Source organism: Rhodococcus sp. ACPA1 (assembly GCF_002300195.1).
Taxonomy (GTDB): Bacteria; Actinomycetota; Actinomycetes; order Mycobacteriales; family Mycobacteriaceae; genus Rhodococcus_F; species Rhodococcus_F opacus.
Window position 1 is genome coordinate 861,283 of record NZ_NSDX01000001.1, and the last position, 57,671, is coordinate 918,953.

The following is a 57,671-nucleotide window of genomic DNA, read 5'->3' on the forward strand; positions in this document are numbered from 1 at the left end:
ACCTACCACGGAGTGAGCGGGCAGTTCGTCGTGGTGGTCGCGTTGATTGCCGCGCTCGCCGCGTTGTACACGGTCACCGCCGTGGTCGCACGGCGAGAAGGCGTATGGGAACCGTGGGTGTGGCCGGTCCTGACGACGTGGGCAGTGCTCGTCTGGCTCGCGCCGAGTTTCGCCTGGTGCGCGTTTCCCATGTTCTTCCTGTGCACGAGGGCCTACCCGAGTCGGATCGCGTACCCGGTCGTCGGGGTTCTCGCCGTGCTCACGTCGCTGGCGTTCTTCACCTTCTCCGGCCGCAGCGAGTGGGCGGTGCTGGTCGGACCGCTGTGCACCGGAGCGCTGATCGTCATGGCGTACAGCCAGATCGAGCGGGACGGCCGGGAACGGGTGCGACTGCTCCGCCAGGTGGCGGAGACCCGGTCCCGGCTCGCGGAGACCGAGCGGGAGGCGGGAATGCTCGCCGAACGCGAACGACTGGCCCGCGAGATCCACGACACCGTGACACAGGGACTGACCAGCAGCCTGCTTCGGCTCGAGGCGGCCGAGCAGATCTGGGCGCAGGCAGATCCGCGTACGGAGGCGCGAGCACGCGAGGACGTCCGCGTGGCGACCGGAACATTGCGCGAGAACCTGGCGGAAACGCGCAGTCTCGTGCACCATCTCGCGGCGCCCAACCTGGAATCCCAGCCGATCGACGCGGCACTGCTCGCTGCCGCGCGTACCCACCATCCGCGGGCGGAGCTCCGGATCGTGGGTAGTCCGATCGCGATTCCGGCGGAGGTGACGCACGCGCTGCTGCGGATCACCCAGAGCGCCGTGTCCAATATTGCCCGGCACGCGCACGCCGAGACCGTGGGTGTCACGTTGACGTATCTTCCGGACGCCGTCGCACTCGACATCTTCGACGACGGCACCGGTTTCGAACCCGCGCCCACCGGATCTCCCTCGGCGCGCGGCGGATACGGACTACGCGCGATGCGCAGTCGCGTCGAGCAACTGGGCGGCACGTTCACCGTCGAGAGCGCACCGGGCGAGGGCACCGTGGTGGCCGCTCAGATACCGTGCGCGAGAGGGACCGCGGCATGACGACCGTGACCGTCCTGCTGGTCGACGACCACGTGGTCGTTCGGGCCGGGCTGCGAGCGCTTCTCGACTCGCAGCCGGACATCGAGGTGATCGCCGAGGCGGGCACGGGGGAGGCGGCCGTCGACGCCGTGACCACATTCCGGCCGCAGCTCGTGACGATGGATCTCGCCCTCGGCGCCGGTATCGACGGGGTGGAGGCCATTCGCCGCATCCGGCAGGTCGATCGGAACCTGCCGGTGCTGGTGTTCACGACGTACGACACGGATGCCGACGTGGTGCGCGCCATCGATGCCGGTGCCATCGGATACCTCCTGAAGGATTCGACACCCCAGGAGATCTTCGCGGCCGTGCGCGGCGCGGCCGCCGGCCAGAGTGTGCTGTCGCCGCCCGTCGCGTCGCGACTACTGCAGCAGATGCAGCGCCCCGAGGAGGCTCTCACGCCGCGGGAGGCCGAACTGCTGACTCTGCTGGCCAAGGGCATGACGAACAAGGAGCTCGGCAAAGCCCTCTTCATCAGCGAGGCGACGGTCAAGACCCACCTCGCCCACATCTACGCGAAGCTCGGCGTCGACACCCGGGCCGCAGCGGTGTCCGTAGCCCTGCGACGGCAGGGCATTCGCTGAACCGGCGGGGTTCACAGCGGTACGCCGCATGAACCTTTTGGCAACGATTTGCCGAAGCCCTGTCGAACGGGTGTCCAGGTGGTTATGTTCGAAAAGAGCGGTGACCTTCCGCTCGCACCATGAATTGCGTGTTGAGAGGACAAGGGCCATGGTCGGCAACATCATCGGCACCATCATCTTCGGTGCGGTCATCGGCGTTCTGGCGCGTCTCGTGATTCCGGGAAAGCAGGCGATGGGGTGGGTCATCACCGTCGTCCTCGGCATCATCGGCGCGCTGATCGGGTACTGGGTGTGGGAGGGGCTCCTCGACAAGGGGGACACCGGCGGGATCGACTGGATCCGGTGGATCATCAGCATCGCCGTGGCGGCCGTGCTGACCCTCGGATACACCTCGATGACGAGCAAGAACAGGGTGTAGACGCCACATCGCACCGTCACGAGAAGGGCCCCGTCCGGTCAGGGCGGGGCCCTTCTGCGGCTTCGCCGCCCGTGAGTACTTGTTAACCGCCCGCGGTTGACAAGTACTCACGGGCGCAGGCAGAGAAGCGTCATGTCGCGCAGCACTTTCCGGGTGCGCGAGGGGGTGGTGGGATCGGCGCTGTGCGGGGTCGAGTTGATGAGCCCGAACGTGGCGTGCGCCTTGGTGCGGGCGTCCGTCTCGTCCAGTGACGTGTCCACCTGCAGCAGCACCTTCACCCAGATCTCCACGTAGCGCCGCTGCGTCTGCCGGACCTCCCGGCGGGCCTCGGCGGGCAGGCTCTCCAGGTCCCGGTCCTGGATGCGAATGAGGTCGGGTTCGCCGAGCGCGAAGTCCAGGTGGAAGTCGATCAGACCCTCCAGGGCCGCTTCCGGGGAGGCGGCCTCCGCGACGACGAGCGACCCGCCTTCGAGCAGTCGCGTGCTGATTCCGACGAGCAGTTCGACGAGCACGGCGTCCTTGTTGGGGAAGTGCCGGTACACGGCCGGGCCGCTGATTCCCGCGGCGGAACCGAGGTCCTCGAGGCGGACGCCGAGGAAGCCCCGTTCGGCGATGAGGCGGGCGGCGGCCTCGAGCAGTTGGCGGCGACGATCCGCCTTCATCTGCTCCCGGCGCGTGATCGGCGCTTCGGCGCCGTCGACGTCTGTGGTCATCGCCTTGCTCTTTCTCGGATGTGGTCTGGACAACTCAGTTAATCACAGTTATCTTAGATTCAGTTATCGAGTATTAACTCACTCGGCACGGGCGTCAAGACGAGAAGGCGGCAGGATGGCACTGAGCGGAACCACTGCACGGGAGGGCTACCGGGCAGAGCACACGAAATTGGTGGACGAGCTGAAGTCGAGGCTGGCTGTGGCCGCGCTCGGCGGCAGCGAGAAGTCGCGCGAGCGGCACGTCAGCCGAGGCAAGCTCCTGCCCCGCGATCGAGTGGACACCCTGCTCGACCCCGGCAGCCCGTTCCTCGAGATCTCCCCGCTCGCGGCGAACGGCCTGTACGACGACGAGTGCCCCGGAGCGGGCGTCATCGCCGGCATCGGCCGGGTGTCCGGCCGGGAATGCGTGATCGTCGCCAACGACGCGACCGTCAAGGGCGGCACCTACTACCCGATGACGGTGAAGAAGCACCTGCGGGCGCAGGAGATCGCGCTGCAGAACCAGCTGCCGTGCATCTACCTCGTCGACTCCGGCGGCGCGTTCCTGCCGAGGCAGGACGAGGTGTTCCCGGACCGCGAGCACTTCGGCCGCATCTTCTACAACCAGGCCACGATGAGCGCGCAGGGGATCCCGCAGATCGCGGCGGTCCTCGGCTCCTGCACCGCCGGCGGCGCCTACGTGCCCGCGATGAGCGACGAGGCCGTCATCGTCCGCAACCAGGGCACCATCTTCCTGGGCGGTCCGCCGCTGGTAAAGGCTGCCACCGGCGAGGTCGTGACAGCGGAGGAACTCGGCGGCGGCGACCTGCACTCGAAGGTCTCCGGCGTCACCGACCACCTCGCGGAGGACGACCAGGACGCGCTGCGGATCGTGCGGAACATCGTCGCGACCCTCGGCCCGCGCGCCGAGCGGCCGTGGGACGTGATCAGCGCCGTCCCCGCGTCGGCGCCGCAGACCGAGCTCTACGACGTGGTCCCCACCGACCCGCGCACCCCGTACGACGTCCACGAGGTCATCGACCGGATCGTGGACGGCGGCGAGTTCCAGGAGTTCAAGGCGGAGTACGGCAAGACCCTGGTCACCGGTTTCGCGCACGTCGAGGGCCACCCGGTCGGCATCGTCGCCAACAACGGCGTGCTGTTCGCCGAGTCCGCGATGAAGGGCGCGCATTTCATCGAACTGTGCGACAAGCGCAAGATTCCGCTTCTGTTCCTGCAGAACATCGCCGGTTTCATGGTCGGTCGCGACTACGAGGCCGGCGGCATCGCCAAGCACGGCGCCAAGATGGTGACCGCGGTGGCGTGCGCCCGGGTTCCCAAGCTGACCGTCGTGATCGGCGGCTCCTACGGTGCGGGCAACTACTCGATGTGCGGGCGGGCGTACTCGCCGCGGTTCCTGTGGATGTGGCCGAACGCCCGGATCTCCGTGATGGGCGGAGAGCAGGCGGCGTCGGTGCTGTCGACGGTGCGCAGCGAGCAACTCGACAGCGCGGGCAACCCGTGGTCGGCAGAGGACGAAGAAGCGTTCAAGGCGCCGATCCGCGAGCAGTACGAGGCGCAGGGCAATCCGTACTACTCGACGGCCAGGCTGTGGGACGACGGCATCATCGACCCCGCCGATACCAGAACTGTTCTCGGACTGGCGCTCTCGGTGTGTGCGAACGCGCCGGTCGAGCCGGTCTCCTACGGCGTTTTCCGGATGTGAGTGGAATGACTGAAATGACTCGGATAGATACCGTCCTGGTAGCCAACCGCGGCGAGATCGCGGTGCGCGTGATCCGCACACTGCGGGCCATGGGAATCCGCTCCGTCGCCGTGTTCAGCGAGGCGGACCGCGACGCCCGGCACGTTCGCGAGGCCGACACCGCGGTGCTGCTCGGTCCCGCCGCGGCGCGGGAGAGTTACCTCGTCATCGAGAAGGTGATCGCGGCGGCCCGCGCCACCGGCGCGCAGGCGATCCATCCCGGTTACGGGTTCCTCTCGGAGAACTCCAAGTTCGCCGGGGCCTGCGCGGACGCGGGGATCGCGTTCCTCGGTCCGTCCGCTCACGCCATCGAGGTGATGGGCGACAAGATCACCGCCAAGAACGCGGTGGCGAAGTTCGACGTCCCTGTCGTCCCCGGCATCGCCCGCCCCGGCCTGTCCGACGACGAACTGATCGCGGCCGCAGGCGACATCGGATACCCCGTCCTCGTCAAGCCGTCGGCAGGCGGCGGCGGCAAGGGCATGCGGCTGGTGGAGGAGCCGGGCGCACTCGCCGAGGCACTGCGCAGCGCGCGGCGGGAGGCGGCGTCGGCGTTCGGCGACGACACACTCTTCCTCGAGCGATTCGTGCTGCGGCCCCGGCACATCGAGGTGCAGATCCTCGCGGACGGACACGGGAACGTCGTCCACCTCGGCGAGCGCGAATGCAGTCTGCAGCGTCGCCATCAGAAGGTCATCGAGGAAGCGCCGTCGCCGCTGCTGGACGAGGCAACACGCGCCCGGATCGGCGAGGCCGCCTGCAACACGGCGCGCAGCGTCGACTACTCGGGAGCGGGAACGGTCGAGTTCATCGTCTCCGCCGACAAGCCCGACGAGTTCTTCTTCATGGAGATGAACACCCGGCTGCAGGTCGAGCACCCGGTCACCGAACTCGTGACGGGCCTGGACCTCGTCGAGTGGCAGGTGCGAGTGGCCTCCGGTGAGCCTCTCGGCTTCACCCAGGACGACATCACCCTCACCGGTCACGCCATCGAAGCCCGCGTCTACGCCGAGGACCCGAGTCGCGGATTCCTCCCCACCGGCGGACTCGTGGCCGACGTCGTCGAACCCGCCGGCCCCGGTGTCCGCGTCGACTCCGGGCTGCAGCCCGGCACGGTGGTCGGCAGCGATTACGACCCGATGCTGGCGAAGGTCATCGCCCACGCCGACGACCGCGCCGGCGCGCTGCGGAAGCTGGACCGGGCGCTGGCCGGCACCGGTGTGCTGGGAGTGGTCACCAACATCGAGTTCGCGCGCTTCCTGCTCGCCGATCCCGACGTGGTGGCCGGCAACCTCGACACCGGTCTGCTCGACCGACGGCTCGAGGACTTCGTCGCGGCGGAGGCCACCGATGCCGCCCTGATCGCCGCTGCTGCTTTCCGCTGGGTGCAGCGCTGGCCCGAGCGGGCACAGGCCGATCCGTGGGACCTACCCACCGGATGGCGGGTCGGGGTTCCCGCACCCACCAGCATCCGGTTGTCCTCTGCCACCCGCACCGACCACGTGCGGATCACCGGCAGCCCGGCCGAGGCCACCGCGCAGGTCGAGGACGGCGACACTCTGTCCCTGACGGCGGCGCTCGACGGAACCACCCTCTCCGTGGTGATCGACGGCAGACGCGAAACCTACCGGGTCGCCCAGACCGACGGGCACATCTGGCTCGCCGGTTCCGACGGCACGACGATGCTGCGTGAGGTCCGTGAACTCAGTGTCCGCACTGGCGACGTCCACGCCGGCGAGGCCGAGATCACCAGCCCCATGCCCGGATCCGTCATCGCCGTCGGCGCCGAGGCGGGCGCCCACGTCACCGCAGGCCAAACGCTCGTCGTGGTCGAGGCGATGAAGATGGAGCACTCGCTCACCGCCCCCGTCGACGGCGTCGTCGACATCCTCGTCGCACCCGGTGACCAGGTGATGGTCGACCAGCTGCTCGCACGAGTCACCCCGCACACCGACACCACCGACACGAAAGAAGACGCGTCATGACCGAATTCCTTGCCACCGGCCAGCTTCCCGACGAGTACCAGCAGTTGGCGAAGACCGTCGCCGATTTTGCCAAGAACGTGGTGGCACCGGTCGCGGCGGAACACGACGCCAACCACACGTTCCCGTACGAGGTGGTGTCGGGGATGGCCGACATGGGCCTGTTCGGCCTGCCGTTCCCCGAGGAGTACGGCGGAATGGGCGGCGACTACTTCGCCCTCTGCCTGGCACTCGAAGAACTGGGCAAGGTCGACCAGAGTGTCGCGATCACCCTGGAAGCCGGCGTGTCGCTGGGTGCGATGCCGATCTACCGGTTCGGCAACGAGGAGCAGAAGCAGGAGTGGCTGCCGCAGCTGACGAGCGGCAAGAGCCTGGCCGCGTTCGGGCTCACCGAGCCGGGCGCCGGAAGCGATGCCGGCGGGACGAAGACCACCGCGAAGTTCGACAGCGGTGAATGGATCATCAACGGCAACAAGCAGTTCATCACCAACTCCGGCACCGACATCACCAAGCTCGTCACCGTCACCGCGGTGACCGGTACGAAGGACGGCAAGAAGGAGATCTCCACCATCCTCGTGCCGACGTCGACGCCGGGCTTCACTGCCGAGCCGGCGTACAACAAGGTCGGCTGGAACGCCTCCGACACCCACCCGCTCACGTTCTCGGACGTGCGCGTTCCCGAGGAGAATCTGCTCGGCGAGCGCGGCCGCGGGTACGCGAACTTCCTGCGGATCCTCGACGAGGGACGCATCGCCATCGCCGCGCTCAGCGTCGGCGCCGCCCAGGGATGCGTCGACGAGTCGGTCAAGTACGCCAAGGAACGGGAGGCGTTCGGACGGCCCATCGGACACAACCAGGCCATCGCGTTCAAGATCGCCCGCATGGAGGCGCGCGCCCACACCGCGCGCACGGCGTACTACGACGCCGCCGCCCGGATGTTGTCCGGCAAGCCGTTCAAGAAGCAGGCCGCCATCGCCAAGCTCGTCGCCTCCGAGGCCGCGATGGACAACGCCCGCGACGCCACCCAGATCCACGGCGGCTACGGATTCATGAACGAGTACACCGTGGCCCGGCACTACCGCGACAGCAAGATCCTGGAGATCGGCGAGGGCACCACCGAGGTGCAGCTGATGCTGATCGCGCGGGAGGCAGGCCTGTGACCGCCACGACCGAACCGAAGCGAATCGTTCAGCGGGGCCTGTGGTTCGAGGAGTTCGAGCTGGGAGCGGTGTACGAGCACCGTCCCGGCCGGACCGTCACCGAGGCCGACAACGTCCTCTTCACGACGCAGACGATGAACACCCAGGCACTGCACCTGGACGCCGCGTACAGCGAGAACACCCAGTTCGGTGAGCGCCTCGTCAACTCGATGTTCACCCTCTCGACGCTGGTCGGGTTGTCGGTGGCGCAACTGACGCAGGGGACCATCGTCGCGAACCTGGGGTTCTCGGAGATCAGTTTCCCGAAGCCGCTGTTTCACGGCGACACGCTGTACGCGGAGACGAAGATCGCGGACAAGCGCGAGTCGAAGAGCAGGCCCGGCGAGGGCATCGTCACGCTCGAGCACACCGGCCGGAATCAGAACGGCGACGTGGTGGCGATCGCGGTCCGCAAGACCCTCGTTCAGAAGAAGCCGTCATGAGCTGGGAACTGCCCGGGCCCGCCTGGCTGTTCTGCCCGGCGGACCGGCCCGAACGGTATGCGAAGGCGGCTGCGGCAGCCGACGTCGTGATCCTCGACCTCGAGGACGGGGTGGCGCCCGCGGACAAGGAAGCGGCTCGGGTCGCCCTGATCGACACCCCGCTGGATCCGGATCGCACGGTGGTGCGGGTCAATCCGGTCGGGACCGAGGACCACGAGCGCGATCTGCTGGCACTCGACGGCACCCGTTACACGAGGCTGATGCTGGCCAAATGCGAGTCCGCCGACCAGGTGCTGTCGCTGGCGCCGCGTGAGGTGATCGCCCTCGTCGAGTCGCCGCTCGGTGCGCTCGCGGTGAGCGAGATCGCGCTGGCGGCGAGCACGATCGGCGTGATGTGGGGCGCCGAAGATCTCGTGGCGGCGATGGGCGGTAACTCCAGTCGCCGCGAGGACGGCAGCTACCGGGACGTCGCCACCCATGTCCGGTCGTCGACACTGCTGGCCGCCAAGGCATATCACCGGCTCGCCCTGGATTCCGTCTATCTCGACATCAAGGACCTCGACGGGTTGCGCGCCGAGGCGGTCGACGCCGTCGCCGTCGGATTCGACATCAAGGTCGGCATCCATCCCAGCCAGGTCGCGGTGGTCCGGGAGGCGTACGCGCCGTCCGACGAGGACGTCGACTGGGCGACGCGGGTTCTCGCCGCCGTCGCCGACGAGCGAGGAGTCTTCGCGTTCGAGGGAAAGATGGTGGACGCGCCGGTCCTGCGTCACGCCGAGGCGATCCTGCGCCGCTCCCAGGTCGAGTCGAAGGGGAAAAGCACGTCCGAGTCCCCACGGTAGGCGGCGAAAGAGCGCGGGACGGCCGCGCTCTCGGGGAGGATGGTGCCCATGACTGCCGATCCGCAATGGGTGCCCACCGAATCCGACGTGCGCGACGCGGTCGTCACCGACTTCGCCCGGTTCGTCGCCCGGCGTCACGGCGTCCGGGTCGACGACTACCGGGCGCTGTGGCGCTGGTCGGTCGCCGATCCGGCGGCGTTCTGGCAGGACGTGTGGGACTACTTCGAGATCAGGTCCGCCACCGACCATGGACCGGCCCTCGCGGACGCCGCGATGCCGGGTGCCGTCTGGTTCCCCGGGGCGACCCTCAACTACGTCGACCACGTCTTCCGGAATGCCCGCCCCGGCACACCGGCGATCCTGTACGCGGGTGAGGGAGCCACCGGCATCTCCGTCGGGTGGGACGAGTTGCGGTCCGCGGTGGCGGGCCTCGCCGCGACTCTCCGCGAGCACGGAGTCGGAGTCGGTGACCGGGTCGTCGGCTACCTCCCCAACATTCCCGAGGCCGTCGTCGCGTTCCTCGCCACGGCGTCGCTCGGCGCCGTGTGGGCCGCGTGCGGACAGGACTACTCCGCGCCGGCCGCGCTCGATCGCCTGGGTCAACTGGAACCGAAAGCGCTGATCACCGCGGACGGCTACCGGTTCGGCGGCAAGGAACACGATCGGCTCGCGGCGTCGGCCGACCTGCGCGGCGGATTGTCGTCGCTGGCCCTCACGGTGGTCGTGCCGCATCTCGATCCGGACGCCGTCGTCGACGGCACCCTCACCTGGGCGGAGGCCGCCGGCCGGGACGCCGCACTCGAGTCCGTGGCCGTCCCGTTCGACCACCCGCTGTGGGTGGTGTTCTCCTCGGGAACCACGGGCCTGCCGAAGGGCATCGTGCACGGTCACGGCGGCGTTCTCCTCGAACACGTGAAGTCGCTCGCGCTCCAACTCGACATCGGCCGCGACGACACCCTCTTCTGGTACACCAGTCCCAGTTGGATGATGTGGAACTTCCAGACGGCGGGACTGCTGGTGGGGGCCACCATCGTCTGCTACGACGGAAGTCCGTCCTTTCCTACGCCGGATTCGTTGTGGGCCTTGGTGTCACGTCTGGGTGTGACCGTGGTCGGCACCAGTCCCGGCTATGTTCTCGCGTGCGACAAGGCGGGGGTGATCCCCGTACGAGAGCACGACCTGAGCGCGCTCCGCGCGGTGGGGGTGACCGGCTCCACGCTGCCTGCGGCGTCGTCACTGTGGTTGTCCGAGAACGTCGGTCGCCGAGTTCCCGTCGTGTCGATCACCGGTGGGACCGACGTGGTGTCGGCGTTCGTCGGAGGAGCGCGGAGTGTGCCGGTCTGGCCGGGGGAGCTGTCCGCCCCGTGTCTGGGTGTCGCCGTCGACGCGTTCGACGAGTCGGGTCGGCCGGTGCGAGGCGAGGTGGGTGAACTGGTCGTGACGGCGCCGATGCCGTCCATGCCGGTGTCGTTCTGGAACGATCCGGACGGAAAGCGTTACCGTGAAGCATATTTCGATGTGTTTCCCGGAGTGTGGCGGCACGGCGACTGGATCACGATCACCGATCGCGGGACCGTCCTGATGCATGGAAGGTCCGATTCCACCCTGAACCGCAACGGAATTCGGATGGGCAGCGCCGACATCTATCAGGTGGTGGAGAAGCTCCCTGAGGTTGCCGAGGCGCTTGTCGTCGGTGTCGACCTGGCGGACGGCGGATACTGGATGCCACTGTTCGTGGTCCTGTCGGAGGGGGCGGAACTCGACGACGCGCTGAAGCAGCGTATCCGCGGAGCGATTCGTGAGCAGGCCTCTCCCCGGCACGTGCCCGACGACATCATCGAGGCTCCCGGCATCCCGCACACCCGGACCGGCAAGAAACTCGAGGTGCCTCTCAAGCGCATATTCCAGGGTGCGGACGCGGGCAGGACGGTGGACCGCAGCGCCGTGGACGACCCCGACCTGCTCGACTGGTTCGCGCGGCACGGACGCTGAGCCTGCGTGTCCGTCGATGTCAGTGTCGTTGGGCGACAACGGTTAGGTTAGTCTTACTTTGGTTACTTGCTGGTAGAGGCGCGCGATCTGACGCCCGCGCATCGGCGAATGTGAGAAATCTCCCGTCTGTCTGCGATCGGTCGCACCGCAGCAATCGCGACTAATCGGACATCGGCAGTGTCGCGCAGCGGGAGGGTGTTCCAGATGCTGGGATGCCGCCGGGGTGCCGTCGATTCGCACCTCTTTGGCGGGGCCGTGCTTTCGCGTCCTCGTGGCAGGTCAGCGGGCAATCTGACGGCGCCCGGGTGCTCACGTGAACGTCCGAGTTTTCGTTCGATGCGGATCCGTGACGGACCTGGTCGGTTATTCCCTGTGCGCAACTCCGGGTGCTCTTCGTTTTGAGACCTGCGCGGGGCTTTGGTAGACACGGTGGTTGGCAAAAACTGCGGTCACGGGGGGCAGTGTGTGTTCAACGCCGCGGTCGGTCATCAGATCGGCTGCACCGTGCAGGGATAACAGTCGGGAGGCGGAACATGAAACTGGATACGACAGTTGTACACCTAGCGAAATTCCGACTCTCGGTACGGTATCCGTGTTCTGGTTGTACGCAGTGCCTGGAATGTGGTTCGGCCTGTTGAATATGTGCGCGTCGAAGATCGAATTCAGGCCTGGTTCTGGAAGGATCGAGGGTTGGGTACGTCACACCGGCGCCGGTAACGGGAGCGGATCCGACACCGATGTAATTCCCGGCGCTACCGCAGAACCGTACGAACCGAAATCGTCACCACCGAGCGAGAGGAGGCCGAAGCAATGATCGCGACGATGTTTCGCTCCTCCACCAGCGCCGTAGACTCGGCTCTCGACTCGGAGGATGACGAGCACCGATTGGGTGGCCGCTTGTTGGATCGATGAGAGAACGGAGCCACGTATGAACCCGCTCACCGTAAGTAGTTCGGGATGTAAGGGCCTTGGAGTGTTCAGCGTCGCAGGCAATCGGGTTTCGGACGATCGTCTGACATCGACTCCGAGTGTGGTGGAACTCTTCGATCAGCGCAGGGCGTCCCATGCCCGGCACGTCCCCGCTCCGCGAGATGCTTCGAACCGGCAAGGCCTGTTCATGTGATGGCGTTCATCGGAAGACCGGCCCACGACGCAGTCCGTGGGACCGAGAGCTACGAATCACCAAAGACACAGGCGGCAGTCGCCACGCGTTCGAGAACGGAGTAACCCTTGGGGTCGGGACAAGCAGCGGGTAGTAGCGGTGCTCCGGAAGGGGCGTTTCCGCTGTCAGCTGCGCAGCGAGGCATCTGGTTCGCGCAACACGCGATGGGCGACGTTCCCCTCACCATCGCCCAGTACATCGAGCTTCGCGGTGACATCGACCTCGACCTGCTGACCGAGGCCACGGTCCGTACCGGCCGGGAGTTCGGCTCCGGCTTCCTCCGCCTCGTCGAGATCGAGGGGATGCCCTACCAGTACGTCGACAAGTCCCTCGACGACGCCATCACCTACGTCGACCTCCGCGCCGAGGACGATTCCGTCGACGCCGCCGAGAAGTGGATGCGGGCCAACTACAGCGCCCCCGTCGACCTCCTCGAGGACCGCCTCGTCGTGGTCTACCTGCTCCACGTCGGGGAGAATCACTACTTCTGGTTCTGCCGCATCCATCACATCGCGCTCGACGGTTTCGGCGCGATGGCGCTGATTGCACGCATCGCCGAGATCTACACCGCGCTGGTCGAAGGCACCGAGCCGCCGGCCTGCCGCGCCGAGGACCTGGTCCGGATCGTCGAGGACGAGCAGCGGTACCGCAACTCCGAGCGGTTCGCGAAGGATCGCGAATACTGGGCCGAACGCACCGCGCACCTGCCCGAGGCCCCGAGCCTCGCCGGTCGTGCGGCCATGGTGGGCAAGTTCGCGCGGCTCTCCTCCGAGGCGCTGCCCGAGTCCACCGCCACCCTTCTCGACGAGGCTCTCGGCGGCAGTAACGCCAGTTCCGCACCCATCGTGGTGGCCGCATTCGCCGCGTACCTGGCCCACATGACCGACCGGACGGATGTCGTCCTCAGCCTCCCGGTCTCGGCGCGTACCACCGCCACGTTGCGCCGCTCCGGCGGGATGGTGTCGAACATCGTTCCGCTCCGACTCCAGATCACCCCGGAGATGACCGTCCCCGAGCTGGTCAAGAGCGTCCAGATCGAGCTCACCGGCGCCCTGCGCCGCCAGCGGTACCGGCACGAGGACATCCGCCGGGACGCCGGAGCGCCCCAGGGGCAGCGTGGCTTCTTCGGTCCCTCGATCAACATCATGATGTTCCACAGCGAGATCAAGCTGGGGACGGTCACCGGACACCAGAACGTCCTCACCACCGGACCGGTCGAAGATCTTTCGCTGAACATCTACCAGGGTGTGGCGGGCAGCAAGATCCACATCGACTTCGAGGCCAACCCCAACCTGTACTCGGCGGACGAGCTGGACCGTCACCACAGCCGCTTCTTCGACTTCTTCGAGCGCTTCCTCGGCGCCGGCGACGATGCTTCGGTGTCGGACCTGGCCGCGATGAGCGACGAGGAACGCGGACAGGTCGTGACCGGGTGGAACGGCGACGCCGTGTCGCCGCCGGCGGGAACCGTCGTCGACCTGTTCGACGCCCAGGTCGGGCGCACCCCCGACGCGACGGCACTCGTCTTCGACGGCGAGGAGCTCACGTACGCCGAGTTCGACGCGCGGGTGAACCGTCTCGCCCGGACGTTGATCGGCAGGGGAGTGGGTCCGGAGACGAAGGTCGCGCTCGCGATCCGCCGCTCGCTCGACTCCATGGTCGCGATGTACGCCGTCGTCAAGGCGGGCGGCGCGTACGTGCCGCTCGACCCCGACCACCCCGCCGAGCGCACGGCGTACGTGCTCGAAAGCGCCCGCCCGCTGTGCATCCTCACGGTCGCGCGGGACGGCCTCGCCTTCCCCGCCGGTCAGGATGTCGTGGAGGTCGACGCCCTGGATCTGAGCGGCGTACCGGCGGACCCGATCCGCGACGACGAACGGACCGCCGACCTGCGGCCGGCCAACCCGGCCTACGTCATCTACACGTCCGGGTCCACCGGACGTCCGAAGGGTGTGGCGGTGAGCCACGCTTCGGTCCTGAACCAGGTCACGTGGATCGCGTCGCGCTACGGGCTCGATGCGGACGATGTGGTGCTGCAGAAGACCCCGACGACGTTCGACGTGTCGGTGTGGGAATTGTTCGCCGCACTCGCCTCCGGGTCGCGCCTGGTGATCGCCGCGCCCGAGGGGCATCGCGATCCCGCCTATCTCGCCGACGTGATCGCGCGCGAGAACGTCACCGCGACGTCGTTCGTCCCGTCGATGCTGTCGGTGTTCGTCGCCGAGGCGGACCGCGAACAACTCGTCAGCCTGCGCGTCGTTCTCGTTGCGGGAGAGGCATTTCCGCCTGCCGTCGCCGCAGCGTTCCGCGAGAAGTCCGACGCCGGGTTGCACAACCTGTACGGCCCCACAGAGTTCACCGTGCACGCCACCGCAGGCGAGGTGGATCGGGAGACCCTCCACACGATTCCCATCGGCACCCCGGTGTGGAACACCGAGGCGTACGTGCTCGACGGCCACCTCCGGCCCGCTCCCATCGGATCCGCGGGAGAGCTCTATCTCGCGGGCGCCCAGGTCGCGCGCGGCTACGAGGGCCGGCCGGAGCTCACGGCAGAACGCTTCGTGGCCAATCCCTTCGGCGCCGCGGCAACTCGTCTGTACCGCACCGGCGACCTCGTCAAGTGGCGCGTCGACGGCAGCATCGAGTACCTCGGTCGCACCGACTTCCAGGTGAAGGTGCGCGGCCTGCGCATCGAACTGGGCGAGATCGAGGCCGCGATGTCCTCGTATCCCCATGTGGCGCAGTCGGTTGCGGTCGTCCACGACAGTTCCCTGGGACAGCGGCTCGTCGGTTACGTCGTCCCCGAACCCGATTCGGCGCTGGACGTCGAGGATCTGACCGTCCACGTCGGCCGTGCGGTGCCCTCGTACATGGTTCCCGACGCCGTCGTGGTGATCGCCGAGATGCCGGTCGGCGCGAGCGGCAAGCTCGACCGGAAGGCCTTGCCCGAACCCACGTTCGCGGCGGAGGCCAGTGAGTACGTGGCCCCTCGCAGCACCATGGAGGAGTCGATCGCAGGACTGTTCGCCGAGGTTCTCGGTCTGCCGCGGGTCAGTGTCGGCGACTCGTTCTTCGCGCTCGGTGGGGACAGCATCGTCTCGATCCAGCTGGTGTCCCGCGCGAAGGAAGCCGGTGTCCTGTTCACGGCCCGCGACGTCTTCGAGCGCAAGACCGTGGCCTCGCTCGCCGAGGTCGCGAAGTCGGCATCCGAATCGGCGACGGTGCACGTCCTCGAGGAACTGCCGGGCGCCGGTATCGGCACGATGCCGCTGACACCGGTCGTGCACTGGATGACGGAGCTGGGCGGCGACTTCCACCGCTTCTCCCAGTCCATCCTCCTGGCCCTGCCGCCGAAGGTGGAGCGCGACCGCCTGGTGCGCACGCTGGCGGCCGTCGTCGATCGCCACGACGCTCTGCGTTCGTCGCTGCGCCGCACCGACTCTCCGGCCGGATGGTCGCTGGAGGTCGCACCGATCGGCTCCGTCGACGTCGACCGGCTCGTGGATCGAGTCGAGTTCAGCGAGGGACCCGGCACCGACTCGTTCGAGGCGCTGGCCGCGCACGCCCTCGAGCGCACGGTGGACACGTTGGACCCGGCGACCGGCAGCGTGGTGCGTTTCGTCTGGTTCGCGCCCGCTGAGGACTCCGGAGATATCGCACCGCGGGACGGCGAGGACGGCGACAGCGGGGAGGGTGAGAGCGCCCCGCAGTCGGGACGACTGCTCGTCGTGATCCACCACCTCGCCGTGGACGGGGTGTCCTGGCGAGTGCTGGTGCCCGACTTCGCGTCCGCGTGGGCGCAGATCGCCGCCGGGGCGGACCCACTGCTCCCGGCGGTCGGCACCTCGGTCCGCCGCTGGGCGCACGGCCTCGCCGACAACGCCCGGAGCGCCCGCCGCGTGGCCGAACTCGATTACTGGCGCACCACCCTCGACGGTGCGGACCCGCTGATCGGTTCGCGGGCCCTCGACGGCCGCGACACGGTCTCGACCACCGGCCGGGTCCGCCTCGAGGTCTCGGCCGACGTCACCGACGGTCTGCTGACCGACGTGCCGCGCGCATTCCACGGCGGCGTCAACGACGGTCTCCTCACCGCACTCGCCCTGGCCGTCGCTGCATGGCGCGCGGAACGCGGCGTCACCGAGACCTCGACCCTCGTGCACCTCGAAGGTCACGGCCGCGAGGAGACGGTGCTGCCCGGCGCCGATCTCTCCCGCACGGTCGGCTGGTTCACCAGCATGTTCCCGGTCCGGTTGTCGGCGCCCGGCGTCGACGTGCGCGATGCCATCGCCGGCGGTGCGGCCGCAGGTCACGCCGTCAAATCGGTGAAGGAACAACTCGCACGGGTACCCGAGCACGGCATCGGTTACGGAATGCTGCGATTCCTCAACGCCGAGACCCGCGCGGTTCTCGCGGCGTTGCCGAGCCCGCAGATCAGTTTCAACTACCTCGGTCGCGTGTCGGTGGGCGAGATCCCCGACGGGTTCCGGGCGGCGGGCTGGGTGCCGGACACCGACACGATGGAGCTGACCGGTACCCGCAACAGCGAGATGCCGGTGCACTTCGCCCTCGACATCAACGCGATGATCGTGGATGTCGAAGGAGAACAGCGACTTTCGGCCACCGTCGACTTCCCCCAGGGTGTTCTCACCGAGTCCGAGGTCGGCGAGCTCACCGGCCTGTGGACGCGCGCGCTCGAAGGGCTCGTCGAGCACACGAGGCGGCCCGGAGCCGGTGGCCGGACGCCGTCGGACCTCGACCTCGTTTCGCTGAGTCAGAGCCGGATCGACACCCTCGAGAGCGACTATCCCGCGCTCGCCGACGTCTGGTCGCTGGCCCCGCTGCAGGTGGGCTTGCTGTTCCACGCGTCGCTGGCCGGTACCGCCACCGACGTGTACACCACCCAGCTCGTCATGGACCTGGGCGGATCCGTCGACACCGACCGTCTCCGCCGTGCCGCGGAGTCGCTCGTCGCGAGGCACCCCAACCTGCGCACCGCGTTCGTCGCGGGCGACGACGGCACCGGCATGCAGGTAGTCGTCGACCGAGTCGACGTGCCGTGGACGCACGTCGACCTCTCGGCCGCGTCCGACGCCGACCGTGAGGCGGAACTCGATGCGCTGATGCTCGCGAACCGAACCGATCGGTTCGACATGACCGCACCGCCTCTCGTGCGATTTCTGCTGGTCGAGACGGGCGAGGACCGCTACCGGTTCGCCGTCACCAACCACCACATCCTCCTCGACGGCTGGTCGCTGCCGATCCTCATCCAGGATCTGCTGACCCTGTACGCGGTGGACGGCGACGCGCTGGCACTGCCGCAGCCCCGTCCGTACCGCAGCTACCTCGAGTGGCTGTCCGCGCAGGACCCGCAGGTGCCCGTGGCCGCATGGACGAAGGCCCTGCACGGTGTCGAGGAGCCCACCCTCCTCGCACCCGTGCACGCGGAGACCGCCCCGACGCTCACGCCCGGTGAGCTCGTGATCGATCTGCCGGACGACCTGCTCGCCGACATGACCGCGCGCTCGCGCGAACTCGGCGTCACCATGAACACTCTCGTGCAGGCCGCGTGGGGAATCGTGCTGGGCAGGCTGACCGGGCGGGACGACGTGGTGTTCGGCACCACCGTCTCGGGCCGTCCGCCGCAGGTGCCCGGCATCGAGTCCATGCTCGGGCTCTTCATCAACACTCTGCCGGTGCGGGTCCGCGTCCGGGCCGGCGACGCCGTCCGCACCCTGCTCGACCGCATCCAGCACGAGCAGACCGAGCTGCTCGATCACCACCACGTCGGGCTCACCGACATCCAGCAGGGACTCGGCCTCGGCGCGCTGTTCGACACCCTGATGGTCTACGAGTCCTACCCGCTCGATCGTGAGGCGCTCACGAAGAACAGCGACATCGAGGGTCTCCGAGTTCTCGACGTGACGTCCAACGACGCCACGCACTACCCGCTGGCGATCGTCGCGATGACCGACCCGCGGCTGCACCTGACAGCCAAGTTCCTTCCCGAGATCTTCGACGCCGCCGAGGTCGAGGAGATCATGGAGCGGGTCGTCCGCGTGCTCGGTGCGCTGTCCGGGGACGTCGACACGGTCGTCGCGGACATCGACATCCTCGCTCCCGGCGAGCGCGCGTCCCTGCTGGCGGCGCACGGCACCGACGCCGCCGCACCGCTGTCGCTGCCGGAGATCCTCGCCGCGACCGCGGCGGAGAACGGCGAGCGCACGGCTCTCGTCGCGGACGGCGAATCGCTCACCTACGCGGAACTCGACGCGCGCTCGAGTCGACTGGCCCGGGTTCTCGTCGATCGCGGTGTGGGGCCGGAAACGTCTGTGGCGCTCGGGATGACGCGCTCGATGCACTCGGTGATCGGAACGTGGGCAGTGGCCAAGGCCGGCGGCACCTTCGTGCCCGTCGACCCCCGCTACCCGTCCGAGCGCATCGCACACATGGTCGCCGACTCCGGCGCGATCCTCGGCCTGACCGTGGCCGCTCAGCGGGACACCCTTCCCTCGGGCGTCGAATGGCTCGCCCTGGACTCGTCCGAGTGCGACGCGCTGTGCGCCCCGAAGTCGGCGGAGCCGGTGACGGATTCCGAGCGGACCGCGCCGGTACGGCTCGACCACCCGGCGTACATGATCTACACGTCCGGTACCACCGGTCTGCCCAAGGGTGTCGTCGTCACTCACACCGGGCTGGCCAACTTCTCCGCCGAGCAGCGCACCCATTACGGGGTGAGCCCGTCGGCACGGACCCTGCACTTCGCGTCCCCGAGCTTCGACGCGTCCGTCCTCGAGCTGCTGCTCGCCTTCGGTTGCGGCGCGACGATGGTCGTTGCCCCCGCCGACCTGTACGGCGGTGAGGAACTCCGAAACTTCCTCGCGGACAACGAAATCACCCACGCCTTCGTCACACCCGCCGCGCTCGCATCGGTGGAGCCGGCCGGACTCGACCGGCTCGAGGTCGTCGTGGTCGGCGGCGAGGCGTGCCCGCCGGAACTGGTGGAACGCTGGGCACCGGGGCGCCGGATGTTCAACGGCTACGGACCCACCGAGGCCACCGTCATGAGCAACGTCAGCAACCTGCTGGTGCCCGGGAGCCGGATCGAGATCGGCGGTCCCGTCTGCGGTGTCACCGTCTACGTTCTCGACGAACTGCTGCGCCCGGTGCCCGTCGGCGTGGCGGGGGAGTTGTATGTCGCAGGCCCCGGTCTCGCCCGTGGATACCACGACCGTCTCGGCCTCACCGCCGAACGTTTCGTCGCGAACCCGTTCGGCGAGAACGGCAGCCGGATGTACCGCACGGGCGACATCGTCCGGTTCGTCGTCGACCACGGGCACCGCGCCGGTTACGGCGTGGAGTACGTGGGCCGCAGCGACTTCCAGGTGAAGGTCCGTGGTTTCCGGATCGAACTCGGCGAGATCGACGCGGCACTGGTCAAGCACCCGGATCTCGAATTCGCGGCCACCCTCGGCACGTCGATGCCGTCGGGTTCGACCGCCCTCGTCTCGTATGTGCTGCCGACCGCGGGCGCCGCGGTGGACGTGACCGAGGTGACGCATTTCGTCGGCGACATACTTCCGGCGCACATGGTGCCGAGCGCGGTCGTCGTCCTCGACGAGATCCCGCTCACGACCGCAGGCAAACTCGACCGGAGGGCTCTGCCCGAGCCCGACTTCGACGCCCTGCAGGGCGAGATGATCGAGCCGCGCACGTCCACCGAGGAACTGGTCGCCGGTGTGCTCGCCGACGTGCTCGGGCTCGCGAAGATCAGTGTCGCCGAGTCGTTCTTCGACCTCGGCGGCAACTCGCTCGTGGCGACGAAGGCGGTCGCCCGGCTCAACGCTGCCGCGGGCACCCGTCTGGGTGTGCGCGAGTTGTTCGAGGCGCCGACCGTGGAACGGCTCGCGGTCAAGGTGGCCGAGCAGGCCGGCACCGGCTCCGACCGGCCGGTCCTCGTCGCGGGACCGCGCCCCGAGCGTGTTCCGCTGTCGATGGCTCAGCAGAGCATGTGGCTGATGAACCGGTTCGACACGGCGTCCTCGGCGTACAACATCCCGCTCGCCGTGCGTCTGTCCGGTTCGCTCGATTTCGACGCGATGTCGTCGGCCGTGTCGGATGTGCTCGCGCGGCACGAGTCTCTGCGGACCGTCTTCCCCGACTCCGGCGACGGCCCGTACCAGCAGGTCGTCGACACCGAGCAGGTTCCCGTCGACCTGACGCCCGTCCCGGTGACCGAGGCCGAACTCCACACGGCCCTCACCGAATTCGCCACCGAGGGATTCGACGTCACGGTCGCGCCCCCGCTGCGTATCCGGTTGTTCGCCACGAGCGAGAGCGAGTTCCTGCTCGTCCTCGTCGTGCACCACATCTGCGCCGACGGTGCGTCGATGTCGCCGCTCGCGCGCGACGTCATGGTCGCGTACAGCGCGCGCACCGCCGGTGCCGCTCCGCTGTGGCAGCCGCTGCCGGTGCAGTACCCGGACTTCGCGCTGTGGCAGCGCGAAGTCCTCGGCGACCCAGCCGACACCCAGTCGCTCGCGGGCAAGCAGATCGCTCACTGGGCCGACACCCTCGCCGGGGCACCCGAGCTGATCGACCTTCCGCTGGACCACGCACGCCCGGCCAGGCAGTCGATGCGGGGCGATTCGATCGACTTCGCGATCACCCCCGAGTTGCGGCGCGGTCTCGAGGCGGTCGGCAAGGAACACGGTGCTTCGCTGTTCATGGTGACGCACGCGGCGTTGACGACGCTGCTGTCGCGGCTGAGCAACAGCGACGACATCACCGTCGGCACCCCGCTCGCCGCACGCAGCGATCAGGCGCTCGACGACCTGGTGGGCATGTTCGTCAACACCCTGGTCCTGCGCACCCAGGTGCGGCCGGGGGATTCGTTCGCCGGTCTCGTCGAACGGGTCCGCGAAGGCGACCTGGCCGCGTTCGGCAATTCCGACGTGCCGTTCGAGAAGATCGTGGAGGCACTGCGGATCCGGCGCTCGGCGGCGTACTCGCCGCTGTTCCAGGTGATGCTGTCGTTCCAGAACAACCGGATGGACGCGCTCGAACTGCCCGGGCTGACCGTGAGCGTCATCGAGGACATGGCGCAGGGCGCCAAGTACGACCTCACGTTGACGATCACCGAGAAGGCCGACGAGTCGGGTGAACCGGCGGGCCTCGGCGGCCGGTTCACGTTCGCCACCGACCTGTTCGAGCGGAGCACCGCGGAACGGATCTCCGAACGGTTCGTCCGGATCCTCGAGGCCGTCGTCACCGATCCCGGTGTCGCTGTGGGCGACATCGACATTCTCACCCGACACGAGAGAGCAAAGTTGAGCCAAGCGCGACCTGCCCGCACGATGACAGTTCGCGAGCTGCCGCAGCTTCTGGCTGCTGCGGTCGAGGTCGCTCCCGACGCCGTCGCGGTCGCCCACGACGGCATGCAGGTGACGTACCGCGAGTTCGACGAGCGGCTGCGCTTGATGTCCGCGCCGCTGTCGGAGCGGGGGATGGGTCCGGACGCGATCGTCTCCGTGGTGCTGTCCGGTCTGGTTCCCACGATCATGATGGCCCCGCCGTCCGAGGACGGGCAGGACGGCTTCGGCACGATCCTCGACCAGGTCATCGCAGACGCGCACACCCTGGTCGGCGACATCGAGATCGCCGCGCCCGCACCGGAAATCGTTGCGACGCCGGAGCTGGAGGTCGCCGAAACGTCGGGATGGCCGCTCGAACTCTTCGTCACGCGCTGGCAGGAGTGGGTCGAGCGCGACCCGCAGGCCCGCGCCGTCGTGGCGGGAGGTGTCGAGACCACCCGCGGTGAACTGAACCGCCGGGCCAACCAACTCGCACGCGAACTGCTGTCCCGTGGTGTCCGTCCGGACGACGTCGTCGCACTCCTCACCCCCCGTTCGGTCGAATGGGTGATCGGGATGCTCGCCACCTGGAAGGTCGGCGCGGCGTACTCCCCGTTCGACCAGCAGTGGGGAATCGAGCGGATCACGGGCCTCGTCGAAGACAGCGGCACGCGAACCGTGGTGGCCACCCGGTCCTGGAGCGGGCTCACCGAGGCACCCACCGGGAACGCGGCCCTCGACGACCCGATCGTGCTCGACGACCCCGAGACGGTGCGCCACCTCGAATCGCTGGACGACACCGACTTCCCGCACGACCCGTGGTCGGACGAGCATGCCGGCACGCGCCTGGGACACGTCATCTCGACATCGGGCTCGACCGGCCGGCCCAAGCCCACGATGGTGCCGATGCTGGGCCTGTCCAACAACTATCAGTCGTACCAGTGCGACCTCCGGGTGAAGGACGGCACCGGACTGCTGATCGCGAACTCCCCGCTGTTCGACCAGACCCAGAAGAACATCTGGGTGGGTCTCGCGTACGGCGGTGTGCTCCACCTCGCCGACGACGGCTTCGATCCGGGACCGATTCTCCGCATGATCGGCACGGGCGAAGTCCAGATCACGAACCTGGCACCCAGTGCGTTCGAGGTCCTCACCGAACTGGATACCGACGGCGTCCTGCCCAATCTGAAGGTCGTCCTCCTCGGCGGCGAGATGCTGCGGCCGGCAGCCTGCACGGCGCTGATCGGCACGGACTCGCGCCTCCTCAACAACTACGGCCCGACCGAGGCATCGGTCACCTGTTCCTCGTACGAACTGGACCTCTCCACCGAGGATGCCGAGTCGTGGCCGGTCCCGTTCGGCGCCGCGTTCCGCGGTGTCCGGTACCACGTGCTCGACGGCCGGATGCGCCCCGTGCCGCCGGGAGTGACCGGTGACCTCTACATCGGCGGCCAGGTCCTGGCCCGCGGGTACGGCAACATGTTCAGCACCACCGCGTCACGATTCGTGGCGAACCCGTTCGAGGGGCCCGGTGCCCGCATGTACCGGACCGGTGACCTCGTCCGCGAGCGTGCCGACGGCGGGCTCGTGTTCGTGGGCCGCAGCGACTTCCAGGTGAAGATCCGCGGTCTCCGGATCGAACTCGGCGAGATCGAATCCGCACTCAACGCGACCGACGCGGTGCAGAAGTCGGTGGTGGTTGTCCACGACAGCGAGCAGGGTCCCCGGCTCGTCGCGTACGTCACCGCGACCGCAGGCGCCGAACTCGACGTCGATGCGACGCTCGACGGACTGCGGCACGTGCTTCCGTCGCACATGATCCCGGACACGGTGATGGTGCTCGACGAGATGCCGCTCAACGCGAATCTCAAAGTCGACCGCAAAGCCCTCCCGGAGCCGATCTTCGCGACGAGCACGGTCGAATTCGTCGCACCGCGCACCCCGCTCGAGGAGGTCGTCGCCGGCATCTTCGGTGACGTGATCTCCGCGACGCGGGTGAGTGTCGACGAGTCGTTCTTCGACCTGGGCGGCAACTCGCTCAGCGCCACCCGCGTCGCTGCCCGCGTCACGTCCGCGACCGGCACCGAGGTCGGGATCCGTGATCTGTTCGACGCTCCGACCGTCGCCACCCTCGCGAAGCTCGTCGAGGACCGGGCCCATCACGGCTCCACGCGGCCCGCACTGGTCGCGGGCGAGCGTCCCCGGGAGTTGCCGCTGTCGCTCGCGCAGCAGCGGATGTGGTTCCTCAACCGTTTCGATCCGTCGTCGCCGGCGTACAACGTTCCGCTCACCGTGCGACTGCGCGGCGAGTTGGACGTCGCCGCCCTGGCTGCGGCGCTCTCCGACGTCGTCGCGAGGCACGAGGTGCTGCGGACCGTGTTCCCGGACTCCGATTCCGGTGCGCACCAGGTGATCCTGCCCGCCGCCGGCATCGACCTCGGTCTCGAGCCGGTCGACGTCCGCGAGGAGGACCTGCGGAACCGGATGTTCGAATTCGGTTCCACCGGCTTCGACGTCACCGACACGATCCCGGTCCGGGCCCGCCTGTTCCGGCTCGGCGCGACCGACCACGTCCTGGTGCTGGTCATGCACCACATCGCGTCCGACGGCGCGTCCACGCTGCCGCTGGCCCGCGACGTCATGACGGCCTACGCGGCCCATCTGGACGGGACGCAGCCCGCGTGGCCGGCGCTGCCCGTCCAGTACGCGGACTACGCGCTGTGGCAGCGGGACGTGCTCGGTTCCGAGGACGACCCCGATTCCCTGGCCGCGGCGCAGATCGACTTCTGGTCGAAGACCCTCGCGGGTGTGCCCGACGTCCTGGCCCTCCCCACCGACCGGCCCCGCCCGACGGTGCGGTCGATGGCAGGTGCTTCCGTCGGCTTCTCCGTCGACGAGGACATCCACCGTCGTCTCGGTGAGGTCGCGCGCGCACACAACGTGTCGTTGTTCATGGTGCTGCACGCGTCGCTGTCCGTGCTTCTGGCACGGCTCAGTTCGAGCACCGACATCGCCATCGGAACCGCTGTGGCGGGTCGCGGTGACCAGGCGCTCGAGAACCTCGTCGGCATGTTCGTCAACACGCTGGTGCTGCGGACCGAGGTCGAGCCCGGCACGTCCTTCGCCGAACTGCTCGAGCAGGTCCGCACCCAGGACCTCGCCGCGTTCAGTAATCAGGACGTCCCCTTCGAGCAGTTGGTGGACGCCTTGAAGCCGACCCGGTCGACGGCGTACTCGCCGCTGTTCCAGGTCGTGCTGACCCATCAGGTCAACGGCATCCCGTCGCTCGAGTTCGCCGGACTGGAGGCGACACCCGGTGCCGTGGACGTCGAGTTCAGCAAGTTCGACCTCACCGTCGACCTGCGCGAACTGTGGTCGGACGAGGGCGTGCCCACCGGGATCACCGGCGTCCTCGGGTTCGCCACCGAGATCTTCGACGCGGAGACCGTGCAGGGCTTCGCAAACCGTTTCGTGCGGATCCTCGCCGCCGTCGCAGGCGGCGGAACGGACGTCGCGGTAGGGGACATCCCCATCCTCGACGCCGAGGAGACCCAGGAACTGACACCGGTCCGCGGTATCGAGGGCACCCCGCCCACGACTCTCGTCGAACTGCTGTCCGCGGCCGTCGCCGCGAATCCCGACGGTGACGCGGTCGTCTCGGGCGGCGAGAGCATCACCTACCGCGAGCTGGACGAGCGCTCGAACCGTCTGGCGCGCATCCTGATCGAGCGCGGAGTCGGCGCGGAGACGTTCGTCGGGCTCGGCATCACCCGCTCGATCGCGTCGATCGTCGGCATCTGGGCCGTCGCCAAGAGCGGCGGCGCCTACGTGCCGATCGACCCCCGGTACCCGGACGAGCGCATCACTCACATGGTCACCGATTCCGGTGTGTCGCTCGGGCTTTCCGTGAGCTCCGAGATCGGCCGGCTTCCGGCGGACGTCGACTGGCTGGTCCTCGACAGCGACGACTTCGAGAACGCCGCCGCGCGGTACTCCACGGCCCCCGTCGCGGAGGCGGAGCGTCGCACGGCGGTGACACCGGCCAACAGCGCCTACGTGATCTACACGTCCGGCACCACTGGGCAGCCCAAGGGCGTCGTCGTGACCCACCGGGGTCTCGCCAACTTCGCGGCCGAACAGCGTGAGCGTTACCAGGTGACGACGGACTCCCGGACGCTGCACTTCGCGTCGCCGAGTTTCGACGCGTCCGTCCTCGAGCTGCTGCTCGCGGTCGGCGCCGGCGCCACCATGGTGATCGCTCCCACCGACGTGTACGGCGGACCCGAGTTCGCGCAGTTCCTGCGTGAGCACCGCGTCACGCACGGCTTCGTCACGCCTTCGGCGCTGGCGTCCGTGGATCCGTCCGGGCTCGACGACTTCCAGTTCGTCGTCGCCGGCGGCGAGGCCGTCCCGGCGGAACTCGCGGCGCGCTGGGCACCCGGACGTTCGCTGTTCAACGGATACGGTCCCACCGAGACCACGATCATGACCAACATCAGCGACCCGATGGCCGCCGACGGCCCGGTCACGATCGGTGGTCCGATCCGCGGCACCAGCGCGCTGGTCCTCGACGATCGGCTCCGCCCCGTTCCGGTCGGTATCGCAGGTGACCTCTATCTGTCGGGTCTCGGACTCGCCCGTGGCTACCACCGGCGCACGCCGCTGACCGCGGGACGCTTCGTCGCGAACCCGTACGGTGAGCCGGGCGACCGGATGTACCGCACCGGCGACGTCGTGCGCTGGACGAAGGACGCGGACGGCGCGCTGACCGTCGACTACGTCGGCCGCTCGGACCAGCAGGTGAAGGTTCGCGGATTCCGCATCGAACTCGGCGAGATCGACGCGGTGCTCGCCAAGCACCCCGCCGTCGACTTCGCCACGACGTCCGTGCTGCCCGGACCGTCCGGGGATTCGGTCCTCGTGTCGTACGTGCTCCCGGTGCCGGGCGCCGAGGTGGACGTCACCGGGATGCTGGACTTCGTGGGCGAGTTCGTGCCCACGCACATGGTGCCGTCGACGATCGTGACCCTCGACGCCATCCCGCTCACCCCGGTGGGCAAGCTCGACCGCCGCGCCCTGCCCGAGCCCGAGTTCCTGGCGGAGGACCGTGAGTTCCGTGCCGCGGGAACCGCTCTCGAACAGCGGGTGGCCGCGGTGTTCGCGGAGGTGCTCGGTGTCGACGTGGTCGGTGCCGACGACTCCTTCTTCACGCTCGGCGGAAACTCGCTCGCCGCCACCCGCGTGATGGCGCGGATCAACGAGGCCGTCGGCGTCGACGCTCCGGTGCGGGAGATCTTCGAGGCTCCCACGGTGGCGCAGCTGGCCCGCAGGCTGGAAGAGCTCGGTGTGGACGGCGGCGCGCGTCCGCCGGTCACCGCCGGACCGCGTCCGGACCGGCTGCCGCTGTCGCTGGCACAGCAGCGGATGTGGTACGCCAACAGGTTCGATCCCGAATCGGCCGAGTACAACATCCCGTTGGCGCTGCGGCTCACCGGCGCACTGGACGTCGACGCGCTGCGCTCGGCGATCGCGGACGTCGTTGCCCGGCACGAATCGCTGCGCACGGTGTACCCGGATTCCGTCGACGGCCCCTACCAGGTCGTCCTGTCCGCTTCCGACACGAAGTCCGAGCTCGACGTCGTCCGCGTGGCCGACGAGCAGGAATTGCGGGAACGGGTCGTCGCGCTGGCGTCGGCAGGCTTCGACGTCACCGCCGACGTGCCGGTTCGCGCCGCCCTTTTCGAGCTCGGGGAACGCGACCACGTCCTCGTGGTCGTGGTCCACCACATCTCGGCGGACGGTTCGTCGATGGCCCCGCTCGCGCGGGACCTGTTCGGCGCCTATGGCGCTCGCGTGCAGGGGGAGGAGCCCAGCTTCTCACCGCTGCCCGTGCAGTACCCGGACTTCGCCCTGTGGCAGCGGAATCTCCTCGGCTCCGAGGACGACTCGGAGTCGCTCGCGGGCAAGCAGATCGCGTACTGGACGCACGCGCTCGGCGATGCACCGGAGGTCCTCGACCTCCCGGCCGACCGGCCGCGCCCGGCCGTCCGCAACCCGCAGGGTGGCCTGATCGAGTTCGAGATCGGGCAGGACGTGCACCGGTCGCTGAACGACCTCGCGCAGACCCATCAGGCGTCGCTGTTCATGGTGGTGCACACCGCACTCGCCGTGCTCCTGGGACGTCTGAGCAACACCAGCGACATTTCCGTCAGCACCCCCGTCGCGGGCCGCGGTGACCGCGCGCTCGACGACCTCGTCGGGATGTTCGTCAACACGCTCGTGCTGCGCACCGATGTCGACCCGAACGCCCGCTTCAGCACGCTGCTCACGCAGGCACGCGAGGTCGATCTGAATGCATTCGGCAACGCGGATGTGCCGTTCGAGCAGATCGTCGAGGTGCTCCGTCCGTCGCGCACCGCCGCGTACGCGCCGCTCGCGCAGGTGATGCTGAGCTTCCAGAACCTCGAACGGCCGAAGCTCGAGCTCGCCGGGCTGACCGTCGAGGTCCTCGAGAGCGGACTTACCACGAGCAAGACCGATCTCGGTGTCGCAGTCGAGGAACGGTTCGACGAGGGCTCCGTCGCGACCGGCATGCGGGGCTGGTTCTCCTACGCCACCGATCTCTTCGACGAGTCGACGGTCCGCGGTTTCGCCGATCGCTTCGTTCGCGTGCTCGAGGCCGTCACGGCCGACAGGGACGCCGTCGTCGGTGACATCGACATCCTGACCGAGGACGAGAAGGCCGGTATGGCCGTGCCGGACGAGGGGGCGCAGTCCCTGATGTCGCACTCGATCTCGGAGGAGCTGGCGGCCACCAAGTCGCTGCCCGAACTCCTCGACGGTGCGGCGTCGATCAACCCGGACGGAATCGCGCTGTCGCACAACGGCACCGATGTCACGTATGTGCAGTTGCGGGACAAGTCCGCGGAACTCGCGCGCACGCTCGCCGGTGTGGGTGTGGGCCCGGAGGCCGCGGTCACGGTGGCCCTGTCCACTCTCCTGCCCGGACTGCTCGACGGGTCGTCGGGCGAGGGCTTCGCCGACACGTTCGCCGGTGTCCTCGCCGGCGTGATCGCCGACGCGACGTCGGCGACCTCCGCGACTGCGGCGGAGGAGCGCACCCTCGTCGACCTGTTCGACGAGCAGGTGGCGCGGACGCCGGACGCGGTTGCCCTGGTGTTCGGCGACGACGCGCTGACGTATGCCGAGTTCGACGCCAGGACCAACCGCCTGGCACGGGAACTGCTCGCACGGGGTGTCGGCCCGGAGTCCCGGGTCGCGGTCGCGCTGCGCCGCTCCCTCGAGATGATGATCGCGATCTACGCGATCGAGAAGACGGGCGCCGCCTACGTGCCGCTCGACCCGGATCATCCGGCGGCGCGCACCGCGTACGTGATCGACAGCGCCTCCCCGGTCTGCGTGCTGACCTCGTCGGCCGATCGGGATGCAGAGACGGACGCGCCGCGGATCGAGGTGGACACCGTCGACCTCTCCGGTCACCCCGACGGTCCGATCACCGATGACGAGCGCGGGGCACCGGTCCGTCCGGATTCGACCGCCTACGTGATCTACACGTCCGGATCGACCGGTAAGCCGAAGGGCGTCGCCGTCAGTCACCGGGCCATCGTCAACCGGTTGCTGTGGATGCAGGACACCTACCCGATGGATTCCACGGACGTCGTCCTGCAGAAGACTCCGGTCACGTTCGACGTGTCGGTGTGGGAACTGTTCTGGCCGCTCGAGGTCGGAGCCAAGCTCGTCGTCGCGATCCCGGACGGGCACCGCGACCCGGTGTACCTCTCCGAGGTCATCGCCGGGCACAGCGTGACCACGATGCACTTCGTGCCGTCCATGCTGGCGGTCTTCACCGCAGGTGCGGACGCCGCGCTGTGCGGTTCGCTGCGTCAGGTGTTCTGCAGTGGTGAAGCCCTTCCGCCTGCCTCCGCGGCCGCGTTCCGGGACTTCTCCTCCGCAGCGCTCCACAACCTGTACGGCCCGACGGAGGCCGCGGTCGACGTCACCTACTGGGAGTGCACCGAAGCGGACCGCACGACGGTGCCGATCGGCGCGCCCGTGTGGAACACGCAGCTGTACGTCCTCGATTCCCGGCTGCGTCCCGTCCCCGCGGGCGTGCACGGCGAGCTGTACCTCGCCGGCATCCAGCTGGCCCGCGGCTATGTCGGCCGCAGCGACCTGACGTCGGACCGGTTCGTGGCGAACCCGTTCGGCACGGCCGGGCAGCGGATGTATCGCACCGGCGACATCGTCCGCAAGCGCGCCGACGGCATCGTCGAGTACATCGGGCGCCGCGACTTCCAGGTCAAGCTCCGCGGACAGCGGCTCGAGCTCGGCGAGGTCGAGTCCGCGCTTCTCGCGCACCCGTCGGTGGCGCAGGCCGTGGTCGTCGTGCACCGCAGCGAGACCACCGGCGAGAACCTGGTGGGCTACGTGATCCCGGTGGCCGATGCGGCGATCGACACCGCGTCGGTGCTGGACGCGGCAGCGGAGACGCTGCCCGCGTACATGGTGCCCGCCCGGATCCTCGTCCTGGACAGTTTCCCGCTCGGCGCCACCGGCAAGTTGGACCGGGGTGCACTTCCCGAACCGGACTTCGTCACGTCCGAGGCCGAATACGTCGCACCCCGCACCCCGGTCGAGGAGATCGTCGCCGGGGTATTCGGCGAGGTGCTCGGCGTCGAACGCGTCGGTGCCGCCGACTCGTTCTTCGACCTCGGCGGAAACTCCATCAGCGCAACGAGGCTCACCGCCAGGCTGACCGCCGCGCTCGGCGCGCAGCTGTCGGTCCGGGAGTGCTTCGAGCACCCGACCGTCGCAGAACTCGCGGCGTTGCTCGAGGCGACCGCGGGAACCGCCGAACACCGTCCCGCACTAGTCGCCCGTCCCCGCCCCGACCGTATCCCGCTGTCGCTGGCGCAGCAGCGGATGTGGTTCGTCAACCAGTTCGACCCGTCCTCCCCGGCGTACAACCTGCCGCTGGCAGTGCGGTTGACCGGCTCGATCGATACGGCGGCGCTGAATTCGGCGTGGGCGGACGTGGTGCAGCGGCACGAGTCGCTGCGGACGGTCTTCCCGGTCGGCGACGAGGACGCGCACCAGGTCGTGCTGCCCGCAGCCGACGTGGTGTCCGACCTGACCCCGACCCCGGTCGCGGACGAGCAGGACCTGTACGCACGGATGCGTGAACTCGGCGCCACCGGATTCGACGTCACCGAGACGGTCCCGGTGCGGGTCGCCTGCTTCGAGGTGAACCCCACCGACCACATCCTGATGATGGTCGTGCACCACATCTCGGCCGACGGTGCGTCGCTGGCGCCCCTGTTCGCCGACATCATGACCGCCTACGCGGAGCGTGCGGCCGGCACTGCTCCCAGCTGGGAACCGCTGCCCGTCCAGTACGCCGATTACGCGCTGTGGCAGCGTGAGTCGCTCGGTGACGAGTCCGACCCGGAATCGCTGGTCGCCCGCCAGCTCGGCTACTGGCAGCAGTCGCTCGGCGGGCTCCCCGAGGTGCTCGAGTTGCCGACCGACCGGCCCCGGCCGCCCGTGCAGTCGCTGCGCGGTGCGTCGGCACGGTTCACGATCGACGCGCAGACCCACCGCGGGCTGCTCGCGATCGCCAGGGAAACGAACTCGACCCTGTTCATGGTCGTGCACGCCGCGCTCGCCGTCCTGCTCGAGCGGTTGTCGTCGCAGACGGACGTCGCGATCGGCACGCCGGTCGCCGGCCGCGGCGAGCAGGAACTGGACAGGCTCGTCGGCATGTTCGTCAACACCCTCGTGCTCCGAGCGTCGGTGCGTCCCGACGACACCTTCGCGGACCTGCTGTCACAGGTGCGCGCCACCGATCTGAATGCGTTCAGCCACAGCGACGTTCCGTTCGAGCGTCTCGTCGAGGTACTCGACGTCCCGCGGTCGACGGCGCATCAGCCGCTGTTCCAGGTGGCGCTGTCGTTCGACAACAACGAATCGGTCCGGATGGAGTTCCCGGGTCTCGAGATCTCCGCGCTCGACGCCCCGCTCGAGGTCGCCAAGTTCGACCTCCAGCTCAGCGTCGGCGAGCGCTACGCCGACGGGGCCGCCGCGGGCATCGCCGCGACGTTCAACTACTCGACCGACATCTTCGACGAGCAGACCGTTCTGGCCTTCGCGGACCGGTTCGGCCGGATCCTCCGTGCCGTGTCGGCCGACCGCGACGTGGTCCTCGGCGACATCGAGATCCTCGACGCCGCGGAGAAGGCCGCGATCGCCCCGGTCCGCGGGCCGCAGTCGATCGAGCCGCGCACACTGCCCGAACTGCTGCGTTCGGGTGTCGAGATCTCGCCGGAGTCGGTCGCGGTGTCCTTCGAGGGACGCGAGGTCACGTACCGGGAACTCGACGAGCGGTCGAATCAGCTGGCGCGTGTCCTGATCGATCGGGGCGTGGGGCCGGAGAACTATGTTGCACTGGCGATCACGCGTTCGGTCGAATCCATCCTCGGGATCTGGTCGATTGCCAAGGCCGGCGGCGCCTACCTGCCCCTCGACCCGAAGCTTCCGTTCGAGCGGGTCGGCGAGATGCTGTCCGATTCGGCGGCGGTCCTCGGACTGACGGTCGCCCGCCATCACGACGACCTTCCCGGCACGGTGCCGTGGATCGTCCTCGACGAGACGGCGGCGGCCGAGGAGATCGGTGCCCGCAGTGCGGGCGCGGTCGAGGACGCCGATCTGCGTCGCGCGCTGACGGTCGATCACCCGGCGTATCTCATCTACACCTCGGGTTCGACGGGTAAGCCGAAGGGCGTGGTGGTCACCCACCGCGGTCTGGCGAACCTCACCCGCGAGGTGCGCGAGCACTACGTCGTGTCGCCGAACTCCCGATTCCTGCACGTGGCGTCGCCGAGCTTCGACACATCGGTCGGGGAGATGCTGGCCGCATTCAGCGCGGGCGCCACCCTGGTGATCTCGCCCGCGGACGTCTACGGCGGCGACGAACTCGCCGACCTGATCCGCCGCGAACGGGTCAACAACGTGGTGATGACACCGACCGCGCTGATGACCGTCGACCCCGACGGGCTCGACTCCGTCACGTCCGTCGTGGTCGGTGGCGACACCTGCACACCGGAACTCGTGGCACGGTGGGCTCCCGGCCGCGAGATGCGCAACGCCTACGGTCCCACCGAGACCACGGTCATCGTCACCATCACCGAACCGATGGTGGCGGGTGAGCGCGTGACGATCGGTTCGCCGCTGCGTGGCGTCGAATCCCTCATCCTCGATTCGCGGTTGCGTCCGGTGCCGGAGGGAGTGCCCGGGGAGCTCTACATCTGCGGCCCGTCGGTGACCCGCGGCTACCACAACCGTCCGTCGGTCACGGCGGAGCGGTTCGTGGCCAACCCGTTCGGCGAACCCGGCGCGCGCATGTACCGCACCGGCGACGTCGTGCGCTGGGCGGACGGACATCGGGTGGAGTACGTCGGCCGGTCCGACTTCCAGGTGAAGGTCCGCGGGTTCCGCGTCGAACTCGGTGAGATCGACGCCGCACTCGCCGCGCAGTCGAACGTCGAGTTCGCGGTGACCGTGGGTCGTGAGAACCCGGCCGGGCTGACGACCCTCGTGTCGTACGTCCTGCCCGCCGACGGCGCGACGGTCGATCCGGAATCGCTGAAGTCGGTTGTCGGCGAGACGCTTCCGCCGTACATGGTGCCGTCCGTCGTGATCCTCCTCGACGAGATCCCGCTGACAGGCATCGGCAAGCTGGATCGCGCGCGGCTGCCCGAGCCCGAGTTCGTCACCGCGGGGGCGGAGTTCCGTGCCCCGACGACGCCGGCGGAAGAGACGATCGCAGGCATCTTCGCCGACGTGCTCGGACTCGAGCAGGTCAGCGTGGACGACAGCTTCTTCGACCTCGGCGGAAACTCGCTGAGCGCCACCCGTGTCGTGTCGCGGGCCGGACAGGTCTTCGGTCGTCGCATCGGAGTGCGGGAACTGTTCGAGGCGCCGACGGTCGCGGGCCTCGCCGCCCGCATCGGCACCCCCGATGAGAACATCCGACCGCGACCCGTCCTCGCGGCGCGGGAGAGGTCTGCCTTCGTCCCGTTGTCGCTGGCACAGTCCCGGATGTGGTTCATCAACCGCTTCGACCCGGACTCGCCCGCCTACAACATCCCGCTCGCGGTCCGGTTGACCGGTGCGCTCGACGTGGACGCGCTGCAGTCCGCCGTGTTCGACGTGCTCGACCGGCACGAGTCGTTGCGCACGATCTACCCGGACTCGCCGGAGGGCCCGCACCAGGTGATCCTCCCCTCCGACCAGGTCCGGCTGGACCTGACGCCCGCCGCGGTGTCGGACGACGAACTGCGCGAGCAGTTGGTGGAGATGGTCACCGCCGGATTCGACGTCACCGCCGACGTCCCGCCGATCCGGACGCGACTGTTCGAGGTCGGCCCGCAGGACTACGTGCTGGCACTCGTCGTGCACCACGTGTCCACCGACGGCGAGTCCACGGCGCCGTTCGTGCGCGACGTCATGGTGGCGTACGCGTCGCGGGCGGCCGGCGGGGAACCCGGTTTCGCGCCGCTCCCGGTGCAGTACGCGGACTACGCGATCTGGCAGCGTGAACTCCTCGGCAGCGAGGACGACCCGGACAGCCTGATCGCCGCCCAGCTGGCCTTCTGGAAGAAGACGCTGGCCGGCGTGCCCGACCTTCTCGAGCTGCCGGTGGACCGGCCGCGACCGCCCGTGCAGTCCCTGCGCGGGTCGCGGATCGACTTCACCATCGACGCCGAGGTGCACCGCGGTCTGGCCGCACTGGCCCGCAGGCACAACGCCAGCGTGTTCATGGCCGTGCACGCCGCGTTCGCGGTGCTGCTCAGCCGTCTGTCCGGCACCGAGGACATCTCGGTGGGCACCCCGATCGCAGGCCGCGGTGAGCGCGAACTCGACGACGTCGTCGGCATGTTCGTCAACACCCTCGCACTGCGTGTACAGGTCGACGGGCAGCAGACGTTCGACGAGATCCTCGACCGCGCCCGGGAGGCAGACCTCGAGGCGTTCTCGCACGCCGACGTCCCGTTCGAGCGCCTCGTCGAGGTCCTGAACCCGGCACGATCGATGGCCCACCACCCGATCTTCCAGGTGGGCTACTCGTTCCAGAACACGACGAAGGCCGAGCTGGAACTGCCCGACCTCACCGTCACACCGCTCGAGGTCGAGGGCGACACCGCGCAGTTCGACCTGCATCTGATCCTGGGGGACAGCCCCGAGGGGGAGCAGATGTCGGGCGTGTTCACGTTCGCCACCGACCTGTTCGACGCCGCCACCGTCAAGCGTTTCGCGGACATGTTCCGCCGCGTCCTGGCCGCCGCGGTGGATTCGCCGCGGACCGCGGTCGGCGACCTGCCGCTCACAGGCGGCGACGAGCGCGCGCTCGTGGTGTCCGGATGGAACGACACCGAGCGGGCGCTGCCGGAGACGACGCTCGCAGACATGTTCGCGTTCGCCGCCGCGGAGAACCCGGACGTCACCGCTCTCGTGTTCGAGGGCGAGTCTCTGACGTACGCCGATTTCTCGGCGAGGGTCAACCGGTTGGCCCGCCACCTCGTCGGCCGTGGGGTCGGCCCGGAAACCGTGGTCGGCCTGGCGATTCCGCGTTCGGTGGAACTGCTGGTCGGCATGTACGCGATCGCCGCGGCTGGCGGCGCGTACCTGCCGATCGACCCGGACCATCCGGCCGAGCGCACCGCGTATGTGCTGGAGAGTGCGCAACCCGTCTGCGTCCTGGCGACCCGCGCCGTCGTCGGGGGACTGCCGGGCGGGGTCGACTACCTCCTCCTCGACGAACTGGATCTGGGCGGAATCGACCCGGCTCCGCTGACCGACTCGGAGCGGATCGCACCGCTGCGGCCGGAGAACGCCGCGTACGTCATCTACACGTCCGGCTCGACCGGTCGCCCGAAGGGTGTGGCGATCGCGCACCGTGCGATCGCTAACCAGTTGCGGTGGAAGCAGTCGGAATACCCGCTCACGGCCGAGGATTCGGTGCTGCTCAAGACGGCGGCGACATTCGACCTGTCGGTGTGGGAGTTCTGGTGGGCGCTGACCGCGGGCGCACGTCTGGTCGTCGCCACACCGGACGGCCACCGCGACCCGTCATACCTGGCCGCACTCGTTGCGGAGCAGCAGGTCTCGACCGTGCACTTCGTGCCTTCGCTGCTGTCGGCGTTCGTCGCGGTGGCGGAGCCTGCCCAGCTGGTGTCGTTGACACGCGTGCTCTGCATCGGTGAGGCACTGCCCGCCGACACGATGCTCCGGTTCCGCGACGTCTCCGACGCGGAGATCTTCAATCTGTACGGCCCCACCGAGGCCGCCGTCAGCGTCACCCACTACCGGTGCGGCGACGAGCGCGACGGTTCGGTCCCGATCGGCAGGCCCGAATGGAACACGCAGACCTACGTTCTCGATTCGCGTCTGCACCCCGTTCCCGCCGGCGTCACAGGTGAGCTCTATCTCGCGGGCGAGCAGTTGGCGCGCGGCTACTTCGGACGCCACGACCTCACCGCGGAACGGTTCGTCGCCAACCCGTTCGGCGAGGCCGGCCACCGGATGTACCGCACCGGTGACCTGGTGCGATGGAACCGCGACGGCAACCTCGACTACGTCGGCCGGAGCGACTTCCAGGTCAAGGTCCGCGGTTTCCGGATCGAGCTCGGCGAGATCGAGCGGGCGCTCGTGGCACACCCGTCGGTGGCGCAGGCCGTCGTCGTGGTCCACCACGACCGTCACACCGGGGACCGGCTCGTCGGCTACGTGGTGCCGGAGCAGGGCGACTCCGTCGACGACGCCGACATTCTCGCGTTCGCCGGCCGGTCGGTGCCGGGGTACATGGTGCCGTCCGCGCTGATTGCCCTCGATGCGCTGCCGCTGAACATCAACGGCAAGCTAGATCGAAAGGCGCTCCCCGAACCCGAGTTCGGTGGCTCCGTGGACCATTACAAGGCTCCGCGTACCCCGGTCGAGGAGATCGTCGCGGGAGTCTTCGCGGACGTGCTCGGTCACGAGCGGGTCAGCGTGGACACGAGCTTTTTCGACCTCGGCGGCAATTCATTGGTCGCGACGCGCGTGGTCGCCCGTATCAACGCCGCACTCGACACGTCGATCGGTGTGCGGGAACTGTTCGAGGCTCCGACGGTGATCGCGCTGTCGGCTCGCGCCGAGCAGTCCGATTCGGTGGGCGCGAACCGCCCGGCGCTGGTGCCGCAGCCGCGTCCGACCCGGATTCCGCTGTCCCCGGCGCAGTCCCGCATGTGGTTCATCAACCAGTTCGACACGGCGTCGGCGGCGTACAACATTCCGCTGGCGATCAAGCTGACGGGCCGCCTCGACGTCTCGGCGCTCGAACAGGCACTCGGCGACGTCGTCGAACGGCACGAGACGCTGCGGACGACGTACCCCGACACCGGAGACGGTCCGGGCCAGGTCGTGTTGTCGCGGGCCCGGAGTTTCACCTCACTGGACGTGGAGACCGTCGCCGACGAGAACGTCCTGCGTGAGCGCGTGATCTCGCTCGTCACCGCCGGTTTCGACGTCGCGAAGGCCGTCCCGGTCCGCGCGCGTCTCCTGCGGATCGACGCCGAGCAGCACGTGCTGGTCATCGTGGTCCACCACATCTCGTCCGACGGTGCCTCGACGGCACCGCTGGCGCGCGACGTGGTGATCGCCTACAGCGCCCGCGCCGCCGGTTCCGAACCTGCCTGGGCTCCGCTCGACGTCCAGTACGCGGACTTCTCGCTCTGGCAGCACGAGTTGCTTGGCGACGAGAACGCGTCGGATTCGCTGGCCACCAAGCAGATCGACTACTGGCGGACCACGCTCAGCGGTCTGCCGGACGTGCTGCCGTTGCCGACGGACTGGCCGCGGCCGCCCGCGCAGTCGATGCGCGGCGCGAACTTCGACTTCGAGATCGACGCGGAACTGCGCGACCGGCTCGGGGCGCTGGCGCGCGAGCACAACGCGTCGCTGTTCATGGTCGCGCACGCGGCACTGTCGGTGTTGCTCGCTCGGCTGAGCGCCACGGACGACATCGCGGTGGGTACCGCCATCGAGGGCCGCGGTGAGGCCGCGCTCGACGACCTGGTCGGCATGTTCGTCAACACGCTCGTGTTGCGCGCGCAGGTCGACGTCGACGCGACGTTCTCCGATCTCCTCGCGCAGGTGCGTCAGCACGACCTCGGTGCGTTCACGCACACCGACGTGCCGTTCGAGCGGCTGGTCGAGATCCTCCAGCCGGAACGCTCGACGGCGTTCTCGCCGCTCTTCCAGGTGGCTCTGGCGTTCCAGAACATCGAGCAGGCGCACCTGGAGCTGCCCGGCCTGACGGTCGAGGGACTCGACGGTGGGATCAGCGCCGCGAAGTTCGATCTGCAGCTCACGCTCGCGGACGCAGCCGACGCGGACGGGGACGCGCCGATGCGGGGCGTCTTCACCTACGCGACGGATCTGTTCGACGAACGCACCATCGCGTCGTTCGCGTTCCGTTTCCAGCGCATCCTCGAGGCAATCACCGCCGACGCCTCCGTGCTGATCGGGGACATCGACGTCCTGAGCGAGAACGAGCACGAGGTGCTGGCACCCGTGCGCGGCGCCGACGGCGCCGCACCCGAGCTCCTGTCGAGCATCCTGGCCACCGCCGCGGCAGTCGACCCCGACGCCGTCGCCGTCGTGTGCGGCGACGAGCATGTCACCTACCGTGAACTGGACGAGCGCTCGAACCGTCTCGCCCGCGTCCTGATCGGCAGAGGCATCGGGGCCGACGACTTCGTCGCGCTGGCACTGACGCGTTCCGTCGAATCCATCCTCTCCATCTGGGCGGTCGCGAAGACCGGCGCCGCATTCGTGCCCGTCGATCCGAGCTACCCGTTCGACCGGATCCTGCACATGGTCACGGACTCTCGCGTGGAGGTCGGGCTCACCACCGGCGCCCACGTCGGCGAGCTGCCCGACACCGTGCGGTGGCTGGTGCTCGGTGAGGACGAGATGGACGGCGACTGCGCGTCCGTGTCGTCCGAGGCCGTCACCGACGCCGACCGCATCCGTCCGACCCGGGTCGACGACGCGGCGTACGTCATCTACACGTCGGGGTCGACGGGTCTGCCGAAGGGCGTCGTCGTCACCCACACCGGGCTGGCGAACGTCACGACCGAGCAGGTCGAGCGGCTCCGGCTCACCCCGCAGTCGCGGGTGCTGCACTTCGCCTCGCCGAGCTTCGACGCGTCCGTGTTCGAACTGCTGCACGCCGTGGCCGCCGCGTCGACGATGGTCATCGCGTCCGGCGTCGTGTACGGCGGCGACGAACTCGCCCGGCTGCTGAAGAAGCAGAAGGTCACGCACGCGTTCATCACGCCCGCGGCTCTCACCACGGTCGACCCGGCCGGGCTGGAAGGCATCGAGGTGCTGTCGGTGGCCGGCGAGGCCTGCCCGCCGGAACTCATGCAGAAGTGGGCACCGGGCCGGCGCATGTTCAACCTGTACGGCCCGTCCGAGGCGACGATCTGGAGCACGTCGAGCAACCCGATGAAGGCGGATCAGCCCGTCACCATCGGTGGTCCCACCCGGGGCGTCGACGTGGTCGTGCTCGACTCCCGGCTCACGCCCGTCCCGGTGGGGGTCGCGGGTGAGCTGTACGTGGCGGGTCCGAGCGTGGCACGCGGCTATCACAACCGGTTCGCCCTGACGGCGGAGCGTTTCGTCGCCAACCCGTTCGGCGGTCCCGGTGAGCGGCTCTACCGCACCGGCGACGTCGTCCGCTGGGTGCACGACGGGGAGACCGGCGACCTCGTCCTCGACTACGTCGGCCGGTCCGACTTCCAGGTGAAGGTCCGCGGGTTCCGCATCGAACTCGGCGAGATCGACGCCGAACTCGGCAGCCACGCGAGCGTGGACTTCGCGTTCACGCTGGGCCATCACCGCGAGCAGACCGGTCAGACCGTGCTGGTGTCGTACGTGATGCCGGCTCCGGGCGCGTCGATCGACGTCGCGGAACTGTCGGCGTTCGTGTCCGAGACCCTGCCCGGGTACATGGTGCCGTCGTCGATCATGGCGATCGACTCGGTGCCGCTGACGCCCGCCGGAAAGCTCGATCGCAAGGCGCTTCCCGAGCCGCAGTTCGTGTCGGCAGCCAGTGAGTACTGCGCGCCGTCGACGCCGATGGAGAAGGCCATCGCCGACGTCTTCGCACAGGTGCTCGGTGTGGACCGCGTCAGCGTCGACGACTCGTTCTTCGCCCTCGGCGGCGACAGCATCGTGTCCATCCAGCTCACGACCCGCGCGAAGAACGCCGGGGTGCTGTTCACGGCGCGGGACGTCTTCGAGCGCAAGACCGTCTCGGCGCTGGCCGACGTGGCCGACTGGGCCACCGACGTCGAGTCGGTGAAGCTCGAGGAGCTGCCGGGCGGCGGCGTCGGTTCGATTCCGCTCACGCCTATCGCGCACTGGCTGGTGGAGACGGCAGGGACCTTCGAGAAGTTCTCGCAGGCGGTTCTGCTGACCACCCCGCCCGCGGTCACGCGGGATCAGCTGGTGGCCACGGTGGATGCTGTCCTGGAACGCCACGACATCCTCCGATCCCGGCTCACCCGGACCGGGGACGACTGGGCGTTCGAGACTCTCCCGACCGAAGCGACATTCGGTGCGGACGACCTGATCGAGCAGATCGAGTTCACCGACAAGCCGGGAACGGACGGATTCGAGAGACTGGCACGCGCGGCTCTCGACCGTGCGGCGGAACGGCTGGATCCGGCGTCGGGCCGGATGACGCAGTTCGTGTGGTTCGCTCCCGCGGCGTCGTTGCCGGGGCAGAGCGGCCGCCTGCTGGTGCTCGCGCATCACCTCGTCGTCGACGGTGTGTCCTGGCGAGTGCTGTTGCCGGACTTCGCGACCGCGGGTTCGCAGATCACGGCGGGACAGCCGGCGCAGCTCGAACCGGTCGGCTCCTCGGTCCGTGCGTGGGCGCACGGTCTGGTCGAGGAGGCGAAGTCGCCGCACCGCGTGGCGGAACTCGACTTCTGGCGCGGGATGCTCGCGGACACGGATCCGCTGATCGGAAAGCGTGCGTTCGATCCCGCACGCGACGTGATCGCCCGGACCGACCGCCTGAGCATGACGTTCTCGACGCAGGTGACGCAGGCGCTGCTCACCACGATCCCGCAGTCCGTGAACGGTGGTGTCAACGACGGTCTGCTCGCGGCTCTCGCTCTCGCGGTCGCGCGCTGGCGCGGAGTCCGCAACGGGACCGAGGATCGCTCGGTGCTGATCAACCTCGAGGGACACGGCAGGGAAGAGGCGACCGTGCCCGGTGCCGACCTCTCCCGCACGGTGGGCTGGTTCACGAGCCTGTACCCGGTGCGGCTGGACGTCTCCCGGGCCGATCTCGACGACGCGTTCGACGGCGGGACGTCGACGGGCGCGGCGCTGAAGGCGGTCAAGGAGCAGTTGCTTGCCGTGCCCGACAAGGGCATCGGCTACGGGCTGCTTCGCTACCTGAACGAGGAGACGGGTCCGGCCCTGGCGTCGTTGCCGACTCCGCAGATCGGGTTCAACTACCTCGGTCGCGCGGGCTCGGTGGATCTGCCCGCCGAGATCCGGGATCTCGGCTGGATCCCCGACAGCGATTCGGGTGAGTTCGGCGGTGCCATGGACGACGACATGGTGGCACCGGCGGTGCTCAGCATCAACGCGGTGACGTCGGAGACGGCGTCCGGTCCCCAGATCGAGGCCAAGATCGCGTTCGCCACCGAGATTCTCGACGAGGCGGACGTGTGGGAGCTCGCCGAACTGTGGCACGCCGCGGCGACCGCGCTGGCCGAGCACGCCTCCGGGCCGAACGGCGGCGGTCTCACACCGTCCGACGTTCCGCTGGTGTCCGTGACGCAGGACGACCTCGAGGCGCTCGAACGGCGCTACCCCGACGCCACCGACGTGTGGCCGCTCGCCCCGCTGCAGTCCGGAATGTTCTTCCATTCCGTGCTCGCCGAGGACGCGGTGGACGTCTACACCGCGCAGGTGGTGCTGGACTTCCAGGGCACCGTCGACACCGGCCGGCTCCGCGGCGCGGCGGAGGCGTTGATCGCACGTCACGCGAACCTGCGCACGGCGTTCGTCCCCGACGATTCGGGGACCGCGGTCCAGGTGGTCGTCGACCACGTCGCGCTGCCGTGGGGAGAGCTCGACCTCTCCGGCCTGTCCGAGACCGAACGCGAGGAGCGGATGAGTTCCGTTCTGAGCGAACATCGTTCGGCGCGGTTCGATATGAGTCGTCCGCCCCTGATGCGGTTCCTGCTGATCCGCACGGGTGAGAACAGCTACCGGTTCTCCATCAGCAACCACCACATCCTGCTCGACGGATGGTCGATGCCGTTGCTGATGAAGGACCTGCTGGTGCTGTACGCGACCCGCGGTGACGGTTCGGTGCTGCCGCGCGTGCGTGGTTACCGCGACTTCCTCGGCTGGCTGTCCGAACGCGACACCGACGCATCGCGCAGCGCGTGGGCGCACGCACTGGCGGGACTGGACGGTCCGACCGTGCTGGCCCCGGCACCGAGCAGCGAGGACCGTCCCGAGCCGGCCGAGTTCGCGCTGCACCTCGGCGAGGTGGTGAGCGAGAACCTGGCGCGCATCGCCCGGGACCGTGGCCTGACGATGAACACGATCGTCCAGGCTGCGTGGGGTCTGCTGCTGGCCCGCATGACGGCCTCGGACGACGTCGTCTTCGGCGCCACCGTGTCGGGGCGCCCGCCGGAGGTCGCAGGCATCGAGTCGATGGTGGGCTTGTTCATCAACACCATCCCGATTCGTGTGCGTATCGATCCCCGTGAGTCCCTCCTCGGACTGCTCGAGCGGCTGCAGGCGGAACAGTCGACGTTGTTCGACCACCATCACATCGGTCTTCCGGAGATCCAGCAGATCGCCGGAATCGGTGGGCTGTTCGACACGTTGACGGTGTTCGAGTCGTACCCGGTGGACCGCGCAGGTCTCACCGAGGACAGCGACATCGACGGGCTCCAGGTCGCCGGGGTACAGATCAGCGACGCCTCGCACTACCCGCTGAGCCTGCTGGCCCAGTCGGACAGCGAGCTGCAACTGGTCCTGAAGTACCTTCCGGACGTATTCGGCGCCGACACCGTCGAGCGGCTCGGGTCCCGGCTGAACCGGATCCTGCAGACCATCGCGGCCGGCAGTTCCACGCTGGTGGGCGATCTCGATCTGCTGACCGGCGACGAACGCGAACTCGTCCTGTCCGGGTGGAACGACTCGGGGCACGACGTCACCGACGAATCCGTGGTGTCGATGTTCGGCGCCCAGGTCGCTCGCACGCCGGATCGAACGGCCGTGGTGGCGGACCACGTGCGCCTCACCTACGCCGAGTTCGACGCGCGGGTGAATCGTCTGGCGCGGCACCTGATGTCGATGGGTGTGGGGCCGGACTCGGTGGTGGGCATCGCGATGCGACGCTCGCTCGACATGGTGATCAGCCTCTACGCCGTCCACGCGGCGGGCGGCGCGTACGTGCCGATCGACCCGGAGCACCCCGCGGACCGCACCTCGTACGTGGTGGACAGTGCCATGCCGACGTGTGTGCTCAGCCTGGCCGACGACATCGCGAATCTCGATGTGGACGTGCCGGTGTACCTGGTCGAGGACTTCGACCTGTCCGAGTACGCGGAGGGCCCGGTCGAGGATTCCGAGCGGCTCGCCGAGCTGCGCCCGGTCAACCTGGCCTACGCGCTGTACACGTCGGGTTCGACGGGACGTCCGAAGGGCGTGGCGATTCCGCACTCGGCGCTGGCCAACCAGCTGGCGTGGATGCGGGACGTCTACGGCATCGGCGCGCAGGACGTGGTACTGCAGAAGACGCCGTTCACGTTCGACGCCTCGGTGTGGGAGCTGTTCCTGCCGTTGGTGGTCGGTGGCACTCTCGTGATCGCGTCGCCGGACGGTCACCGCGACCCCGAGTACATGGCAGCGACCGTGGGTACGGAAGCGGTGACGGTGATCCAGTTCGTCCCGTCCGTGCTGACCATGTTCCTCGACGCTGCCACGGCCGACCGGTGCGGTTCGCTACGCCTGGTCTTCGCGGGCGGTGAGCCGCTGCCGCAGTCGGCGACCAACCGGGTCGCCGGTCTCGGTTCCGCGGAATTGGTGAACCTGTACGGCCCGACCGAGGTGACCATCAACTCGACGGCCCACGTGGTGGAGCCGTCGGGAACGGCGACGATCGCGCCGATCGGTTCGCCGGCGTGGAACACGCGCGCCTACGTGCTCGACGCTCATCTGAACCCGGCGCCGATCGGTGTTCCCGGTGAGCTGTACCTCGACGGCGCGCAACTCGCTCGCGGATACGTCAACAGTTCCGCACTGAGTGCGGAACGGTTCGTCGCGAACCCGTTCGGCGATTCGGGTGCGCGGATGTACCGCACCGGCGACCTCGTCCGGTGGAACGAGAACGGCGTCCTCGAGTTCGTGGGCCGCACCGACTTCCAGGTGAAGGTGCGCGGACTGCGTATCGAGCTCGGCGAGGTCGAGGAGGCGTTCGTCCGATACCGCGACGTGGCGCAGGCCGCCGTGATCGTCCACAACAGCGAGGTGGGTGCGCGGCTCGTCGCCTACGTCGTGCCGAAGCCGGATGCCGCTCTCGACGCCGCGGCGCTGAACGGGTTCGTCGCGGAATCGCTGCCCGAGTACATGATTCCGGATTCCGTGATGGTTCTCGCCGAACTGCCGCTGGGTACCAGCGGCAAGCTCGACCGGCGCGCACTGCCGGTGCCGGACTTCGCGTCGGCGGCCGAATTCCGGGCGCCGCGCACCGAGACCGAGCGTGCACTCGCGACCGTGTTCGGTGAACTGCTCGGCAGGGAGAGCGTCGGAATCGACGACTCGTTCTTCGAGCTCGGCGGCGACAGCATCGTGTCCATCCAGTTGGTGGCGCGGTCACGTTCGGCCGGTATCCACTTCACCGCGCGAGATGTGTTCGAGCGGCGCACCGTTGCCGAGCTGGCCGCGGTGGCGGACTCGGGCGAGTCCGCGGCGACCGCACTGCAGGAGTACGAGGGTGGTGGCGTCGGAACGGTGCCGCTCACCCCGGTCGCCCGCAAGATGGTCGAGCGCGGCGGCGACTTCGACCGGTTCGTGATGCCGTTGTTGCTCACACTGCCCGCCGGGATCGAACGCGAGCAGGTGATCGCGACGATCGCCGCAGTGGTCGACAAGCACGACGTGCTGCGGTCGACCCTGGTCACCTCCGGCGTGGGGGACGCGCTCGAGATCGCACCCGCGGGCAGCGTCGACATCGACGCCACCGTGCAGCGGGTGGAGATCGCGGCCGGCGACGAGCCCGGTTCGCCGGAGTTCGACGCGGTGGCAAGTGCGGCGTTCGGCGCGGCCCTGGCTCGCCTCGATCCACGCACCGGGTCGATGCTGCAGTTCGTCTGGTTCGACCCCGCCGAGTCGGATCGGCGCGGACGGCTCCTCGTGTTGCCGCACCACCTCGTCATCGACTCCGTGTCGTGGCGGATCCTGGTGCCGGACTTCGCGAGCGCGGGCGCCCAGATCGCCGCCGGCACGTCGCCGTCACTCGAGCCGGTCGGGACGTCGCTGCGGCGCTGGACCGACGGTCTGCTCGAAGCGGCAGCGACGCCGGAGCGGGTGGCCGAACTCGAGGTGTGGGAACGGATGCTCACCGGGCCGGATCCACTGCTCGGATCGCGTGAGCTGGACCTGGGAACCGATCTGGTCAGCACGCTGGAACGGACCCGGGTGGATGTTCCCGCACCGGTCACCGAGGCATTGCTGGGTGGCACGCCGGGTGCGCTCGACGGTGAGATCGGCGACGTTCTCGCGGCAGCCCTCGCGTTGGCGGTGGCCGGCTGGCGGCGCGACCGCGGAGTCGAGGCTTCGTCGACGGTCGTCACCCTCGAAGGCCACGGACGTGAAGAGTCCACGGTGCCGGGTGCTGACCTGTCGCGGACGGTCGGCTGGTTCACCACGATGTACCCGGCACGCCTCGATCTCGCCGGGGTCGACCTCGCCGATGCCCTGCAGGGCGGCGCGAGCGCGGCGGACGCCGTGCACGCGGTACGGGATCAGCTGAGCGCGATCCCGGACCGGGGAATCGGATACGGGCTGCTCCGGTACCTGAACCCCGACACGTCGGCGGTCATGAGGAACTGGTCGGAACCGCAGATCGTGTTCAACTACATCGGACGCGTCAGCGCGGCCGAGGTTCCCGAGGCGGTACGCGGACTGGACTGGCTGCCCGACTTCGAATCGCCCGTCACGGGTGGATTCGAGAAGAGCGCGATGCCCGCCCAGGCCGTCCTCGACATCCAGTCGGTGATCTCGGAAACCGCGGAGGGCCTGCAGTTGTCGGCGTTCATGTCCTTCCCGCCCGGCATCCTCTCGACGCCGGAAGTGGACCGGTTCGGGGAGTTCTGGGTTGCCGCGCTCACCGCGCTCGTGGCTCAGGCCGAGGAGCGATCCGGGCGCTGATCTCCGCGGCCCGTGGTGGGAAGGCTCCGCGCCTTCCCACCACGTGGCCCCGTCTGTCCCGTCGCCGCGGAGTCAGGCCCACTCGAAGGACATCTCGCCCGCGACGCCGAGGTGCTTGCACAGCTTGTGGATGCCGCCGAAATCCTGGACCAGTGCGGATCGGCGGGTGTCGTGTTCGGCGTCGTCGATCATCGCCTGACCACCGCTCAAGTCCATGAGTCCGACGATGGTGTGCCAGGTCGAGTAGTCGTTGCTGCTGAAAGCGGTCATCGCGTCGACGAGCCCGTCGAGGAAGTGGCGGCGGTCGTCGGGGCTCAGGGTGTCGTAGACGACGCCGGCGATGTCGTCGGCGATCGAGGCGTGGCAGTACTCGTCGCGATTGTGCAGCCTCACCGTCGCCCGGTTGACCGGCTGGATGACGTCGTTTTCGGATATCAGGTCGAGGTAGGAGCTGATCGAGATCTCCGCCACCGTCATGAAGGCGAACGTCGTGATCGCCCGCTTCCTCGGGTCGGCGGCATCGGCCGTCGCCGCACGTTGTCGGCGCAACGTCAGGACGTCGGGAAGGGCGTTGTTCGGCATCGCCCAACCGCGTTGTCTGCGCGTGACGGCGCTCGCGTTCAGGTGCATGAGGGTGTGGTACTGCTCGTCGACCATCGCCTGGTGGACGGCCACGGCGAACGTGTCTCCGAGCCCGGTGTCCAGGGCGTCGTGCGCGACGAGGTCGAACCCGGGATTGACCACGTACTGCTCGATGTCCATGACGTTCTTGTTGAATGCGATCCAGGCCCACGCCCGGAGCTGGTTCCGGTGCTCCTCGCTCATGCCGAGAAAGCGATCGTGATCGGCGAAGGGCAGCAACTCGTTCGGGTAGTCCTGCTTGTCGAGGTCGAACAGCGCGTCGAGATCCGGTTCCGGCTTCTTCACGGTGGCCCGCTGACCCCAGTTCCGGGCGAGCCGGGTCACGACTGCGCTCTCCACCGGATCCGCCGGGTCGTACTCCGGGAGCGAGGGAGTCTTCTGGGGCGTCATGACGAATCTCCGTTCCTGTCCCACGACTGCGGCTGTCTGTGAACGAGATCGGTGAAGAGGTCGGCGCACAGCCGGGCGAGAGGTTCGCTCCGGTCGCCGAGCGCCGACGTCGAGCGGGACATGAGCGATGCGAAATCGTCCTCCGAGCCCCGCTCGACGGTTTCCGTGAGAGTGGTCAGCGCCGCGGCGAGCGCGCGGCGGGCCTCGGCCGCAAACGGATTGCCCGCCTGGATGTCCCGATAGACCTCCGGGACGCCTCCGCCGACCCGCGCGAGGAGCGCGAGTGACACGAGATGGGGAGGGGTCGCCACCGCGGTGAGTTCGGCCCCGTCGACACCGAGGTCCGCCAGCGCGAGGCCGAAGGCGAGGACGCCGGCGTGTGTCAGCGCCTGGGTCGCTGCGGTGAGCCGGTCGTGGTGTTCGGCGTCCAGGCGGACCACCGACGACCCCCAGCCGGACAGCACCGACAGGAACCACTCGACCTCACCACTGTTCCGGTAGGTCACCGCCGCGACGGGGCGGCCCTCCGGTCCGAGGGAAGGCGCGAACATCGGGTTGATGCCCACGGCACCGCTACGCAGCGCACTGTCGCGCAGGGCGGCGTCGAATCGGGACTTCACCGACAGCGTGTCGACCAGCAGGGCGTGTTCGGGCAACTCCGCGACGACGAACGGAATCGCCTTCAGTGCGACGCTTTCGGGGATCGCCAGGATCACCGCATCTGCAGCGTTCACCACCGCCCGCAACTCGGGAGACGGGTCGGTGACGTCGCCCTTCACCTGATCCGGGTCGGACCGATCGGTGAATCGGATGTCGATGGTGCGCACCATGTTTCCGTCGGCGCGCAGCCGAGCCGCCAGCATCCGGCCGACATCACCGGAACCGCCGATCAGCGCGACGGTCCGGGTGGATGCGGCCGGGACGTTCACGGCCCGATCTCGTTCGGCCGGTCTGCCGTCACAGTCAGTGCCCGCAACATGGTGGCGGCCTTGACCATCGCCTCGTCGAACTCCTCCTCCGGGTCGGAGAGTGCTGTGATCGCCCCACCGATACCGAACGTCACCTCGGTGTCCGTGGCGACTATCGTGCGGATGACGATCGACAGGTCGGCCGTCCCCGTCAGTGAAAAGTAGCCGATCGAACCGGAATACACACCGCGCGGCCCGGACTCGAGCCGGTCGATGATCTCCATGGTCCGGATCTTCGGCGCGCCCGTCATCGATCCGCCCGGGAAGGCGGCACGAACACACTCGACGACGGAAGCGTCGGCGCTGAGAGTCCCGCGCACGGTCGACACGAGTTGATGCACGGCCGCGTACGTCTCGACGTCGAAGAGTTTGGGAACGTGCACCGACCCGGGAACGCACACCCGGGCCAGATCGTTGCGCGTCAGATCGACGATCATGAGGTTCTCGGCGCGGTCCTTCTCGCTGTCCAGCAGGTCCTGCCGCAGCGCCGCATCCTTGGCGGGGGTCGCGCCGCGCGGACGCGTCCCCTTGATGGGCTTGGACTCCACCACCCGGTCCGCGCCGATCCTGAGGAACCGTTCGGGGGAAGCGCTGAGAACCGACAGTCCGGCGAACTGGAGGTACGCGCTGTACGGGGTGGGGCTGATGGAGCGCAGTAACTCGAACGTGTGCAGGGGATCGATGGACTGGTCCACCGTCGCCATGTTGGTGAGGCACACCTCGTAGGACTCACCGGTCCGGATCTCACCGAGCGAGGTCGCGATGTGTTCGAGGTACTTGTCGTGCTCGTGGCGCAGGGCGAGTTCGGCGGACTCCGGCTTCCGGATCGGCGACACGGCGGTCGGCGGGTTGTCCGGCTCGGCCAGCCGATGCAGCGCCACCTCCATCTCGTCGAGCCAGCGGCGCAACTCCGGATCGTCCTGGTGATCACTCAGGCACAGCGCGTAGGTGCGCTCGCCCGAATGGTCGATGACGACGGCGCGGTCGGCGAACACCAGCGCGGCATCTGGGGTGGGCGACTTGTGGGCCGCCGTGCCGCCGGTCTCGGCCTTCAGTTCGTAGCCGAGGTACCCCACGTAGCCGAGGCCGAACGGCACACCCGGGAGGCCGGGCACCGACCGGGCCTGCAGTTGCCGCTCGAGGTAGTCGAAGAACGGTGCGTGCACCTGTTCGACCGGCAACCCCTCGCGCGTGATCCGGACGATCGATTCGCTGACGTCGTACGTGATGTACTCGGCGCGGGGGCCGGAACAATTGCCCATGATGGTGAATCGCGAAGTCGGTTCCGAGGCCGACGTCCCGTCCAGCCAGAACGCGTTGGGTCCGGACGCGAAGAGATCCTCGAACGTCGTGCGGGGATCGACTTCGTGATCGACGCGCACCTGCTGGACCACGTACGGCGCGTGGGGAATCGGGATTCTCAGCATGGACCCGTGCGTGGGTGTCCCGGAATGCGTCTGCGTGAGATCGCGGAAGTTCGCGAGCAGTTCGTGACCGAAGGCGGTGCTGATCGATTCGGGGTGGAACTGGACGCCCCACAGCGGACGAGTGCGGTGACGGACACCCATCAACAGGCCGTCGGCGGTCCAGGCGGTGGCCTCGAGGTCGTCGGGGAGATCCTCGACGATCAGCGAGTGGTAGCGGACCGTCGGGAACGGTGACGGAATGCCGGCGAAGAGCTCGGAACCGTCGTGTTCGACGAGGGATACGCGGCCGTGCATCGGTTCGGGTGCGAGGACCACGCTGCCCCCGAACAGCTGGCACAGTCCCTGATGACCGAGGCACACGCCGAGGACGGGTAGTTCGGTCTCCGTGATGATGCGCGCACTGATCCCGAAGTCTCGTTGCCGCTCCGGGCGTCCGGGGCCGGGGGAGATGACGATGTTGTCGAAGTCGGACCAGGGGATCGAATCCCACTCCACGTCGTTGTGCACGACCGTGGGGGGTTCACCGTTCACCTCGGCCAGCAGGGTGAACAGGTTGTAGGTGAACGAATCGTAGTTGTCGACCAAGAGCGTCCGGGTACTCATCACGACTCGACATTCGCAGATGGCGCGGAACTGTGACGAACGTGGTGGTTGTCACGGTGGTCGTGGTGTCCGTTGTGGCGGGGGGCCTCGTCGGCGGGCTCCGCGTTGATCACGAGGTCCTCGAGCCGGCACGTCTCGGCGATGAGAAGGTCGTAGAGCGAGTCGAAGAACTCCGGGGACAGGGAGTGGCTGTCCGCGTACTGTCGCGCCCGCTCGTGGACGATATGGATTCGGCCTGGCTGCATCATGGCGATGTGCTCGCGTTGCTTCAGTTCGCCGATGCGCAGGCACACCTCCAAGCGCTGCCGGACCGCTTCGAGCAGGGTCGCGTCGACTGCGTCGAGTTCCGCGCGCAGACCCTCGAGTGCCTGCTGCGCCGAGGCGTCAGAATGCTCTCCGGAATCGTCGCCGTTCCGCTGTCCTACGGAGAAGTACATAGTCGCCCCACTCACTCGATCGGCAGTAGCTTTCTCATCCCGACTATCGTGTGTCGTTGGTGGTTCGTTTCCATGAGCCCTTCCGGATGGCGGGAAGGGCTGTGTTCGAACGGCCGAATACGAACCAGGTGGGTTATCACCCCCAGAGTCTCGATCTCGAGTTGAGACTTTGATGGACGGTTGGCTAACGTAACCTGAAGTCTATTTCCGCTAACTCAGGATACGAGGAATATGCGCATATCGTTGGCCAGTAGGGCTCTGTTGTTCGTGCTGGCAGGCATCGTGATGCTGTGCAGTGCGGCACCAGCGGCAGCGGATCCCGTGGAAGCGGAACCCGCACCCGCGGCCGACCTGTCGGTGCTGCCGGGGGCGAACGACTGGAGCTGTAAGCCGTCCGCGGCGCATCCGCGTCCCGTCGTGCTGGTGCACGGCACCTGGACCGGCATGCTGGGAACATGGAAGGACCTCGCGCCGGCGCTCACGGCGGAGGGATACTGCGTCTTCGCCCTCAACTACGGACAGCCCACCGGTCTGACCGAGGGCAACCTGATGCGCATGTTCGGCGGCGCCGACATCGCGGAGTCCGCGCAGCAGCTCGCCGGATTCGTCGACCAGGTCCGCACCACCACCGGCGCTTCGCAGGTCGACATGATCGGGCATTCGCTCGGTGGCACGGTCTCCCGCCAGTACCTGCGGTTCGACGGCGGCGCCGACCGCACGAACCCCGCGCTGAACAAGGTGCACTCGCTCGTCACACTCGGCGCCACCAACCACGGCACCAGCTTCGGGGACGTCCAGTCGCTCGGTGCGATCGCGCAGGCACTGGGTGTGCCGGTCATGACGCTCGCCGGTGTCGCGGTCGGACCGTCCTACATCCAGCAGATGGTGGGCTCACCCTTTCTGCAAGTCCTCAACGCCGGCGGCGACACCGACCCGGGCATCGAGTACACGGTGGTCGCCAGCCGCAGCGACACCGTGTCGACCCCGCCGGAGAACACGTTCCTGACGGCCGGTCCGGGTGCCGTAGTGCACAACATCTGGCTCCAGGACGGCTGCGAGACGAACACGGCCGAACACATCCAGCTGACCACCGATGCGCGGGCCGTATACATCATCCAGCGGGCGCTGGACCCCACATATGGAGATCGCAACCCCGCACCGTGCTGACTCCACACCGTGCTGACCCGGCGGCCGGGCACCGGTGGTGACGGTCAGTCCCAGATGCCGACCTCGTCGAGATGCGCCACCAGTCGCTGGGCGCCGTCGATGAAGTGGGCCTTGTTCTCCGCACCCACCACGTCGGCCTTCCCGTCGGCGAGCGCGGCGATGAGCCGGCGATGGCTCTCGACCGCCGACTCACCCCAGGCCGGATCGGACGAATAGAACTGCACCGGGGTGTACCGGGTGGCGCTGAGCAGGAACCACGACAGCTTGCTCGCGTCCGCAAGACGGTTGATGACCCGGTGGAACGAGAACTCGAGATCCTCGATGCGGTCGGCGTCGCCGTCCTGGACGGCGCGTCGCAGCTTCTCGTTGATCGCGGTCAGCTCCTCGACGGCCTCGGGGGTGGCCGACCGACTTGCGCGGACCGCGAGTTCCTCGGCGATCTGCCCCTGCAGCCAGAAGAGGTCGTGGATGTCGTCCCGGCTGAGCGGTGCGACCACGTACCCGCGGTGGGGGACCAGTTCGACGAGTCCCTCCCCACGCAGGGTCAGGAGCGCCTCACGGACAGGTGTGACGCTGACCCCCAGATCCGCGGCGGTCTCGTCGAGGCGGATGAAGTCACCCGGGCGAACGCCCCCGGACATGATCAGGTTGCGGACGTGCACGGCGACGTCGTCCGACAGCTGGGGTCGGCGGCGCAGGGTGCGGCCCGCTGGGGATCGTGACACGGAGGGCGATGCCATGGAGAACTCCTTCGATGCGGCAAACCAGCATAAACCGCGGGTGGTGATTACAAGCCGTAGGTCTTGCCGATGATGTCGCGCTGAATCTCGTTGGTACCGCCGTAGATGCTCGACACGATGGTGGAGCGGACGTGCTTCTCCATGTCGAACTCGGTGGCGTAGCCGTACCCTCCCATCATCTGCATGCCCTCGAGCGCGACCTTCTTCGCCGTCTCCGTGACCTTCAGTTTGGCCATCGACGCCTCGCGGGCCAGCATCTTGTCCGGGTTCGCGTCGACGTCCTCGGCGACGCTGTAGACGAGCAGCTTGCAGCACTCGATCTCCGTCGCGAGATCGGCGATGCGGTGGCGCAACGCCTGGAACGATCCGACCGGCCGCCCGAACTGCTTGCGCTGGGTGACGAAGTCGAGGGTGTCGGCGAACGCGCGCTGCGCGGTGCCGAGCATCATGGCGGCGAGGATCAGGCGTTCGAAGTTCAGGCCGGTCATCAGCTGGCGCCAGCCGTTGCCGACCTCGCCCACCACCGCATCCTCGGGTAGGACGCAATCGGTGAAGTAGAGGTCGTTGACCTCCTTGCCGCCCATCGTGTCGATGCCGCTGATCTTCAGTCCGGCGGTATCAGCCGGGACGTGGAACATCGTGAGGCCTTCGTGCTTGCCGTCGCCGCGCCCGGTGCGGGCCACGAGCAGGATGTTGTCGGCGAAGTGCGCGTTGGAGCACCACGTCTTCTGACCGTTGATCACCCAGCCGTCGGCGGTCTTCTCCGCGCGGGTGCTGAGGTTGCCGACGTCGGAACCGGCTTCCGGCTCGGACATCGAGATGGACTGTGATCGGCCGGCCACGATGCCGCGCAGCACGATGTCTTTCTGCGCGTCGGTTCCGAACTTCGCGTAGGCGCCGCCCGTGATCAGGGTGGGACCGATGCCGCCGATGGGTGCCATCCCCTTGGCGGCCTCCTCGAGCAGGATGCACATGTCGACGTGGCTGGCGGCCGAGCCGTCGTACTCCTCGGGAATGGTGATGCCCAGCCAGCCCAGCTTGGCCATCTTCTCGTAGACGTCCTGATTGTGGTTGTGCTCGCCGTGATTCGTCAGCCTGTCGCGCTGCTCGCGCGTGCCGCTCTCGCGCTTGCAGAAATCGGCGATCGCCGCCGCGAAGTCCTTCTGTTCACTGGTGAATTCGACGCTCATGTCCGGGGGACTCCTCATGGTTGATTCGGCCGGCGAATCGGTCGGCCGGAGGTGACTGTGTGGGGCTTGCCGCGATGGGGTCCGCCGCATACTGTGATGTCCACTACATTACATCACATCACATATATTTGATGTGATCTCGAGGGAGGACATCGACCATGCCACAGCAGGCGGAGACGACCGAGACGACGGCCGGCGAGCAGCCCGCAGCCCCGACGGAGCAGGCGCCGAAGACGTTCGCGTCCCTGGACCCGCGGAACGGCAACGTCCTGGCCGAGTACCCGATCCAGGGGGAGCAGGAGGTGCGCGACGCCGTCGACGCGGCCCGCGCCGCCGCGCAGTGGTGGAACGCTCTCGGGTTCGACGGCCGCAAGCAATGGCTCCTCGACTGGAAGAAGTCGATGGCCCGGGACGGCGAGCAGCTGGCCGCCCTCGTCGCCGCGGAAACCGGCAAGCCGTACGACGACGCGCTCCTCGAAGTGATGCTCGCCATCGAACACCTCGACTGGGCCGCGAAGAACGCGGGCAAGGTTCTGAAGCGGCGCAAGGTGCCGTCGGGCCTGGTCAGCGCGAACCAGGCCAGCAGCGTCGGATACGAGCCGATGGGTGTGGTCGGTGTCATCGGGCCGTGGAACTACCCCGTGTACACGCCGATGGGGTCGATCTCCTATGCGCTGGCGGCGGGCAACACCGTCGTCTTCAAGCCCAGCGAGCTGACCCCCGGGGTCGCGGTGTGGCTCGCCGACAAGTGGAAGGCGCTCGTGCCCAACCAGCCCGTGCTGCAGGTGGTCACCGGAGACGGGTCGACCGGCGCGGCTCTCGTCTCGGCCGGGGTCGACAAGATCGCCTTCACCGGATCTGCCGCCACCGGCAAGCGCGTCATGGCCGCGTGTGCCGAAACGCTGACCCCCCTCGTCGTCGAGGCGGGCGGCAAGGACGCCATGCTCGTCGACGCCGACGCGAACCTGGACGAGGCCGCCGGCTTCGCGGTGTTCGGGGCGATGGGCAACGCCGGACAGACGTGCGCCGGCGTCGAGCGCATCTATGTCGTCGACTCGGTCTACGACGAGTTCGTCCGGCTGGTCGCCGAGAAGTCGAAGGTCCTGCGCCCCGGCCCCCGGGACGCCGCCTACGGTCCGATGACGATGACCAGCCAGTCCGAGGTCGTCCGCGGCCACGTCCAGGATGCACTCGACAAGGGCGGATCCGCTGTGGTCGGCGGACTGGACTCCATCAAGGACGGCTACGTCGGACCGATCGTGCTGACCGGCGTTCCCGAGGACAGCACCGCGATCCGCGAGGAGACGTTCGGCCCCACGGTCGTCATCAACAAGGTCGCCAGTCTCGACGAAGCGGTCACGAAGGCCAACGGCACCACGTTCGGGCTCGGCGCGTCCATCTTCACCAAGGATGGGACGAAGGCGATGCAGGCTGCCGAAAAACTCAGGGCCGGTGTCGTGACGATCGGTTCGGTGCTCGGATTCGCCGGCGTGGCGGCCCTGCCGTTCGGCGGTGTCGGAGATTCGGGCTTCGGCCGCATCCACGGCGCAGACGGTCTGCGTGAATTCAGCCGGGTCAAATCCATCGCCCGACAGAAGTTCGCGGCTCCGCTGAACCTGCTCACCATGCAGCGCAAGTCGCGGGACATGAAGATCTCGGCCTGGATGTTGAAGAACCGGCACGGACGCTGATCACACGGCAGGAGGGTATTCACATGCTGATGAAGACCACACGCGCCGACACCGGCGCGCCGGGCAGGGTTCCGCGGGGCAGGCACGGTTGGCAGCGGCGGATCGAGGAACTCGATCCGGTCCGGGATCACCAGGAGATCCATCGCATCACGGCCGGCTACGAGTTTCCGTGGGATTACCAGCGGTCGCTCGAGTTCGCGCTGTTCCGGACATACTGCGTCCCCACCATTTCGGAACTCCTGCAGCGCACCGGTGAGTTCGAGAAACGGCCGCAGAAGCGGTACGACGACACCGCACTGCTGATGGCCGAACTCGTCGAACACGGCTACGACTCCGAGCGCGGCGTCGAATCACTGCGCGTCGTGAACCGCATGCACGGCAAGTACGACATCGACAACGACGACATGCTGTACGTGCTGACCACCTTCATCTACGAGCCGATCGACTGGGTCGACCGCTTCGGATGGCGGCGGCTGACCCCGAACGAGCGTCTCGCGTGTTTCCACTTCTACCGTCAAGTGGGAATCCGTATGGGAATCAAGAACATTCCCGAAAGTTTCGAAGACTTCTACCGGTTCAAGGTCGACTACGAGCGGAAGCATTTCCGGTACACCGACGACAACCATCGCGTCGGCACCTACACGCTGAAGCTGTTCTGTTCCTGGTTTCCGGCGCCACTCCGGCCGCTCGTCGCGCAGGGGGTCTACGCCCTCCTCGACCCGATGATGCTGGCAGCGTTCGGATTTCCCGCCGCCCCGATCTGGCTGCAGAACGCGTCCCGCCGTGCGCTGGGGGTCCGTGCGAGGTTCGTGCGCTTCCTGCCGCCACGCCGGGAGTCCAAGGCGGCACGGGATCGGCACAACCGGAGCTACCCCGGATACCCGGTGGGCTACCGTCCCCGTGATCTGGGCGCGGACAGCGACAATCACCGCGGATCCCGTCGACGCGCCGCATGACGGCTGTGTCCCTGGGCGATTCGTCCAGGGACTCAGCCTCAGTGGCCCAGCAGCACCGCCGTCATCAGGGTGTGGAGACGCGCACGCGATTCCTCGCGGGTGTCGAAGTGGACGAGGCGGCCGATGTCGAGCACCAGTCCCAGCGCGGCGTGAACCAGGAACCGTGCCTCCGGAGCCGAGAGTTCGGTGCGCACGGCGGTCACCAGGTGGACCCACTCCTCGACGTGCAGGCGCTGCACGTTGCGGAGATTGGTCCGCTCGTTCTTCGGGAGGTTCCCGATCTCCGCGAAGTACACCGACAGCACTTCCGGATTCCCGAACGAGAGTTCCAGGTAGGACTCGGCGAGTTTGCGGAGCGCATCCTCGGGGCCGGTGGCGGTGGACAGCGCCGCCGAGGTGGCCACGGCCAGCCGGTCGGACGCGCGGTAGAACACCGCTGCGAGAAGGTCGGCCTTGCTGGGGAAGTGGCGGTACACGCTCGACGCGTTGATGCCGGCGGCGGCGCCGATTTCTTCGATGCTCGAGTCGTGATAGCCGTGCCGGTCGAAGATCTTCACGGCCTCGTTGATCAGTAACTCGCGCTTGGACGTCACCGCCAGGCCGCGTACCGCACCTGTGCCCGCGTTCCTTCCTTCGGTCGGGACGGCGGGAGGCAGTGTCGCGCGCAGGATCGATTCGCACGCCGACTTCAGAAGCGCGTCGAGCCGGCGCGTCGCGAGAGTGGTGCGATGTGCGCTGATGCTCCCCATCACGCTCAGCGTCGACGCCCCCAACGTCGTGGCGTCGACGGACGTGAGTTCGGGGCGCAGTTCCCGCAAGGGTTCCGCCACGCACTGGGTGACGTGAACGAAGACGTCGCGGATGCGCGTGCGATCCTCGGCCTCGAGGTACCGGCCCTCCCAGCGGTAGAGCCCGGCGACCTTGCGGTTCTCGATGGTGTTCGCGACGAGCGCGGAGATCAGATGGTCGAGGCGGTCTCCGGGCTCGCGCTCGGCCATGCCGTCGAGGGCGCCGTCCGCGGCCGCCTGCAGCGCGTCGGCTGTCGTGGTGGCGGCGTGTACGAGCAGGGCGTACTTGTTCGGGTAGTGCCGGTAGAGGGCGGGGCCGGAGATCCCGATGGTGGCCGCGATCTCGTCGACGCCGACCGCGTGGTAGCCGCGCTCGCTGAAGGCCTCGGCCGCGACGTTCGCGATCTGGGCCTTGCGATTCTTCGGGCGACGGCGGATCGGCCGCTCGGTGGCGGCACCGGCCGCCGTGCTGGTCCGAGCCACGGTCACCTCCAGTAATCGGCAGTCATCTGCCAGTTTAACTGCCGATCATCTTAACCGAGACTTTCGCATCGTCGGGTCGACTGAGGGTTGCGTGCAGG

At 68.3% G+C, this 57,671-nt stretch carries 21 protein-coding genes (1 of these 21 running past the window's edge); 13 read left to right on the plus strand and 8 right to left on the minus strand.

What is annotated here, in order from left to right; translation table 11 throughout:
• The 3 genes from CJ177_RS03740 to CJ177_RS03750 form a co-directional block, all read left to right on the plus strand.
• Positions 1-1,083, plus strand: the 3' portion of a protein-coding gene (locus tag CJ177_RS03740) for a sensor histidine kinase (protein WP_095867298.1). Its footprint begins 120 nt before the window's first position; 1,083 of the gene's 1,203 nt are visible here — the last part of the coding sequence; its start codon lies off the left edge, out of view; the stop codon is at positions 1,081-1,083.
• Complete coding sequence (locus CJ177_RS03745; protein ID WP_005239511.1) at positions 1,080-1,706, plus strand: response regulator transcription factor; 627 nt, start codon at positions 1,080-1,082, stop codon at positions 1,704-1,706. The genes CJ177_RS03740 and CJ177_RS03745 overlap by 4 nt, the downstream gene beginning before the upstream one ends.
• Positions 1,707-1,854: 148 nt before the next feature.
• Positions 1,855-2,124, plus strand: a complete 270-nt coding sequence (locus CJ177_RS03750; protein ID WP_005239513.1) for a GlsB/YeaQ/YmgE family stress response membrane protein — start codon at positions 1,855-1,857, stop codon at positions 2,122-2,124.
• Positions 2,125-2,231: 107 nt separating this feature from the next.
• On the opposite strand, the gene CJ177_RS03755 is transcribed toward CJ177_RS03750, so the two are convergent.
• Entirely contained in the window at positions 2,232-2,837 is a 606-nt protein-coding gene (locus CJ177_RS03755; RefSeq protein WP_005253821.1) for a TetR/AcrR family transcriptional regulator, read from the minus strand.
• Between the two features lie 115 nt (positions 2,838-2,952).
• On the opposite strand from CJ177_RS03755, the gene CJ177_RS03760 reads away from it, so the two are divergent.
• From CJ177_RS03760 to CJ177_RS03795, 7 genes are all read left to right on the plus strand, one after another.
• Complete coding sequence (locus CJ177_RS03760) at positions 2,953-4,542, plus strand: carboxyl transferase domain-containing protein (RefSeq protein WP_061700635.1); 1,590 nt, start codon at positions 2,953-2,955, stop codon at positions 4,540-4,542.
• A gap of 14 nt (positions 4,543-4,556) precedes the next feature.
• Complete coding sequence (locus CJ177_RS03765) at positions 4,557-6,566, plus strand: acetyl/propionyl/methylcrotonyl-CoA carboxylase subunit alpha (protein WP_095867299.1); 2,010 nt, start codon at positions 4,557-4,559, stop codon at positions 6,564-6,566.
• Positions 6,563-7,723 carry an acyl-CoA dehydrogenase family protein gene (locus tag CJ177_RS03770; protein ID WP_005253824.1) on the plus strand — a complete coding sequence of 387 codons (1,161 nt, stop codon included), beginning with the start codon at positions 6,563-6,565 and terminating at the stop codon, positions 7,721-7,723. The genes CJ177_RS03765 and CJ177_RS03770 overlap by 4 nt, the downstream gene beginning before the upstream one ends.
• Positions 7,720-8,205: a MaoC family dehydratase gene (locus tag CJ177_RS03775; RefSeq protein WP_005239560.1), complete on the plus strand. Its 486-nt coding sequence runs from the start codon at positions 7,720-7,722 to the stop codon at positions 8,203-8,205. Before CJ177_RS03770 ends, CJ177_RS03775 begins: the two co-directional genes overlap by 4 nt.
• A complete protein-coding gene (locus CJ177_RS03780; RefSeq protein ID WP_025432225.1) occupies positions 8,202-9,047 on the plus strand; it encodes a CoA ester lyase in 846 nt (281 codons plus the stop codon). The genes CJ177_RS03775 and CJ177_RS03780 overlap by 4 nt, the downstream gene beginning before the upstream one ends.
• A gap of 48 nt (positions 9,048-9,095) precedes the next feature.
• Complete coding sequence (locus CJ177_RS03785; RefSeq protein ID WP_061700638.1) at positions 9,096-11,039, plus strand: acetoacetate--CoA ligase; 1,944 nt, start codon at positions 9,096-9,098, stop codon at positions 11,037-11,039.
• A gap of 1,326 nt (positions 11,040-12,365) precedes the next feature.
• Entirely contained in the window at positions 12,366-46,091 is a 33,726-nt protein-coding gene (locus CJ177_RS03795; protein ID WP_373560031.1) for a non-ribosomal peptide synthase/polyketide synthase, read from the plus strand.
• Positions 46,092-46,163: 72 nt separating this feature from the next.
• Here CJ177_RS03795 and CJ177_RS03800 read toward each other — a convergent pair whose 3' ends face one another.
• Genes CJ177_RS03800 through CJ177_RS03815 form a run of 4 tightly spaced genes read right to left on the minus strand, consistent with a single transcriptional unit; the run spans position 46,164 to position 50,558 of the window.
• Entirely contained in the window at positions 46,164-47,123 is a 960-nt protein-coding gene (locus tag CJ177_RS03800; RefSeq protein ID WP_005239567.1) for a diiron oxygenase, read from the minus strand.
• Complete coding sequence (locus CJ177_RS03805) at positions 47,120-48,052, minus strand: prephenate dehydrogenase/arogenate dehydrogenase family protein (protein WP_095867300.1); 933 nt, start codon at positions 48,050-48,052, stop codon at positions 47,120-47,122. The genes CJ177_RS03800 and CJ177_RS03805 overlap by 4 nt, the downstream gene beginning before the upstream one ends.
• Complete coding sequence (gene pabB, locus CJ177_RS03810; protein WP_025432227.1) at positions 48,049-50,121, minus strand: aminodeoxychorismate synthase component I; 2,073 nt, start codon at positions 50,119-50,121, stop codon at positions 48,049-48,051. The genes CJ177_RS03805 and pabB overlap by 4 nt, the downstream gene beginning before the upstream one ends.
• Positions 50,121-50,558: a chorismate mutase family protein gene (locus CJ177_RS03815; RefSeq protein WP_005239573.1), complete on the minus strand. Its 438-nt coding sequence runs from the start codon at positions 50,556-50,558 to the stop codon at positions 50,121-50,123. Before CJ177_RS03815 ends, pabB begins: the two co-directional genes overlap by 1 nt.
• A 231-nt stretch (positions 50,559-50,789) precedes the next feature.
• Here CJ177_RS03815 and CJ177_RS03820 point away from each other — a divergent pair, with 231 nt between their 5' ends.
• Positions 50,790-51,725, plus strand: coding sequence for a triacylglycerol lipase (locus CJ177_RS03820; protein ID WP_005239575.1), 936 nt, complete (start codon positions 50,790-50,792; stop codon positions 51,723-51,725).
• A gap of 44 nt (positions 51,726-51,769) precedes the next feature.
• On the opposite strand, the gene CJ177_RS03825 is transcribed toward CJ177_RS03820, so the two are convergent.
• Complete coding sequence (locus CJ177_RS03825; protein WP_025432228.1) at positions 51,770-52,465, minus strand: GntR family transcriptional regulator; 696 nt, start codon at positions 52,463-52,465, stop codon at positions 51,770-51,772.
• Positions 52,466-52,512: 47 nt separating this feature from the next.
• A complete protein-coding gene (locus CJ177_RS03830) occupies positions 52,513-53,655 on the minus strand; it encodes an acyl-CoA dehydrogenase family protein (RefSeq protein WP_061041823.1) in 1,143 nt (380 codons plus the stop codon).
• Between the two features lie 158 nt (positions 53,656-53,813).
• On the opposite strand from CJ177_RS03830, the gene CJ177_RS03835 reads away from it, so the two are divergent.
• Together CJ177_RS03835 and CJ177_RS03840 are read left to right on the plus strand one after the other, a co-directional pair.
• Entirely contained in the window at positions 53,814-55,346 is a 1,533-nt protein-coding gene (locus CJ177_RS03835; protein ID WP_061700641.1) for an aldehyde dehydrogenase family protein, read from the plus strand.
• 23 nt (positions 55,347-55,369) lie between these two features.
• Entirely contained in the window at positions 55,370-56,302 is a 933-nt protein-coding gene (locus tag CJ177_RS03840; protein ID WP_025432229.1) for an oxygenase MpaB family protein, read from the plus strand.
• A 38-nt stretch (positions 56,303-56,340) separates the two neighbouring features.
• On the opposite strand, the gene CJ177_RS03845 is transcribed toward CJ177_RS03840, so the two are convergent.
• Positions 56,341-57,579 carry a TetR/AcrR family transcriptional regulator gene (locus tag CJ177_RS03845; protein WP_025432230.1) on the minus strand — a complete coding sequence of 413 codons (1,239 nt, stop codon included), beginning with the start codon at positions 57,577-57,579 and terminating at the stop codon, positions 56,341-56,343.
• Positions 57,580-57,671 lie beyond the last annotated feature (92 nt).

Bases quoted from the DNA above. Each gene is read 5' to 3' on its own strand.
- CJ177_RS03780 (WP_025432225.1), top strand. From the start codon at position 8,202: ATGAGCTGGGAACTGCCCGGGCCCGCCTGGCTGTTCTGCCCGGCGGAC.
- pabB (WP_025432227.1), bottom strand. From the start codon at position 50,121: ATGAGTACCCGGACGCTCTTGGTCGACAACTACGATTCGTTCACCTAC.
- CJ177_RS03745 (WP_005239511.1), top strand. From the start codon at position 1,080: ATGACGACCGTGACCGTCCTGCTGGTCGACGACCACGTGGTCGTTCGG.
- CJ177_RS03785 (WP_061700638.1), top strand. From the start codon at position 9,096: ATGACTGCCGATCCGCAATGGGTGCCCACCGAATCCGACGTGCGCGAC.
- CJ177_RS03755 (WP_005253821.1), bottom strand. From the start codon at position 2,837: ATGACCACAGACGTCGACGGCGCCGAAGCGCCGATCACGCGCCGGGAG.
- CJ177_RS03840 (WP_025432229.1), top strand. From the start codon at position 55,370: ATGCTGATGAAGACCACACGCGCCGACACCGGCGCGCCGGGCAGGGTT.
- CJ177_RS03795 (WP_373560031.1), top strand. From the start codon at position 12,366: ATGGGCGACGTTCCCCTCACCATCGCCCAGTACATCGAGCTTCGCGGT.
- CJ177_RS03760 (WP_061700635.1), top strand. From the start codon at position 2,953: ATGGCACTGAGCGGAACCACTGCACGGGAGGGCTACCGGGCAGAGCAC.
- CJ177_RS03825 (WP_025432228.1), bottom strand. From the start codon at position 52,465: ATGGCATCGCCCTCCGTGTCACGATCCCCAGCGGGCCGCACCCTGCGC.
- CJ177_RS03800 (WP_005239567.1), bottom strand. From the start codon at position 47,123: ATGACGCCCCAGAAGACTCCCTCGCTCCCGGAGTACGACCCGGCGGAT.
- CJ177_RS03820 (WP_005239575.1), top strand. From the start codon at position 50,790: ATGCGCATATCGTTGGCCAGTAGGGCTCTGTTGTTCGTGCTGGCAGGC.
- CJ177_RS03815 (WP_005239573.1), bottom strand. From the start codon at position 50,558: ATGTACTTCTCCGTAGGACAGCGGAACGGCGACGATTCCGGAGAGCAT.
- CJ177_RS03770 (WP_005253824.1), top strand. From the start codon at position 6,563: ATGACCGAATTCCTTGCCACCGGCCAGCTTCCCGACGAGTACCAGCAG.
- CJ177_RS03765 (WP_095867299.1), top strand. From the start codon at position 4,557: ATGACTCGGATAGATACCGTCCTGGTAGCCAACCGCGGCGAGATCGCG.
- CJ177_RS03830 (WP_061041823.1), bottom strand. From the start codon at position 53,655: ATGAGCGTCGAATTCACCAGTGAACAGAAGGACTTCGCGGCGGCGATC.
- CJ177_RS03750 (WP_005239513.1), top strand. From the start codon at position 1,855: ATGGTCGGCAACATCATCGGCACCATCATCTTCGGTGCGGTCATCGGC.
- CJ177_RS03835 (WP_061700641.1), top strand. From the start codon at position 53,814: ATGCCACAGCAGGCGGAGACGACCGAGACGACGGCCGGCGAGCAGCCC.